This is a genomic window from Aureitalea marina, assembly GCF_002943755.1.
Classification (GTDB): Bacteria; Bacteroidota; Bacteroidia; order Flavobacteriales; family Flavobacteriaceae; genus Aureitalea; species Aureitalea marina.
On record NZ_MQUB01000001.1, the window covers coordinates 346,028 to 403,212 of the forward strand.

At 46.1% G+C, this 57,185-nt stretch carries 59 protein-coding genes and 1 pseudogene (2 of these 60 running past the window's edge); 21 read left to right on the forward strand and 39 right to left on the reverse strand.

From position 1 onward, the window contains the following. The 4 genes from map to BST85_RS01605 all read right to left on the reverse strand — a co-directional run. A protein-coding gene (gene map, locus BST85_RS01590) for a type I methionyl aminopeptidase (protein ID WP_104811659.1) crosses the window boundary here: on the reverse strand, positions 1-761 show its 5' portion. Its footprint begins 58 nt before the window's first position; only the first 761 of its 819 coding nucleotides appear in the window; the start codon lies at positions 759-761; its stop codon lies beyond the left edge, outside the window. Positions 762-776: 15 nt separating this feature from the next. Next, positions 777-1,370, reverse strand: coding sequence for a thioredoxin family protein (locus BST85_RS01595; protein ID WP_104811660.1), 594 nt, complete (start codon positions 1,368-1,370; stop codon positions 777-779). Positions 1,371-1,375: 5 nt separating this feature from the next. Then, a complete protein-coding gene (gene gpmI, locus BST85_RS01600; protein WP_104811661.1) occupies positions 1,376-2,890 on the reverse strand; it encodes a 2,3-bisphosphoglycerate-independent phosphoglycerate mutase in 1,515 nt (504 codons plus the stop codon). Positions 2,891-2,973: 83 nt separating this feature from the next. Then, complete coding sequence (locus BST85_RS01605; protein ID WP_104811662.1) at positions 2,974-3,702, reverse strand: M15 family metallopeptidase; 729 nt, start codon at positions 3,700-3,702, stop codon at positions 2,974-2,976. Between the two features lie 96 nt (positions 3,703-3,798). Here BST85_RS01605 and BST85_RS01610 point away from each other — a divergent pair, with 96 nt between their 5' ends. The 6 genes from BST85_RS01610 (at position 3,799) to BST85_RS01635 (ending at position 9,253) form a co-directional block, all read left to right on the forward strand. Beyond that, positions 3,799-4,605, forward strand: a complete 807-nt coding sequence (locus BST85_RS01610) for a carboxypeptidase-like regulatory domain-containing protein (RefSeq protein WP_104811663.1) — start codon at positions 3,799-3,801, stop codon at positions 4,603-4,605. After that, positions 4,592-5,359, forward strand: coding sequence for a peptidase associated/transthyretin-like domain-containing protein (locus tag BST85_RS01615; RefSeq protein WP_104811664.1), 768 nt, complete (start codon positions 4,592-4,594; stop codon positions 5,357-5,359). The genes BST85_RS01610 and BST85_RS01615 overlap by 14 nt, the downstream gene beginning before the upstream one ends. 45 nt (positions 5,360-5,404) lie before the next feature. Next, positions 5,405-5,914: a DUF6702 family protein gene (locus BST85_RS01620; protein WP_104813855.1), complete on the forward strand. Its 510-nt coding sequence runs from the start codon at positions 5,405-5,407 to the stop codon at positions 5,912-5,914. Between the two features lie 69 nt (positions 5,915-5,983). Beyond that, complete coding sequence (locus BST85_RS01625; RefSeq protein WP_104811665.1) at positions 5,984-8,293, forward strand: M1 family metallopeptidase; 2,310 nt, start codon at positions 5,984-5,986, stop codon at positions 8,291-8,293. A gap of 85 nt (positions 8,294-8,378) precedes the next feature. Further along, on the forward strand, positions 8,379-8,666 hold the full coding sequence (locus BST85_RS01630) for a Sec-independent protein translocase subunit TatA/TatB (RefSeq protein WP_104811666.1): 288 nt from the start codon (positions 8,379-8,381) through the stop codon (positions 8,664-8,666). Next, the gene (locus tag BST85_RS01635; protein WP_104811667.1) at positions 8,666-9,253 is read left to right on the forward strand and encodes a phosphatase PAP2 family protein; all 588 of its coding nucleotides are present in this window, start codon (positions 8,666-8,668) and stop codon (positions 9,251-9,253) included. Before BST85_RS01630 ends, BST85_RS01635 begins: the two co-directional genes overlap by 1 nt. Here BST85_RS01635 and BST85_RS01640 read toward each other — a convergent pair. The 8 genes and pseudogenes from BST85_RS01640 to BST85_RS01675 form a co-directional block, all read right to left on the reverse strand. Further along, entirely contained in the window at positions 9,230-9,871 is a 642-nt protein-coding gene (locus BST85_RS01640; protein ID WP_104811668.1) for an O-methyltransferase, read from the reverse strand. The genes BST85_RS01635 and BST85_RS01640 overlap by 24 nt on opposite strands. Beyond that, a complete protein-coding gene (locus BST85_RS01645) occupies positions 9,871-10,953 on the reverse strand; it encodes an amidohydrolase family protein (protein WP_104811669.1) in 1,083 nt (360 codons plus the stop codon). The genes BST85_RS01640 and BST85_RS01645 overlap by 1 nt, the downstream gene beginning before the upstream one ends. A gap of 9 nt (positions 10,954-10,962) precedes the next feature. After that, a complete protein-coding gene (locus BST85_RS01650) occupies positions 10,963-11,748 on the reverse strand; it encodes an SDR family oxidoreductase (protein WP_104811670.1) in 786 nt (261 codons plus the stop codon). Positions 11,749-11,763: 15 nt separating this feature from the next. Beyond that, positions 11,764-13,206 carry an aldehyde dehydrogenase gene (locus tag BST85_RS01655; RefSeq protein ID WP_104811671.1) on the reverse strand — a complete coding sequence of 481 codons (1,443 nt, stop codon included), beginning with the start codon at positions 13,204-13,206 and terminating at the stop codon, positions 11,764-11,766. Positions 13,207-13,212: 6 nt separating this feature from the next. Next, the gene (locus BST85_RS01660; protein WP_104811672.1) at positions 13,213-13,629 is read right to left on the reverse strand and encodes a RidA family protein; all 417 of its coding nucleotides are present in this window, start codon (positions 13,627-13,629) and stop codon (positions 13,213-13,215) included. Between the two features lie 3 nt (positions 13,630-13,632). After that, positions 13,633-15,030, reverse strand: a complete 1,398-nt coding sequence (locus tag BST85_RS01665; protein ID WP_104811673.1) for an FAD-dependent oxidoreductase — start codon at positions 15,028-15,030, stop codon at positions 13,633-13,635. Next, positions 15,023-16,308, reverse strand: a pseudogene (gene kynU / locus BST85_RS01670) (kynureninase). Before kynU ends, BST85_RS01665 begins: the two are co-directional and overlap by 8 nt. Positions 16,309-16,327: 19 nt before the next feature. Then, complete coding sequence (locus BST85_RS01675) at positions 16,328-17,026, reverse strand: hypothetical protein (protein WP_104813856.1); 699 nt, start codon at positions 17,024-17,026, stop codon at positions 16,328-16,330. Between the two features lie 65 nt (positions 17,027-17,091). On the opposite strand from BST85_RS01675, the gene BST85_RS01680 reads away from it, so the two are divergent. Further along, positions 17,092-17,505 carry a (4Fe-4S)-binding protein gene (locus BST85_RS01680; RefSeq protein ID WP_104811674.1) on the forward strand — a complete coding sequence of 138 codons (414 nt, stop codon included), beginning with the start codon at positions 17,092-17,094 and terminating at the stop codon, positions 17,503-17,505. 20 nt (positions 17,506-17,525) lie between these two features. After that, a complete protein-coding gene (locus BST85_RS01685; RefSeq protein WP_104811675.1) occupies positions 17,526-18,344 on the forward strand; it encodes a class I SAM-dependent methyltransferase in 819 nt (272 codons plus the stop codon). On the opposite strand, the gene msrA is transcribed toward BST85_RS01685, so the two are convergent. From msrA to BST85_RS01700, 3 genes are all read right to left on the reverse strand, one after another. Next, positions 18,341-19,009, reverse strand: coding sequence for a peptide-methionine (S)-S-oxide reductase MsrA (gene msrA / locus BST85_RS01690; protein ID WP_104811676.1), 669 nt, complete (start codon positions 19,007-19,009; stop codon positions 18,341-18,343). The two genes, BST85_RS01685 and msrA, sit on opposite strands and share 4 nt — an antisense overlap. 112 nt (positions 19,010-19,121) lie before the next feature. Further along, complete coding sequence (locus BST85_RS01695; RefSeq protein WP_104811677.1) at positions 19,122-19,907, reverse strand: zinc ribbon domain-containing protein; 786 nt, start codon at positions 19,905-19,907, stop codon at positions 19,122-19,124. A 3-nt stretch (positions 19,908-19,910) separates the two neighbouring features. Then, complete coding sequence (locus tag BST85_RS01700; protein ID WP_104811678.1) at positions 19,911-21,023, reverse strand: Nif3-like dinuclear metal center hexameric protein; 1,113 nt, start codon at positions 21,021-21,023, stop codon at positions 19,911-19,913. A 44-nt stretch (positions 21,024-21,067) separates the two neighbouring features. Between BST85_RS01700 and lpxK the strand changes: the two genes are divergently transcribed. Further along, complete coding sequence (gene lpxK, locus BST85_RS01705) at positions 21,068-22,081, forward strand: tetraacyldisaccharide 4'-kinase (RefSeq protein ID WP_104811679.1); 1,014 nt, start codon at positions 21,068-21,070, stop codon at positions 22,079-22,081. On the opposite strand, the gene BST85_RS01710 is transcribed toward lpxK, so the two are convergent. From BST85_RS01710 to BST85_RS01740, 7 genes are read right to left on the reverse strand one after another with little or no spacing between them, the layout of a single operon-like run. Further along, the gene (locus tag BST85_RS01710; RefSeq protein ID WP_104811680.1) at positions 22,078-24,327 is read right to left on the reverse strand and encodes a hybrid sensor histidine kinase/response regulator; all 2,250 of its coding nucleotides are present in this window, start codon (positions 24,325-24,327) and stop codon (positions 22,078-22,080) included. The genes lpxK and BST85_RS01710 overlap by 4 nt on opposite strands. A gap of 30 nt (positions 24,328-24,357) precedes the next feature. Beyond that, positions 24,358-25,350, reverse strand: coding sequence for a type I glyceraldehyde-3-phosphate dehydrogenase (locus tag BST85_RS01715; protein ID WP_104811681.1), 993 nt, complete (start codon positions 25,348-25,350; stop codon positions 24,358-24,360). 10 nt (positions 25,351-25,360) lie between these two features. Then, on the reverse strand, positions 25,361-26,233 hold the full coding sequence (lipA, locus tag BST85_RS01720) for a lipoyl synthase (RefSeq protein ID WP_104811682.1): 873 nt from the start codon (positions 26,231-26,233) through the stop codon (positions 25,361-25,363). A gap of 54 nt (positions 26,234-26,287) precedes the next feature. Further along, a complete protein-coding gene (locus BST85_RS01725; protein ID WP_104811683.1) occupies positions 26,288-27,496 on the reverse strand; it encodes an Nramp family divalent metal transporter in 1,209 nt (402 codons plus the stop codon). Beyond that, positions 27,493-28,065: an RNA polymerase sigma factor gene (locus BST85_RS01730; RefSeq protein WP_104811684.1), complete on the reverse strand. Its 573-nt coding sequence runs from the start codon at positions 28,063-28,065 to the stop codon at positions 27,493-27,495. The genes BST85_RS01725 and BST85_RS01730 overlap by 4 nt, the downstream gene beginning before the upstream one ends. After that, entirely contained in the window at positions 28,056-29,147 is a 1,092-nt protein-coding gene (locus tag BST85_RS01735) for a glycosyltransferase (RefSeq protein ID WP_104813857.1), read from the reverse strand. The genes BST85_RS01730 and BST85_RS01735 overlap by 10 nt, the downstream gene beginning before the upstream one ends. Before the next feature lie 18 nt (positions 29,148-29,165). Next, the gene (locus tag BST85_RS01740) at positions 29,166-29,372 is read right to left on the reverse strand and encodes a membrane or secreted protein (RefSeq protein WP_104811685.1); all 207 of its coding nucleotides are present in this window, start codon (positions 29,370-29,372) and stop codon (positions 29,166-29,168) included. Between the two features lie 90 nt (positions 29,373-29,462). Here BST85_RS01740 and BST85_RS01745 point away from each other — a divergent pair, with 90 nt between their 5' ends. After that, complete coding sequence (locus BST85_RS01745; RefSeq protein ID WP_104811686.1) at positions 29,463-30,092, forward strand: fasciclin domain-containing protein; 630 nt, start codon at positions 29,463-29,465, stop codon at positions 30,090-30,092. Here BST85_RS01745 and murB read toward each other — a convergent pair. Together murB and BST85_RS01755 are read right to left on the reverse strand one after the other, a co-directional pair. Next, positions 30,089-31,102 (reverse strand): UDP-N-acetylmuramate dehydrogenase, encoded by a 1,014-nt coding sequence (murB, locus tag BST85_RS01750; protein ID WP_104811687.1) that lies wholly within the window; start codon positions 31,100-31,102, stop codon positions 30,089-30,091. The genes BST85_RS01745 and murB overlap by 4 nt on opposite strands. Beyond that, positions 31,102-32,292 carry a pyridoxal phosphate-dependent aminotransferase gene (locus BST85_RS01755; protein WP_104811688.1) on the reverse strand — a complete coding sequence of 397 codons (1,191 nt, stop codon included), beginning with the start codon at positions 32,290-32,292 and terminating at the stop codon, positions 31,102-31,104. Before BST85_RS01755 ends, murB begins: the two co-directional genes overlap by 1 nt. 93 nt (positions 32,293-32,385) lie before the next feature. On the opposite strand from BST85_RS01755, the gene BST85_RS01760 reads away from it, so the two are divergent. Further along, positions 32,386-33,732 carry an aspartyl protease family protein gene (locus tag BST85_RS01760; RefSeq protein ID WP_104811689.1) on the forward strand — a complete coding sequence of 449 codons (1,347 nt, stop codon included), beginning with the start codon at positions 32,386-32,388 and terminating at the stop codon, positions 33,730-33,732. A 48-nt stretch (positions 33,733-33,780) separates the two neighbouring features. Here BST85_RS01760 and BST85_RS01765 read toward each other — a convergent pair whose 3' ends face one another. Further along, a complete protein-coding gene (locus BST85_RS01765) occupies positions 33,781-34,176 on the reverse strand; it encodes a DUF1573 domain-containing protein (RefSeq protein WP_104811690.1) in 396 nt (131 codons plus the stop codon). Positions 34,177-34,300: 124 nt separating this feature from the next. On the opposite strand from BST85_RS01765, the gene BST85_RS01770 reads away from it, so the two are divergent. Next, on the forward strand, positions 34,301-36,928 hold the full coding sequence (locus tag BST85_RS01770) for a valine--tRNA ligase (protein WP_104811691.1): 2,628 nt from the start codon (positions 34,301-34,303) through the stop codon (positions 36,926-36,928). Here BST85_RS01770 and BST85_RS01775 read toward each other — a convergent pair whose 3' ends face one another. The 6 genes from BST85_RS01775 to rsfS form a co-directional block, all read right to left on the reverse strand. After that, positions 36,929-37,198, reverse strand: a complete 270-nt coding sequence (locus BST85_RS01775) for an acyl-CoA-binding protein (protein ID WP_104811692.1) — start codon at positions 37,196-37,198, stop codon at positions 36,929-36,931. Then, a complete protein-coding gene (locus tag BST85_RS01780) occupies positions 37,185-37,847 on the reverse strand; it encodes a phosphatidylserine decarboxylase family protein (protein ID WP_104811693.1) in 663 nt (220 codons plus the stop codon). The genes BST85_RS01775 and BST85_RS01780 overlap by 14 nt, the downstream gene beginning before the upstream one ends. Continuing rightward, positions 37,837-38,649 (reverse strand): phosphatidate cytidylyltransferase, encoded by an 813-nt coding sequence (locus BST85_RS01785; RefSeq protein WP_104811694.1) that lies wholly within the window; start codon positions 38,647-38,649, stop codon positions 37,837-37,839. The genes BST85_RS01780 and BST85_RS01785 overlap by 11 nt, the downstream gene beginning before the upstream one ends. Positions 38,650-38,652: 3 nt before the next feature. Beyond that, a complete protein-coding gene (locus BST85_RS01790) occupies positions 38,653-39,264 on the reverse strand; it encodes an LUD domain-containing protein (RefSeq protein ID WP_104811695.1) in 612 nt (203 codons plus the stop codon). A gap of 107 nt (positions 39,265-39,371) precedes the next feature. Further along, positions 39,372-41,462, reverse strand: coding sequence for an ATP-dependent zinc metalloprotease FtsH (gene ftsH / locus BST85_RS01795; RefSeq protein ID WP_104811696.1), 2,091 nt, complete (start codon positions 41,460-41,462; stop codon positions 39,372-39,374). Between the two features lie 15 nt (positions 41,463-41,477). Next, positions 41,478-41,849, reverse strand: coding sequence for a ribosome silencing factor (rsfS, locus tag BST85_RS01800; RefSeq protein ID WP_104811697.1), 372 nt, complete (start codon positions 41,847-41,849; stop codon positions 41,478-41,480). An 86-nt stretch (positions 41,850-41,935) separates the two neighbouring features. Between rsfS and BST85_RS01805 the strand changes: the two genes are divergently transcribed. Further along, positions 41,936-42,667: a biotin--[acetyl-CoA-carboxylase] ligase gene (locus BST85_RS01805; RefSeq protein ID WP_104811698.1), complete on the forward strand. Its 732-nt coding sequence runs from the start codon at positions 41,936-41,938 to the stop codon at positions 42,665-42,667. Here the strand turns inward: BST85_RS01805 and BST85_RS01810 are convergent, their stop codons facing one another. After that, the gene (locus BST85_RS01810; RefSeq protein ID WP_104811699.1) at positions 42,668-43,060 is read right to left on the reverse strand and encodes an orotate phosphoribosyltransferase; all 393 of its coding nucleotides are present in this window, start codon (positions 43,058-43,060) and stop codon (positions 42,668-42,670) included. A gap of 22 nt (positions 43,061-43,082) precedes the next feature. Further along, positions 43,083-43,721, reverse strand: coding sequence for an orotate phosphoribosyltransferase (gene pyrE / locus BST85_RS01815; RefSeq protein ID WP_104811700.1), 639 nt, complete (start codon positions 43,719-43,721; stop codon positions 43,083-43,085). Between the two features lie 7 nt (positions 43,722-43,728). Between pyrE and BST85_RS01820 the strand changes: the two genes are divergently transcribed. Next, positions 43,729-44,358, forward strand: coding sequence for an NUDIX hydrolase (locus tag BST85_RS01820; RefSeq protein WP_104811701.1), 630 nt, complete (start codon positions 43,729-43,731; stop codon positions 44,356-44,358). On the opposite strand, the gene BST85_RS01825 is transcribed toward BST85_RS01820, so the two are convergent. Next, positions 44,299-46,110 carry a M14 family metallopeptidase gene (locus BST85_RS01825; RefSeq protein ID WP_181039935.1) on the reverse strand — a complete coding sequence of 604 codons (1,812 nt, stop codon included), beginning with the start codon at positions 46,108-46,110 and terminating at the stop codon, positions 44,299-44,301. The two genes, BST85_RS01820 and BST85_RS01825, sit on opposite strands and share 60 nt — an antisense overlap. 108 nt (positions 46,111-46,218) lie before the next feature. Between BST85_RS01825 and BST85_RS01830 the strand changes: the two genes are divergently transcribed. Both BST85_RS01830 and BST85_RS01835 read left to right on the forward strand, forming a co-directional pair. After that, positions 46,219-47,118: a T9SS type A sorting domain-containing protein gene (locus tag BST85_RS01830; RefSeq protein ID WP_104811702.1), complete on the forward strand. Its 900-nt coding sequence runs from the start codon at positions 46,219-46,221 to the stop codon at positions 47,116-47,118. Positions 47,119-47,356: 238 nt separating this feature from the next. Next, on the forward strand, positions 47,357-48,280 hold the full coding sequence (locus BST85_RS01835; protein WP_104811703.1) for a T9SS type A sorting domain-containing protein: 924 nt from the start codon (positions 47,357-47,359) through the stop codon (positions 48,278-48,280). A gap of 107 nt (positions 48,281-48,387) precedes the next feature. On the opposite strand, the gene rho is transcribed toward BST85_RS01835, so the two are convergent. Beyond that, the gene (rho, locus tag BST85_RS01840) at positions 48,388-49,995 is read right to left on the reverse strand and encodes a transcription termination factor Rho (RefSeq protein WP_104811704.1); all 1,608 of its coding nucleotides are present in this window, start codon (positions 49,993-49,995) and stop codon (positions 48,388-48,390) included. 207 nt (positions 49,996-50,202) lie between these two features. Here rho and BST85_RS01845 point away from each other — a divergent pair, with 207 nt between their 5' ends. Next, the gene (locus BST85_RS01845; protein ID WP_104811705.1) at positions 50,203-50,613 is read left to right on the forward strand and encodes a DUF4293 domain-containing protein; all 411 of its coding nucleotides are present in this window, start codon (positions 50,203-50,205) and stop codon (positions 50,611-50,613) included. A 57-nt stretch (positions 50,614-50,670) separates the two neighbouring features. On the opposite strand, the gene BST85_RS01850 is transcribed toward BST85_RS01845, so the two are convergent. Beyond that, on the reverse strand, positions 50,671-51,162 hold the full coding sequence (locus BST85_RS01850) for a metallophosphoesterase family protein (protein WP_104813859.1): 492 nt from the start codon (positions 51,160-51,162) through the stop codon (positions 50,671-50,673). Positions 51,163-51,230: 68 nt separating this feature from the next. Between BST85_RS01850 and truA the strand changes: the two genes are divergently transcribed. Together truA and BST85_RS01860 are read left to right on the forward strand one after the other, a co-directional pair. Then, entirely contained in the window at positions 51,231-51,977 is a 747-nt protein-coding gene (truA, locus tag BST85_RS01855) for a tRNA pseudouridine(38-40) synthase TruA (protein ID WP_104811706.1), read from the forward strand. Further along, positions 51,977-53,743: an ABC transporter ATP-binding protein gene (locus BST85_RS01860; RefSeq protein ID WP_104811707.1), complete on the forward strand. Its 1,767-nt coding sequence runs from the start codon at positions 51,977-51,979 to the stop codon at positions 53,741-53,743. The genes truA and BST85_RS01860 overlap by 1 nt, the downstream gene beginning before the upstream one ends. Here the strand turns inward: BST85_RS01860 and BST85_RS01865 are convergent. The 3 genes from BST85_RS01865 to folP are packed head-to-tail and all read right to left on the reverse strand — an operon-like array spanning position 53,707 to position 56,191. Continuing rightward, positions 53,707-54,543, reverse strand: a complete 837-nt coding sequence (locus BST85_RS01865) for a DUF3667 domain-containing protein (RefSeq protein ID WP_104811708.1) — start codon at positions 54,541-54,543, stop codon at positions 53,707-53,709. The genes BST85_RS01860 and BST85_RS01865 overlap by 37 nt on opposite strands. A 2-nt stretch (positions 54,544-54,545) precedes the next feature. Beyond that, positions 54,546-55,322: a diadenylate cyclase gene (locus BST85_RS01870; RefSeq protein ID WP_104811709.1), complete on the reverse strand. Its 777-nt coding sequence runs from the start codon at positions 55,320-55,322 to the stop codon at positions 54,546-54,548. Between the two features lie 26 nt (positions 55,323-55,348). Beyond that, entirely contained in the window at positions 55,349-56,191 is an 843-nt protein-coding gene (folP, locus tag BST85_RS01875; RefSeq protein WP_104811710.1) for a dihydropteroate synthase, read from the reverse strand. A gap of 55 nt (positions 56,192-56,246) precedes the next feature. Here folP and BST85_RS01880 point away from each other — a divergent pair, with 55 nt between their 5' ends. Both BST85_RS01880 and BST85_RS01885 read left to right on the forward strand, forming a co-directional pair. Next, positions 56,247-56,789, forward strand: a complete 543-nt coding sequence (locus tag BST85_RS01880; RefSeq protein WP_104811711.1) for a DUF1599 domain-containing protein — start codon at positions 56,247-56,249, stop codon at positions 56,787-56,789. Between the two features lie 5 nt (positions 56,790-56,794). Further along, positions 56,795-57,185 carry the 5' portion of a BT_3928 family protein gene (locus tag BST85_RS01885; protein WP_104811712.1) on the forward strand. 710 nt of this gene lie beyond the right edge of the window, so the window shows 391 of its 1,101 coding nt (coding positions 1-391); its start codon is at positions 56,795-56,797; its stop codon lies beyond the right edge, outside the window.

Below are 57,185 nucleotides of genomic sequence, written 5' to 3' on the forward strand. Positions count from 1 at the left end.
TCTTCGTACACATATGCAAAGGTGGAGAGCAATTCGGGCTGGCCATCGACTATGGCCACATTGTGTTCAAAGTGGGCAGATGGTTTTTTATCCTTGGTCACTATGGTCCAGCCATCTGCTAGTTGAGAGACCAAGTGAGTTCCCATATTGATCATGGGCTCAATGGCTACAGTCATACCCTCAATGAGCTTCTTTCCGCGCCCTCTTCGTCCGTAATTAGGCATTTCAGGGTCTTCGTGTAATTTCTTGCCGAGTCCGTGACCTACCAGTTCCCGTACAACACCATACCCATGGGACTCACAGTATTGCTGAATGGCATATCCTACATCGCCAACACGATTGCCGGCCTTCAATTGCCGAATTCCAACATAAAGTGATTCCTTGGTGACCTGGAGCAACTTTCTGACCTCTGGTGCTACTTCGCCAATCTCGAATGTATATGCATGGTCGCCATAGAATTCGTTTTTGATCGCCCCACAATCTATCGAAACAATATCCCCTTCCTGCAATGGCTTATCTGTGGGTAGGCCGTGAACAACTGCCTCGTTTACACTGGTCAATAGGGTAGAGGGGCAACCGTAGAGTCCCAGAAAGCCAGGTGCGGCCCCTTGTTCTCGTATAAACTCTTCCGCCATCTTATCCAGGGCTTGGGTGGTAACTCCTGGTTTGACCTCTCTCGCCAGCATGCCTAGTGTCCTGGAGACGACCAGGGCACTTTCCCGCATCAATTCTATCTCTTCTGCTGTTTTGGTGATGATCATAGCTTATATCCGAGGTTAATCTTCGTAATAGTGTTTGTACTCTTTGCCTTGCAATATGGCAAGCAGGTCTTGTTCCAGGGTGCCTACAGGGTATTCTACAATACGTTTGATCTCTTCTCCATCTTTCATGAGCATGATGGAAGGGATGTATTCGATGTTGTGATCAGCTTCGTAGTCCTGGGGGGTGATCTTATCGTGGTCTACCGCGATCAATTCGATGTTGGAGGTGTCAAAATCGGCGTAATCCAATATTTTGAACAGGGCAGGGACTTCCCGTTGGCTGTCTTCGCACCAGCTCCCCATAAAGATCTTGAAGGATACTCCACTGAGCAAGGGTTTGATAGAATCCACCAGGACAGTATCCATACGATGATCAGTATAGCTGACCTCGTACCAGTCCTTGAACAGATCTTGTTCCAAAGCGGATCGATCTATTCTACCCAACAACATTTCGCCACCATCTACTGTATCCGGTACGATCTGGTTAAATCCTTGCAGATCGTATTCTAAGGTTTGAATTTCAGCATTAACCGGAAGCTCCGATGATGATTTATTTTCTTTACAAGCCATGAAGGCCAATACAATGATCAGAATAAGTGTTTTCTTCATTTAAGTTAGATTAGGGATGTACCGGTCATTTCTTCGGGTTGGTCCAGACCCATTAAGCTTAGGATAGTTGGAGCAATATCTCCGAGTACCCCATTGCTCAAGGATTTCACATCATTATCCACCAGATAGAAAGGAACTGGATTAGTGGTATGAGCGGTATGGCTGGAGCCATCTGGGTTTTTCATGGTCTCGGCATTACCGTGATCGGCGATTATCAATACAGCGTAACCACTCTTTTGCGCTTGATCAACTATGGCTTCTGTACAATTATCCACAGTCTCACAAGCTTTCATGGCGGCTATCATATCACCGGTATGGCCCACCATGTCCGGATTAGCAAAATTGAGGCAGATAAAATCTACTTCACCTTTTTCCAGTACGGGTAATATCTTATCTCGTACATCAAAAGCACTCATCTCCGGTTTAAGATCGTAGGTAGCCACCTTAGGTGAAGGGCACAATATGCGTTCTTCCCCTTCAAAAGGTTTTTCCCGACCTCCGTTAAAGAAGAAGGTCACATGTGGATATTTCTCGGTTTCGGCAATACGAACCTGTCTTTTGCCATTGGTTTGAAGAACCTCACCCAGGGTTTGGTCAATATTTTCCTTGTTGTAGATGACCTTGACTCCTTTGTAAGTGTCGTCGTAATTGGTCAGGGTGACGTAGTACAAATCCAGAGGCTGCATTTGGAAGGCTTCATTGGCTTCCTGGCTCAATACCTCGGTTAGTTGTCTTCCGCGGTCTGTCCTGAAATTGAAGAAAATCACCACATCACCTGTTTGTATGGTCGCAACCGGTTGGTCACCTTCCATCATAACGATAGGTTTAATGAACTCGTCTGTCACACCTTGGTCATAACTGGTCTGAATACTCTTTGCCGCATCATTTGATGGGCTGCCGATCCCATGAACCAGCAGGTCGTAAGCTTCTTTCACCCGTTCCCATCGTTTATCACGGTCCATGGCATAATAGCGTCCTATTACAGATGCCAACTTACCGCCATGATCGTCCATGGTCTTCTGTATGTCTTCTACAAATCCTTTTCCCGAGTGCGGATCTACATCCCGACCATCGGTAAAGGAGTGAACAAAGTAATTGGGAACATCGGCCTGTTCGGCGGCTTGGATCAACCCTTTGAGATGATCGATATGCGAATGCACCCCTCCGTCGGAGAGTAATCCTAGAAAATGAACATTTCTTCCTTCTTTTTTGGCATATTCAAAGGCGCCTTGCAGAACAGCTTCCTTGGCCAGGCTTCCATTTTGGACTGCCATATTCACTTTGGCCAGATCCTGGTATACGATTCGACCAGCCCCCAGATTCATATGGCCCACCTCACTATTACCCATTTGCCCCTCGGGTAGCCCAACATTCATCCCATCTGTGCGTAACTCAGCATGGGCATATTTCCCTGATAAGGAATCTACAAAGGGAGTATTGGCCTGGGCTACTGCAGATACCGCCGGATCCTGGGTAATTCCCCAACCATCCAGTATCATAAGCATGACTTTTTTGTTCATTGGGATAGTGTCTAAAAGAATGATGCAAAGATAAAAACAATTGGTCGGCTGGCATAGCGACCTTTTCGCTCTATAACCATCTCTTAAAGCAGGGCAGGATTGATATCCAGGATATGCTGATTCCGGTAGTCCTGAATGAAGTCTTCAGTAAAATGTGCGCTACCCAGAACAGCTTCTTCTTGCAGTATACTTCTTAAATCGAGATCTAAGTATGCCTTGAGGAAATCTATGGATACAGCCGCATAACTAAAATGCCAGGGTTCATATTTAAACCCTTTCCGATCTGCCTTGTCCGTGTAAACTTCGTAAAATCCAAAGCGCTCAGCATGCTTGTCCATCCATTCCTTGAATTTGCAAAAAGGCCCCTCTCCATGAAAATGCCGTGCTTTTAGGACGGATTCAGGCCGGGGAGCGCTGGCGTCGATCAAATCGATATCCGTCCCCCAATGATGTCGTGAGGTTCCTGGGATGGTAGAGTACTCTATGATCTTGTCAATGGCTGCCTGGGGATTGAGTCCTTCTTCCGTATAGCGCAAGTATTTGCCTTCGAAGATCTGTTTCTGGCGATGAAAACTTCTAAAGGCAGAGACCACCTCTATCTTTATACCCTCATTAGAAGCAGCCGCTACCATTGCGTCAAAGGCGGGCTTAACTTCCTTATGCAATTTGAAACCAGTACCTATCAGGTGATCCTGGGTTTTTCCGATCAGCATGTTCCGGTCCAACTGTTCTGTTGATGTCCCGGAAGCATGTAGCTGGTGGATACCAATTAGTCCAGCTATTGAGAAGCCAAGAAAATCTCGTCTATTCATTAAATGAATGTTAATCTTACGGCATTTCCTTCAAATTTAACACAATCCCATTCCTCCTTAGGGTTTTTGTAAGAAAATGATCAGTAACTTTAATCTATGCGACTAACGATAACCATCCTTTTTTTATTTTTTAGCGGACTCGTTCTTTCTCAGGAGATCGATCGCGTCACGATACAGGGTCAGATCACAGCACCCACTGGTGAAGACATTGAGGGTATTAGTATCTATAATATTTCTGACCAGGAAGGAACCATTACCGATAAGGACGGGAAGTTTGAATTGGCCGTTGCCAAGAATGACAGGGTCCAGGTCACTGCCCTTCAATTCCAGAGTTTTACCGTCATAGTGGACGAAGGTGTGATAGAAGTCCGTAAACTGACCATCTATATGAATCCGGCCATCAATCAGTTGGAGGAAGTAATCGTAAGGCCTTATGATCTCCTCGGAAATGTGACGGCAGATGTGAAACGGATCCAAACTTCCGTGATCTCACCAGATTGGGATCTCTCTTATTCAACCTTGGAGTTTGATTATCAATTTACTCCGGATGCCCTTACGGGGGTTAGAGGAAATGCAGCCGAAGAAGCCCTGGGCTATTCTGATCTAAGAGCTGGAGCCGATGTCATCGGATTGGTGGGATTGCTCTTTCCAAAAAAGAAAAAGACCGAAAAACAAGTGGCCACAGACAAAGAGGTAATCACTACTGCACTGCGTCAGCGGTATAGCAATGCCTACATTACCCAGACGTTTGGAATACCATCTGAGAAAGTGAACGACTTTATCTACTTTACTGAAGAAGAAGGAATCGACCAGAATTTGCTGAAAGATGCCAACGAGATTGAATTGCTTGAGTTCCTCAGAACACAGAGTATCAAATACAAGTCACAGCTTGACAATAACTAAGCTACTCCTACTTTTTATTTTCTTTTGTTCTTTTCGCCTCCTGGCCCAGGAGAAGATCATAGACGGGCAGATCGCCAATGAGGTTGATATTGAAGGGATACACATCCTCAATCAAAGTTCTGGCTATAACACCGTCACCGATGATCGCGGAAGATTCCGTATCCAAGCCAAAATAGGAGACACCTTGTTCATATCTTCCATCCGGTATCAACCTACCCAGCAACTCATTGATCGTGAGATAACAGAAGCCGGTAAGCTGGAGATCTTGCTGAAGGTATTGGTCAATGAATTGGATGAGGTGGTGCTGGGCCATCAGCTATCCGGCAATATACAGGCCGACATCAAGACCATTAAGGTTGTGGATACCTTGAATTTTGACGATGTGGGTATTCCCGGCTTTAAAGGGAACCCCCAGGAAAGGATCGTTCCAACCTGGCAGGCCGTAATACCGACATCGGTTAATCTGGAAGCTATTTATAAACACATAAGTGGCTATTACGCCAAGTTGAAGAAGAAACGCAAATGGGAAGCCCAACAGACTGCCGTAGCTCGAATGATCAATTTCTACACTCCGGAATTCTTTCGGGAAAGTTATGGTGTTCCAACAGATCGTGTTTACGATTTCTTGCTCTTTTGTATTGAGACCACTTCGGTCCGGACCGATTTCCTCCGAGAGAACTATGCTGGTGTATTGGATGCCTTTAAAAGTCAGGGAGCCATATATGTTAAACGTCTGAAAGCAAAAGCGGAATAATCTTTGTAACATTGCAGCACATCAGAAAATGCCATGCTTAATTTGATGAAGTCGAAAACGATATTCCTTGCTTTCTTGATCCTGATCGCTCCTGTGTTGATCTCCTCTCGGGCACATAAATTCTATGTCAGTATCACTAAGGTAGAATTATCCGAGGAAGCCAAGTCCGTTCAGATAATTACCAAGATATTTATTGACGATATCGAAGCGACCCTGCAGAAACGCTACGATCCGAATGTATCCCTTGATACAAAAAAGGAAACCGAAGCTCATGTCAAGCTGCTGGAGAAGTATGTGCTCCAGAAGTTTAAGGTCGAAATTGACGGTGTAGCCTATCAACTGGAGTACCTCGGTCGTGAATATGAGAATGACGTGGTTAAATGCTATTTGGAAGTCCCGGGAATCACCGATCTGAACAAGATCGAGATCGAGAATAGTGTACTGATGGATATGTTTGAAGAGCAGCAGAATATCATACACGTAAAAAAAGGTAAAACCCGCAAAAGCCTGGTGCTCGATAAGGAACACCCAAAGGGTATGTTAAACTTCGATTAAAGCTTTTTTGGTCTGTTTAATTACACTTATTTTTAGAAGCTAAATTTCAATCAATCTAATTTTTTCCGAATGAAATATTTAAAATTATTGTCTCTCGCGCTGGCGGTGATGTTCTCTGGAGCCATGATGGCCCAAGAGGAGGACGTCGAAAAGGAAGAGCGTCTGCCTGGACACTACAACAACAACAGATTCAAGCAACTCTACGAAGAGTTCTCTACACCAAACATGTACCGTTCTGGAAACGGAGCCCCTGGTCCTGCTTACTACCAACAGCAGGCAGATTACGACATGCAGCTGGTACTGAACGACAAAGATGCCAGAATTGATGGTGAGGAAACCATTACCTACACCAACAACAGTCCTGATGCCCTGGAATATCTTTGGGTACAATTGGACCAGAACGTGAGAGCTCGAGATTCTAAATCTCCCCTGATCGAACCTAGTGGTGCGGCTCCGGCCGAGATGGCCTCTAGCTTTGTGGCCGAGCACATGGGCGAAGGATTTGACGGAGGGTTCAAGATCATGTATGTAAAGGATGCGAGCGGAAAGGATTTGCCTCATACCATCAATCGCACCATGATGCGGGTAGAAATGCCGTCTGACCTCAAAACTGGAGAGAAATTCACCTTCTCTATCAAGTGGTGGTATAATGTGCCTGAGCACACCATCGATCGTGCCCGTAGTGGTTATGAGACTTTTGAAGACGGGAACCGCGGTTATGTGATCGCCCAATTCTATCCTCGTATGGCTGTTTACAGTGATGTGGAAGGATGGCAGAATAGTCAGTTCTGGGGAAGAGACGAGTTTGCCCTACCATTTGGGAACTTCGATGTAAGCATCACGGTACCTTCTGATCACGTATTGGATGCGACTGGAGTCCTTCTGAACAGAAAAGAGGTCTTCTCCAAGGAGATGATGAAGCGTTACAACCAGGCCGCCAAGGAGTACACGACTCCGGTTCAAATTGTAACGGAAGCTGAAGCTGAAGAAGCCTCCAAAGGCTTTGCTACAGATACCAAGACTTGGAAGTTTCGTGCAGAGAATGTACGTGACTACGGTTTTGCCACCTCTAGAAGATATATGTGGGACATGATGGCCGTTAAGATCGGGAACCGAGACGTAATGGCTGTTTCTGTTTATCCACCGGAAGGTAACCCGCTATGGGAAGACTGGTCAACCAAAGTTGTTGCCAGTACTTTGAAGTCCTATTCTCGCATGACCTTCGATTACCCTTATCACAAGGCCATCTCTGTTCATGCACGTAACCAAGGAATGGAATACCCAATGATCTGCTGGAACTACGGACGACCGGATAAGGAAGGTAACTACAGCGAACGAACCAAATACGGAATGTTCGGAGTGATCATCCACGAGGTTGGGCACAACTTCTTCCCGATGATCGTCAACTCTGACGAGCGTCAATGGACCTGGATGGACGAAGGGATCAACACCTTTGTTCAATATGTAGCCGAGCAAGATTTCGGTGAAGCATATCCTGAGGCTATTGCACCCAACAAGAAGTATCCTTCTCGACGCGGACCTGCCAAGAGTATCGTAGATTATATGGCAGGAAACCAAGAGCGCATGGCACCGATCATGACCAAAGGTCTGAACACCTATAATTTTGGATCCAATGCCTACTCCAAGCCTGCGGTAGGATTGAACATTCTTCGTGAGACCATCATGGGGCGTGATCTGTTTGACTACGCATTTAAAACCTATTCCCAGCGCTGGATGTTTAAGCACCCAACTCCAGAGGACTTCTTCCGCTCAATGGAGGATGCATCTGCTGTAGATCTGGATTGGTTCTGGAGAGCATGGTTCTACACCACTGACTATACCGACATCGGTGTTAAGGAAGTGAAGAAATTCTATGTGACTTCCAAAATGAATCAGGAGATCAAAGATTTGATGGAGGCGCGAGGTCTTACTGAGGCTGACCTGCCACCACTGGTTTACTTGGTAGAAGAAGACAGCGATGATTTCGAAGAGAGCATGCGTACCGCCAGTCTGAAAGACGTATCCACACTGCAAGAATACATCATGGACAATATGAGTCCTGAAGAGCAGGCCAGATTGAAGGAGCCCAAGTATTTTTATGAGGTGACCTTTGAGAAGCCGGGAGGAATTCCAATGCCTATCATTGCGGAGTACACATACAGTGACGGAAGTACTGAGCGTATTACCTATCCGGCTCAGATCTGGAGAAAGGACGATGATGCCGTTGGGAAAGTGATTGCCTCCGACAAGGAGATCACCAAGATCGTCGTCGATCCTGACGAAGAAACCGCCGACATTGACACCTCTAACAACAGCTGGCCCAAGCGTAAGAAATTGGGTGAGTTTGATCAGTTCAAGAACAAAGTCAAAGGCCAATAACCTGGCTTTAACCATATAAATTTGCCCGGTCATTTCATGGCCGGGCATTTTAATTCCCGGGTATTTTTTTAGGTATATTTGCAGTATGAATCCAGGGTCAATTGCTTTATTCATCAGCGGGGCAGAAATTGCCTTTATTCTTTTTATCGTGCTGATGGTGTTCGGTGCCGATAAGGTTCCCGAAATAGCACGTGGCCTGGGTAAAGGAATGCGTCAGATCAAGGATGCCACAAACGATATCAAGACAGAGATCACCAAAAGTGCAGAAAAGCAGGGTATCGATGTCGATATAACCAAGGACGTCAGATCCCAGATCGATAAGGTCAAAGAGGATGTTGACGATATAACCGGTCCCATCAAAAGGCAGTTTTGATGCTCAATTCCCTGGAGCAATGGGATCGGGAATTATTGCTATTCTTCAACGGTTTGAGTCAGGAAGCCTATGATCCATTTTGGTTGGTCGTTACCAAACCAGAAAGCTGGGTTTTACTATACGTATTGATCTTTTATTTGATCTTTGCCCGATTTGGTCGGACCACTGGTGCTATTGCGGCAGTATTTGCAATTTTGACAGCATTGCTGTCCAATTTGAGCAGTGAACTGATCAAGCGCTTAACTACGAGGCTTAGACCGAATAACGATGCCTCTTTGAATGAACTGCTCAGAATCCTATTAGATGCAGAAGGGTATAGCTTTTTTTCCGGCCATGCCGCCACCAGTTTTGCTGTTTCTACCTTGGTTGTTCTGCTCTTTCGTATACAGCTTCCCTGGATTTACGCCATACTGATCTGGCCCTTTCTATTTTCGCTCAGCAGATTGTATCTGGCTGTTCACTATCCTTCGGATGTGTTGGTCGGGATGCTGGCGGGGATTACAATGGGCGTGATTGCTTACCGCCTTTTCAACAAATTCTTTGGTGGTTCAAGGGAGATGGAATCACTTCACCCGACTAATAGTTAATCCATCCCGAACGGGTAAGAGTACACTTTCCAGCCTAGGATCCTCGTTTAGCATTCTGTTGTACCGGATCAGTGCTGCCGTATCTGCATCATCCTTAGCCACTTCCTGCGTTACCTTACCGCTCCATAAGACGTTGTCGCTCAAGATGACAGAACCGCTTCCTAAGCGCGGTAAAAGCATCTCCAGATAGTTGGGGTAATTGTTCTTGTCTGCGTCAATGAAGACCAGATCAAAATCAAGATCTAAGGAAGGGACAATGTCCAATGCATTACCCAGATGCTGAACAAATTGTTCTCCTCTTCCCGTGCGATCAAAGTAACGGCGTTGCAAGTCTTCTAATTCTTCATTGATATCTATGGTGTGCAACACCCCGTCATCCTGCATACCTTCTGCCAAACATATGGCAGAATAACCGGTATAGGTTCCGATCTCCAGGATATTCTTGGGGTTGATCAGTTTGGAGATTATACTGAGTACCCTTCCTTGGAAGTGTCCACTAAGCATACGGGGTTGCAGGACCTTCTGCCAGGTCTCCCGATTGAGTTCTTGAAGTAATTCTGGTTCGTCTTGAGTGTGATCAACCGCGTATTGGTCGATGTGCTGAGGTAAGAACTCCATTATTTTAGTATTCTGTCTATCAGTTTTTGTTTCGCCTTCTCATCATCCCCACACAGCCATTTGATCACATTGTCCTCCCAGATCGCATCGCATTCATCTTCGGTAAGAATATCTCTTTCCTTGGCCAGGTCCAAGATCTTCCCGGGATAAGAGGATTGAGGGGCGCTCTCCATTTCTCCCAGCGGATAAGGATCGTCAAGTCCCATCAGGATCTGTTCTGCTCCTTGGTTTTCTACCAATAGTTTCAAGGAACCAGTATCGTGTACCAAGGTGTCGAAGAAAATGTTCTTGTGGCCAACGGATTTCCTGGGGTGGACCATACCTTCAAACAGATCTGGTCTGCCATCAAAGCCTTGGATCCTTCTTCCTAGGTTTATCTGAGCTAACTGCCCGCCATGAGCAAAGCAAGTTCTCATATGGGGGTATTTGTCGGCATATCCGTTCAAGGTCAGGAAATGATAGGCGTCTGCGCATTGAGCCAGCATCCAGATCAGGTGGAAACGCCAGGCCGTATTTTCCAGCAAGATGAATTTCTCCCCGTCGTAGGGATGAATCTCTACAGCCAGGTTGTATTTGCTGGCCAGATCAAAGATGGGTTCATTCTCTTCGTCGAAGATGCATCTCCAGGTTCCGATGGTATCCATGTAGTGCGTTGGCAGGCACAAAAGTTGCAGGCCAAGTTCTTCCACACAGCGTTCGATTTCCCACAATGCACCTCGAACAAATCCGGGATGCACAACAAAACCACAGGTAAATTTGGAGGGATGATCGTATTGAATACGAGCGTTGAAATCATTTTGGAACCGGAGGGCCTTTTTCATTTCTTCCAAACGCAAGCCGTTCCCGTACAATTGGGACAGATTGAGTACCACCGCATGATCGATGTTGTATTTATCCATCCACTCTAATTTCTCACTCAGGAAAAAACTGGAGTCTGTAACGGGCCGGCTCCAATTCTTCTGAAGCATATACTTGCGGTCCTCATCTACCCAAAAGATCTCCTTTTCCCGCATGAAATCTGGGATCTCTTCCGGGTAGGGGAGTAGGTGAGAATGACCGTTGATGCGCAGTTTTCGCTTCATGGAATAAAGTTACAAAGATTTGGTTCGACCTCCGTCTACCGGCACATTTATTCCGGTGATGTATCCGGCAGCGTCCGTGCATAGAAAAGCGATGGCAGATGCTATTTCAGAGGGTTGTGCAAACCGTCTGAGAGGCACGATCTTCTTCATGAATTCCCGTGCTCCCTCTTCAGAGGTATTCATTTTACGAGAAGCTCCTTTAACAATGTCGTCCAAACGTTCTGTTTCGGTAAAGCCGGGTAAAACGTTATTGATGGTGATGCCATGGGGTCCAAGTTCGAAGGAAAGTGTCTTGCTCCAGTTGGCCACCGCTCCGCGGATGGTATTGCTAACACCCAATCCTTCTATGGGCTGCTTGACCGAGGTTGATATCACATTGACGATCCGACCAAAACCGGCTTGTTTCATGGCCGGTACCACAGACTGAACCAAGATCTGGTTACAGATCAGATGCTGCCGGAAAGCGGTCTCATATTCGCTGACCTCGGCAGAGAAGGCCGTGCCCGGTCTGGGCCCTCCTGTGTTATTGATCAAGATGTGGTAGTCCGTCTTTAGGGTAGCTTCCAGAAGGGCTTTTTTTAGTTCTTCCGGTTTGTCGAAATCCGCTGTAAGGTAGTTGTGCTCTTGATCGTTGGATATGTGTAGTTCTTGAAGAGCAGTTTGTAGTTTTTGCTCGTTCCTGGCCAAGAGAGTCACCTGGGCTCCAAGTTCACTCAGTAGTATAGCGGTAGCTTTTCCGATTCCGGCACTACTGCCGCATACCAGCGCATTCTTATTTGTCAGGTTGAGATTCATATTAGATTAAGGATTTTATTGGTATTCAATACAAACGTTCTTGGGTTCTGTAAAAAAGCGGAGGGCTTCAAACCCACCTTCGCGGCCAACACCACTTTGCTTAACCCCACCAAAGGGTGTTCTCAGGTCTCGATTCAGCCAGGTGTTCACCCAAACTATTCCCGCTTCCAGTGCCTTGCTCATCCGCATGCAGCGATCCAGATCCCGGCTCCACAAGGTGGCAGAGAGGCCATAAGGAACTCCGTTGGCAATATTCAGTGCCTCTCCTTCTGTGTCAAACGGGATCAGTGTGACAACCGGACCAAAGATCTCCTCCTGATTTACCCGGCAGCGGTCGTCTGGTAATTCAATCACTGTTGGACGCAGGTAGAAACCATTTTCAAAGCCTGGAACAATTACTTGTATACCACCGCTAAGGACTGTACCGCCTTCTTCTACAGCCAGCTCGATATAGCCCAAAACTTTCTGTAAATGATCTTTAGAAACTATCGCACCCAGATCTACTTGCTCTTCTGGGTTACCAACGGTCATCTTGTCTACACGTTTTACAAACTCTTCTTTGAATCGATCATAGATGGTTCGTTGGATCAGTATCCTGCTGCCACAAAGGCAAATCTGGCCTTGGTTTGCAAAGGAAGAGCGCAGGGTAACCTGCATCATACGTTCAAAATTGCAGTCTGCAAAGATGATATTGGGGTTCTTGCCACCCAGCTCCAGGCTAAGTTTTTTAAACATGGGTGCAGCTGTTGCTGCCAGGAGTTTTCCGGTCTGTGTCCCACCTGTAAAAGAAATGGCTCTAATACCCGGATGTTCTACCAAGGCCTGTCCAGCCTCCGGGCCTATTCCGTGAACGATATTCAATACCCCGGCAGGTAGTCCGGCTTGGGTCAGAATATCACCGAGCAGATAGGCAGTATAGGGCGTTACTTCACTTGGTTTGGCTACCACAGTATTTCCGGCGGCAATAGCCGGGGCCACCTTCCAGCTGAATAAATACAGAGGTAGGTTCCACGGGCTGATACACCCAACCACACCGATGGGCTGCCTCAGGGTGAAATTGATGGTATTCTTGCCAGTAGAATTATGGCTTTCAGAGGCAAACTGTGTGAGCGCATGGGCATAGAATCTAAAATTGGCAGAAGCTCTAGGTATATCCACGGCGGCCGCCAGCCAGACTGGTTTGCCATTGTCCTTGCTTTCTGCGCTGGCCAATTCCTCGGCATGTTTTTCGATCAGGTCGGCAATCTTCAACATGATGCGACTGCGTTCTTCCAGAGTAGTTTCAGACCATTGTTTAAAAGCACTACTTGCTGCAGCATACGCGGATTCGATATCCGCCTGATTGCTTTTTGCCAGCTGAGCATAGATATCCCCGGAAGCCGGTGTGGTCAGATCCATCCAGTTGTTGTCCGCTGGATCCTGGTAATTGCCGTTTATGTAATTCTTTAGCCGAAGCATTTATTCTTATTGAGGTTTATAGGCCATAGCCTTGATCTCAACCACCAGATTAGGGTGAGGAAGTTGATGCACGGCCACCGTGGTCCGGGCTGGACCACTCTCTTTACTGAAATACTGGGCGTAAATTTCATTATAGCCTGCAAAATCGTTCATATTAACCAGGAAAGAGGTCACATCTACCACATCTTCCAGTCCGGCTCCTTCGGTGGCCAGATAATCTTTGATATTTTCGATAACCGCGCGAGTTTGTTCCCTGATATCCAGATTTACAGTTCCCATTTCATCTACCTGTTCTACCCCGGCAAAACTATTATCCGGTAAACGAGAACTGGTCCCGCTAACAAATATGAAATCGCCAACACGCTTAACATGTGGGTAGGCTCCTCTGGGAGTGGCTTTTCCTTCTACTAGTCTACTTTTCATGGTTTAAAGATTTTTTAATAAAGCATCGTCTTCCAGAATGTCGTTGGTCTGCTTCACAATGACCTCCAATATTTCCTCAAGTGAGCCATCCGGATCGATCTTTCCGTCGTCCAATAAGTTCAATATGGCTTTGTCCTGAGCTCTTCCCCTCCGCATGGCTTCACTGTAGGGTAGATCTTCGTGGAAGGTCACCAGGGAATATTTGCTGAAGTAGGCCTCTGGGAATTCCTGTTCCAGCCTGACCTCCAGTTTCCGTTTGGCCTGGAACAAAGGGCTTGCGGTGTGTTCCTTCATTTCATAGAAATTATCCACAGCCAGATCTGCAATTGCATCGGTATTCACCTTCCTGGCCTTCTCATAGGTTTTCAGGACCAGATTCCAATCTTCAGCAGTCTGATCCAGGACCTGATCAAGTATCAGGACGTCCTCAAAAGAGGCGTTCATTCCTTGTCCATAGAACGGGACAATGGCATGAGCCGCATCTCCCATTAGTAAGGTTTTACCATAACTGGACCAGGGGCTGCATTTGATAGTGCCTAACGGACTAGTCGGGTTGGTAAAGAACTGATCTGTCAGATCAGGGATTAAATGCAGGGTGTCCGGGAATTCTTTTTCAAAATACTGCTGGACCTTCTCTTTGCTATCCAGGTTGTCGAAACCGTAGTCGCTGTCCCTCCATGGTGCAAAGAGAGTCACTGTGAAACTGCCATCCAAATTAGGTAGTGCTATCAGCATATCTGCACCTCTTGGCCAAATGTGTAGGGAGTTCGCATCGATCAGAAATTCTCCATTTGGGCCCGGCGGAATCTCCAGTTCTTTGTATCCGTGGGTCAACCACTGCTGAGAAAAACTGAAAAGAAATTTCTTGTGCTCATACATGCTGCGTCTTACCGCTGATCCAGCCCCATCTGTTCCAATCAGCACATCTCCTGTGAAGGAACGGAGTTCACCGGTTTCATTGTGTGTGAACCAGGCTTTTCCCATTTCCAGGTCTACGTTTTCACAGATGTGATTGTAATAGACCTTAACTTGTGGATAATCATCAAGGGCATTGAGCAGCATCATATTTAAGCCAGGCCGAGAGATGGAATTAATGTGCTCATCGTCTCTGCCAGAGTATGGACGCAGAAATACCTCACCACTTTCCTGGTGGATCATGCGGCCACGCATTGGGATGCAAAGTTCCTTGGCCTGATTATCCACACCTGCAAGGGCAAGGGCTTGCAATCCCCTGTCGGACAGGGCCAGGTTAATGGAACGTCCGGCAACCTGGTCTACCTTTCTTAGGTCTGGTCTCTTCTCGACCAGACTAACATGGTATCCTCTCTGGGCCAGGCGCAGGGCAAGTAAGCTCCCGCACAGACCTGCTCCTATGATCAGAATGTGTTCTTTTTTACTCATTGAGTAGTGCTTTAAGTCGTTGTACAAATTGGAAAACGTCTTGATAGGAATTATAGAGTGGGGCAGGAGCAACTCGGATTACATCCGGTTCCCTCCAATCGCTGATCACTCCTGCTTGGGTCAATTTTTCGTGTAAGGATCGGTCAGCGCTGACTACTTGTATGGATAGTTGACACCCCCTTTGGTCAGGATCCCTCGGTGTTATGATTTTCAATCGATCATCATTCAGATCATCCAGCAGGAATTCCAGGTACCCCGTCAGTTTAACGGATTTCTTCCTGAGGTTTTCCATTCCTGCTTGATCGAAAACTTCCAGAGAGGCTCTTATCGCGGCCATGGACAAGATGGGTGGGTTACTCAATTGCCATCCCTCAGCTCCGGCAAGTGGACTGAACTCCTGCCGCATATTGAATCGGGTCTCTTTATCATGTCCCCACCATCCCGCGAATCGCGGCAGATCGAAATCCCGGCTGTGCCGCTGGTGAACAAAGATTCCTCCCAGACTTCCGGGCCGCTGTTCAGGTATTTATAGGTGCACCAAACGGCAAAATCCGGCCCTGCATTGTGCAGATCCGGCATAATGTTCCCAACACCGTGTGCGAGGTCAAAACCTACTACACATCCATGATCATGTCCCAGATCGGTAATTTCTTGGATAGGGTAGAACTGACCACTGTAATAGTTGGTATTGCCCAATAAGATCAAGGCGACTGTCTCTCCCTGCTCGGCCAGTAGCTCGTGCAGATCATCCATACGGCAGAGTTCAGAACCCTCAGGTGGAGACCAAAGTAGAAGCCCATCCTTCGGATTGTATCCATGAAAGCGCAATTGGCTTTCAACAGCATATTTGTCGCTGGGGAAGGCGTCTTTTTCGATGATGATCTTATACCGTTTGGAAGTCGGACGGTAGAAGGAGATCAGCATAAAATGCAGATTGGCTGTCAGCCCATTCATGATGACCACCTCTTCTGGAAGAGCGCCAACCATTTTCGCCATGTTTTCTGTTAGGAATTCGTGGTAAGGCATCCAAGGATTACGGGCATCTGTATGTCCTTCGACCCCAAGTTGAGCCCAGTCGTCCAGTTCTTGTTGAACGTATTTTGCAGCAAGTTTGGGTTGGAGGCCCAGAGAGTTTCCACAGAGATAGATCAGACGCTCACCATCCGTATTGGTGGGATGATGGAATTGCTCCCGGAAACCCTTCATCGGATCAGCCTGGTCGCACTCGAGGGCATATGCTAGGGTATTGGTATAAGTGGTGGTGGTTGGTTGGGTCATAAGATCAATTGGTGCGGTATCACTGAACCTTGAGGCCGGTAAAATGAAGTTGTAAAGTTTTGGTGCTATCCTTATGCATGGTGGCCATTGTCAATTCTCCCACTTCTTTATAGGCTTCCCAGGTAGTAACCATAGAAGGTTCCGGCTGATTGCCTTTGCGGAATACCCATTCCGTTAGCAGAAAGTCATCACCATAGTAAAAGTCGTAGGCATCCCCAGGAGTATAACCCCCTTCGTCCGAGTAGGTCAGGGTCAGTTTGTTCATCATGCCACCAGATATGGGTGCAGCCTCCTGAGAGGGCTCACTTATGGTCGTTCCTTCGTCCCACACCAGGTGTAAAGGGGCAAGTAGCCAGAAGGAATCATTCACGAATGTTTGATCAGCTCTGAGGGACAAAGAATCTACCTGAGAACGAACATAGTCAACGGTATCGGCTTCATTGATGAAAGTTACCCTGTCCTCTTTGGGATACCAATTAAAAGAACGCTCGATATGCATTTCTCCTCGGTCGATATTGAAGGTGAAATCCAAGCGGTTCACATTTTGCCAGTTGTCATAACCATGGGCTTTGGCAATAGCCATGGCAGGTGTCATTTCTTGTTCCTGCACAAGCTCCGTTGACTTTACATCCTCCTGTTTCTCTGTCTCTTCAGAGGAGCTGTTTTTACAGGAGAAAATCACCGCCAGCAGGCATAATAAAAGGGCTGTCTTTTTCATAAGGATGGTTTTGTAGTAAAAATACACAAAGTATTTCTCCAAGCATAATTTTCGTATTTTTAGATATGGACATACGCAAAGAATATGACAATGGTCAGTTGACAGTCGTTTGGAAGCCGGGACTGTGTTTTCACGCCAAAGAATGTGTTAAAGGATTGCCGGGAGTCTTCAATCCGGATCGGAAACCATGGATTCAAGTAGATCAGGCTACAACAGAAGCGCTCATGGCCACTATCGATAAATGCCCCAGCGGCGCATTGAGTTATTACAAGACAGCCGATGGACCACCCCAGTCTGAGACTCAGCCTGAATCTGCCCTTACGGTCGAGATCATGGATCCTGGTCCGGCCTTGATCAAAGGAAAGATACAGTTAACCCAGGCAGATGGTTCTGTGGAAGAGAAAGACGGGATCACGGCTATCTGTCGATGTGGCAAGACCGGGAATTCCCCTTTCTGCGACGGTAGTCATAATTCCTGATCCCGGAATCCCTAATTTCCATGTCTAAGACTTCTTCATCCGGTCATCAGGAAAAATTCCAGGTTAACAAGGCTACGTGGAATCAGAAGGTTGACGTTCATGCCAGAAGTGAATTCTACGATCTGGAATCCTTCAGAAAGGGACGAAGTTCACTGAATCGATACGAATTAAATGCCTTAGGTGATGTGGCAGGTAAGTCTTTGTTGCATCTCCAATGCCATTTCGGGCAGGACACCATGAGTTGGTCTCGTATGGGAGCAAACTGTGTGGGTGTGGATATCAGCGATAAAGCGATTGAGCTCGCGGAAGAGCTGAGCCGGGAATTGAATCTGGATGCTCGCTTTGTCTGTTGTAATGTGTTGGATACACGGAAACACTTGCAAGAACAATTTGACCTGGTTTTTACCAGTTACGGAACGATCGGCTGGTTACCCGATCTGGCCCCCTGGGCCAAGGTTATATCTGAAAGCCTAAAGCCAGGAGGTAAATTCTATATGGTGGAATTTCATCCGATCTGCTGGATGTTCGATTATCAACAGCAACCACCGGCGCTTGTCTATGGCTATCAGCAATCGGCTCCCATATACGAAGAATACGAAGGCTCCTATACCGATGGTGGCAAGGACCGGGTCGTCAGCAAAGAATATGGCTGGAACCACGGTCTGGGCCAGATCATTTCTTCACTTCAAAAGGCTGGGTTGGTCTTTGACTATTTGAACGAATTGGACGAGTCTCCCTATAACGTTTTTCCAGGACTGATCAGAACGGAATCCGGTTATTTCGGACATCCCCAAGAATTATTTCCTTTACTGTTCGAACTTCAGTTCAGCAAGGCTTAGTGAGCGCCTTCTTCTTTGAGTAAGTCCGGAAATTTTGCTTTGAAATTATTGAGACGGGGAATGGATACATTCCGGATGTAAGGGTTGTTAGGGTTTCGTCTCTCGTAATCCTGATGATATCCTTCTCCCATCCAGAACTTCTGAAAGGGCATGACCTCTGCTGCCACTTTATTCCCTCCAAGTTCTTCATTCAACTGGTTGATCTTTTCCTCGATCACCGCTTTTTCCTCATCATTCTGGAAAAAGATGATAGAACGATATTGAGACCCTCGGTCCGGTCCCTGTCCATTGACCTGGGTAATATTCTGTGATCCAAAATAGACATCTACCAGACTCTTGAAGCTAACAATGTCTGCATCGTATATGACCTCTACAGCTTCTGCATGTCCCGTAAGCCCTGTATTACTGGCCTCATAGGTGGGGTTCTCAGTATGGCCCCCGCTATAGCCGTTATATACTTCTTGTACTCCTTTTACACTTTCGTATACGGCCTCTACACACCAGAAGCACCCGCTGGCAAAGTAGGCCCGGGCGTATCCATCATCGGATACCACCTGTACGGGTTCGGCCAAAGCCTGATCCTGTTTGGTTTCTTTTTTAGACTGACAACTGACCTGGGAAACTACCAATAGGCTTAGGCCCAGGAATTGAAGGAATTGTTTCATATGTTCTTTTCTTTTTCATGTGGTCGCGATAGCAGTGCGAACCTTGCCGAAAGGTATAAAAAAAGTCCTCCACAGGGGAGGACTTTAAGATTACTACAACAGTTGCAATACCTTATTTTATACTGTCGAACAGTTTTTGCATTTTTTCTTGCTCTTCCTTGGCCAAGGTAGGGTCTACTAGGATACGTCCACTGTGTTCGTCTGTAATGATCTTCTTACGGGAAGCGATCTCCATCTGAATTTGTGGTGGGATGGTGAAGAAAGAACCTCCGGATGCTCCTCGCTCTACTGGTACAACGGCCAAACCATTCTTTACGTTGGTCCGGATGCGCTTGTAGGCGTTGATCAGGCGGTCTTCGATCTGTTTTTCGAATTTACCCGATTCTTTGATCAGACTATCTTCTTCCTTCTCGGTCTCGGCCAGGATCTCATCCAGTTCACCCTGCTTGTGTTTCAGGTGATCCTGACGCTCGTTGAGACGGGTTTTGGTTTCGTCGATCACTTCGTTCTTTTGCTCGATCTGAGCCTTGAACTCTTTGATATGCTTTTCGGCCAATTGAATTTCCAGTTCCTGGAATTCGATCTCTTTGCTCAGGGAATTGTACTCCCGGTTGTTCCGAACGTTATCCTGCTGAGAGGTGTATTTTTTGATCAGCCCTTTTGCTTCTTCGATCAAGTTCTTTTTGTCTTTGATCAGGTCTTCAATAGCACCCAGGTCGGCATTCAGCTTTTCCATACGCTTATTCATCCCGGCTACCTCATCTTCCAGGTCTTCGACCTCTAGGGGTAATTCGCCACGTACGTTGCGAATTTCATCAATACGGGAATCGATCAACTGCAAGTCGTAAAGGGCTCTTAGCTTTTCTTCGACTGTTGCCTCTGCTTTCTTTTTTGCCATAAACTAAAAATAAAAGATAGGATTGGTCCTCACTTGAGAGACCTGTGTGCCTTTGGGTAAGGCAGGTGCAAAATTAGCAATTTTTTTCCTAACGAAGTCAAATAAAATCTGACTTGTAAATCGTTCGCTTTCAAAGTGTCCCACATCACACAGCAGTAAGTGACCTTCGGCTTGATAAAAGTCGTGATATTTTAAATCGGCGGTAACAAAGGCCTGCGCTCCCGCCGCTTTTGCGGCACCTATGGCGAAACTTCCACTGCCACCCAGCACAGCAACCCGACTGATCGGGCCTTCAAGTAGTTCAGAATGACGAATACAGGGTGTTTCAAAGACATTTTTGAGCCTTTCTAGAAATTCAGATGGTGACAGGGTTTCTGCAAGCTGTCCTACCATCCCCATTCCCACATATTGATGGGTATTCTCCAATTGGCTCACTTCGTAGGCCACTTCTTCATAGGGGTGACTCTTAAATAAGACCCGAAGGACCTGGGATTGCAAGTAGCTGGGGAAAGTCATGGAAATTCGGACCTCTGCTTCCCTATGCAATTTGTGAGCTTCTCCAAGTGTTGGATTGGCTGCCTCATTGGGCATAAAAGTGCCTTCTCCTTCCAGGTTAAAACTACAATGACTGTAATTGCCGATCTGACCTCCCCCTGCTTCAAATAAAGCTTCTCTAAGACGATCAGCATCCTGCTTCGGAACAAAGGTGGTCAGCTGAGAGATCAACCCTTTTTTGGGGAGTAATATTTCTCGATCGGTCAGCCCCAACTGCTCGCACATGGCAGCGTTGACTCCATTCCAGGCGTTATCCAGGGCAGTATGCACTGCAACTATGGCAATATCATGCCGGATGGCTTTGATCACCGCACGCTCAACATAGTTCTTACCCGTAAGTTTTTTCAGGCCCGAAAAGATGATTGGGTGGAAACTTAGGATGAGGTTGCATCCCAGGTCAATGGCTTCGTCCACAACAGCTTCCAGGGTATCGTGGGTGATCAGGATTCCATTTATTTCCTGATCCTTGTCTCCCACCAGTAAACCGGTATTGTCAAAATCCTCGGAATAGGCCAAGGGAGCAAGTTCTTCCAGTTGGTCGAGCAGTTGTGAAACCTTCATATTTCAGATTTTAGGGTAAAGATAAAAAAGTATACATTCGTGATATGAAGACTCTTCGTCTAGGAGCCTTTCCATTTGCAGCGGTCTACGGTGTGATCACCAACATCCGCAATTATCTCTACGACAAACAAATTTTAAAGAGTAGATCGTACGATCTACCTGTTATTTGCATTGGAAATCTATCCACAGGCGGAACAGGGAAATCTCCCATGATAGAATACATGCTGGGCTATCTTTCCGAAATGTACCAGGTAGGGGTATTGAGCAGGGGATACGGAAGGAAGACCAAAGGTTTCCTGGAAGTCAATATCGATCACAGCAGCCGTGAAGTAGGGGATGAACCCTTACAGATCAAAAAGAAATTTCCCGAGGTCAAAGTTGTGGTTTGCGCCGACCGCCGGGAGGGGATAGAACGGATGCAGGATGATGTCGAAGTCATTTTGATGGACGATGGATTCCAGCACCGAAGGGTGAAGCCTTCATACTGTGTGGTGCTTACGCCCTATGAGCCGCTTTATCTGGACGATTATCTATTGCCTATGGGAAATTTAAGGGAATCTGTATCTGGTATGGATCGTGCAGATATGATCGTGGTGACCAAATGCCCGGATCCTGTTCCGTATAGCTTCTTGCAAGAGATCGAATTGCGTATTCCCCAAAAGGATCATCAGAAATTGTATTTCAGTCGCATCAGTTACGGGCAGACCCTAGTCGGAGCTACCGAAGAATTGCCCTTGGAATATTTGAAGAACAAACCCTTTACTCTGGTAACGGGAATTGCCAAACCGGGACCTTTGGTACGCTTCTTAGCGCGTAAGGAGTTCAGTTTTGAGCATCGTCAATTTGCCGATCATCACGAATTCAGCAGTAAGGAGATCGAACAATTGAAACAGGAAGAGCTGATCGTTACAACAGAAAAGGACTATATGCGGCTGAGTCTGCAAATGCAGAAATACGCCTTGTATTATTTACCTATCCGCACAGAGATCCTCAACGATCAATCGCCCTATCTGCAACAGACCATTATCGCCCATATAGAGAGTAAGCTGAATTCCTAGACCAGTTGTTTGTTCTCGTGTAGGGTGCGGTAGATCTTCTCGAAGAATTCTTCCGTCTTAAATGGTTTCGGGATGATCTCGTTAAAACCAGCCTTGTAGAAGTCGTCCAGGTTTTCGTCTATGGTCACCGCCGTTAACGCAATGATAGGGATCTGGGTATTGAAGGTTCTGATCTTCTGAGTAGCCTCTATCCCGCTGATACCTGGCATGTGGATATCCATGAGTACCACATCGAAATTGTGAGTCTTTACCAGTTCGATGGCGTCCATTCCGTTGTCGGCCACCATACAACTTATTTTGTTCTTCTCCAGGATCTTCTTAGTGATCATCTGGTTGATCTTGTTGTCTTCAACTACCAGGACATTTCTGTTCTCCAGGGCCACATAGTCCACATCGTAAATAATGTTCCGGGTATTATTGATCTCCGGTATGAGGTCGTCCGCCTGATCCAATTTAATATCAAACCAGAACTTGGACCCTTTCCCCAGTTGGCTTTCCAGGTAAATCTTACTGCCCAGTAATTCCAGCAGGTTCTTCACAATAGAAAGTCCCAGACCTGTACCTCCAAATTTTCGGTTGATCTGCAGGGATGCTTGGGAGAATGACTCGAATATGCTTTTTTGTTTCTTCTTGGAGATTCCAACTCCGTTATCTTCAACCTCAATGCGCAGGTTCACATTTTGGGAGTTGGCATCCATCTGCTTTACACGTACGGTTACATCACCATTTTGAGTGAACTTGACCGAGTTTCCAACCAGGTTGATCAGAATTTGGGACAATTTGAGAGGGTCTCCCATCAGTTTGTCTGGTATGCGCTCGTCAAATTCCAGATGCAGGTTATTTTTCCTATCCTCTGCAGATTTCTTCAAGGCGATCAGTACATCATTGACCCGTTTCTTCAGATTGAACTTGGTGCGTTCTATCTCTACCTTATTGGCCTCAAGTTTGTTGAGGTCCAAAATGTTGTTAATCAAGGAAAGAAGATATTCCCCGGAAAATTTCAGGGAGTTCAAGTGTTCCATTTGACTTTGTTTCGGGTTCTCTTCCAGCAATAAATGGGTCAAACCGGTAACCGCATAGAGCGGAGTTCTCAACTCATGGGTAATTGTGGATAAGAACTGGGCCTTTGCCAAAGAGGCCTTCTCCGCCTTCTCCTTGGCCAGTTGTAGTTCGTTATTCTTGTCTTGCAACAGTTCGTTGGCTTTCGCCCGTAGATTGTTGTTCTTGTAAAGAGAAAGTGTCAAGAGTGAGAGAATGACGATCAGAGCAATACTGAGCCCTGTTGTCATTCGGCCAAAGTTGATCGATTTCTGCTTCTTGTCCAGATCGTCCTGTTGGTCCTCAATGATAGCGTTCAGCGCACTTAACTGAGATTCGGCATCGACCCCTTGGGATACGGCTTCCAGGTAGACTTGATATAGAGAGTCGTTTTTACGCTCATAGATTTCCAGGTTCTTTTCAGCCTCCAGGTAGTTATTCTCTTTTAGTGCCAAATACGATCTGATCCGATAACTGGTCGCTTTCAAATCGAAATAACCGGCCTGGTCAATCAGATTTACGGCCTGATCCAGGTTTTGATGTGCGATCGCAATATTTTCACCGGGGTCTCCCCCTTTGAGCAGGGAATAAGCCTCCGCCTTGTTCAGCAGCACTCGGGTGCGGTCATAGCGAAGAGATTCATCCTGCATACCGTCGGATGCAGCATCAAAATAATTGATCGCACTGGTGTGATTACCTTCTCCTTTTTCGATCATTCCCAGGCTGAACAACACCCTGGATTTACCTTGTTCATCCCCTAGCCGGGTAAAGATCCGATTAGCCCGCTGGGCATAATCCTTGGCTTGGGAGAATTTCCTGTCGTGAATGAGGATAAGAGCCAGTTGGTTGTTGGCTTTGGCCAATTCCAGTTCATTGCCCAAGGCGGTGTATATTCTGACGGCCTCTTTGGCTTCCAATTGTGCTTTATCTATACTCTGTAGGGTATAATAAAGCTGGCTCAGTCTAAGCTTGATATCACCTTTAAGTTCTTCGTACTCGCTACCCGTGATCAGTGAGTTAGCGTTGACCAAACTAACGATAGCCGTGTTGTAGTTATAATTAACGAGGGCCTGTTCCGCTTCTTGTTTATAGGCTTGGGTCTGGGCGATCGTATCTTGGATCACCTGTTGAGACCAGCCGCAAAACGTAGAAAGGAAAAAGAGGATCGCGGGGATGACCGAAATGTGTTTTTGTAAGATTTTTTTCATCTTTACACCACACTTAATCGGTAAATATAGTCATTTACTCGATAAATAGCGGATTAAATCAATAATTCTTGATGAATATCCGGTCTCATTATCGTACCATCCGATCACTTTGACCATCCTCCCGATCACTGAGGTCATTCCGGAATCAAAGACACAGGAATGCCTATTTCCGATCACGTCTACAGATACAATAGGGTCTTGGGTGTACTCAAGTACATCCTTTAACCAACTTTCAGAAGCCCTTTTAAAGGCCTCGTTAACTGCCTCAATGCTGACGCCCTTTTGAACATTAAATGTGATGTCGGTCAGAGACCCATTGGCAATGGGCACACGGATTCCGCAGCCTCCTATTACCTGGGCGTATTGCGGAAATATGCGGGTTAACGCTTTGGCTGCCCCCGTTGTGGTAGGTACCATGGACTGTGCCGCGGCACGCGCTCTTCTTAGATCCCTGTGGGGTTGATCGTGCAAACTCTGGTCCGTTGTATAGGAATGGACGGTAGTGATGTAGCATTGTTCGATCCCGCATAACCGATCAATGACCTCGACCATTGGAGCTGCGCTATGGGTGGTGCAAGAAGCATTGGAAATGATTCGGTCAGTTGGGATCAATCTATCGTTCACCCCGCGGATGAGCATAGGGATGTCGTCCTCTGCCGGGGGTACACTCAGTATGACCCGATGGCTACTTTCTATGAGATGCCCATCCAAACTGGCCTTGTCCTTGAACCGGCCACTGCTTTCAACCACTATATCCAGTTGGGGCCAGGTGATCTCAGCGGGTTGGTGAGCCTGTGTCATAACCGTCTGTTGATCACCTACCAGGAGCAAGCCATTGTGGTATTGAACGTCCTGGCTCAATACTCCATGTATACTGTCGTATTTGAGTAAGTGTGCAAGTGTAGCAGGATCGGCTACATCATTGATGGCAACGACTTCGATATCGTCACATTCCAGCAAGAGTCGGTAAAGCCGTCGGCCTATACGACCAAAACCATTTATGCCGATCCTGATTGCAGACATGGTTCAGGGACTAGGTAAGGTGCTTTTGAGCGTGATAGGAGGAACGAACCAAGGCTCCACTCTCCACATGGCGGAAGCCCATTTCCAGTCCGATCTTTTCATATTCGGTGAACTGCTCAGGATGGATAAACTCCTTTACCGGTAAATGTTTTTTGGAAGGTTGCAGGTACTGCCCGATGGTTATTATGTCCAGTCCAACTCCACGGAGGTCTTCCATGGTCTGCAGGACTTCATCCCGGGTCTCACCCAATCCCAACATGATACCGCTTTTCGTCCTTTCTATACCTTGCTCCTTCAGGTAGCGAAGGACCTCCAGACTACGTTCGTATTTAGCTTGTATCCTGACTTCCCGAGTTAGTCTTCTCACGGTTTCCATATTGTGTGAGACTACTTCTGGTTTCACCTCAATGATACGGTCTATGTTGCGGGTAACCCCCTGAAAGTCTGGTATCAGGGTTTCTAAGGTGGTCTCCGGGTTCATCCGTCGGATGGCCTTGACCGTCTCTGCCCAAATGATGGACCCCATATCTTTTAGGTCGTCCCTGTCTACGGAAGTGATCACAGCATGTTTGATGTCCATGAGTTTGATGGAGCGAGCAACCTTTTCCGGCTCGTCCCAGTCTACCATTTCCGGTCTTCCGGTCTTAACACCGCAAAAACCACAGGACCGGGTACAGATGTTCCCTAAGATCATAAAAGTGGCTGTTCCCTCAGTCCAGCATTCACCCATATTGGGGCAACTACCAGAGGTACATATGGTGTGCAGATTGTATTTATCCACCAAACCGCGAAGTTCGGTGTATTTCTTTCCAGTAGGCAATTTGACCCGAAGCCATTTGGGTTTCGGGGCAGGTTTTGTTAGCTGTTGTTCAGGTGTTTCCATAGCGATACAAAGATACAACTTATCCCATTGGATAAAAAAGCGCTGGCGTTGAGATCAACTGACGATCAGGTACCAAATCCCAAAGCCTAATAGTACTAAAATCCCAATTATACTGAGCAATCGCATCCATTTCCCCGGTCTGAACTTCTCTGGGGTATGTTTGCCCGTGATCAGCACAAAACTGATCAGGGCATAAAATGGAGCGGTAAGGAAAGAAAGTACCGTGGCGATCCGGATCAAAATACCCATCTCGGAAATAAAGAAGAAAAAGATGGAAAGTGTTCCCAGAACCAGGACCACCAGCCAGAATAAGTAACCCCTATTCCACGATTTACCAGCAAGTATCTGGGCGGAACTGTTCATGACCCTGGGTGAAGCATCCAAGGTGGTGAGGGTGGTACTAAACATGGTTGTCAGAGCAGCAATTCCGATGATGACCTTAGACCAGTCCCCCAAGGTATTGGTATACATAGCAATCAGCTGATTAGCAAAGACGGTACCATTGGAAGAAAATTCTTCTCCAGAGTTGAACATTACCAGGGCTCCCAACGAAAGAAACCCAATGGCCAGAATGGTTGTGGCAACATAGCCCACATTAAAATCGAAGGAGGATTGTTTTGGGCTGATCTCCGGATCCAATTTTTTCTTTTCCACCGTCCAAATAGACTGCCAGATGGCGATATCCAGTGGGGCGGGCATCCATCCCATAAAGGCGATCAGGAAGACGATACCAGCGCTCTCAGCAGGAAAGACCTGGGTGAAATCCAAGGCTTCTGCCTTGTTAACGGCCAACAGAACAGCAATTACCGTACTGATGGTCAAACCGATCACGATCACCTTCATCAGGGAATCCAAGAGCTTATAACGGCCAATAATCAAAATAGCAAAGCAAATTCCCGTGATGATGGCCGTCCATACCACAGCACTTCCTGCTCCGAACAAGGAAGCTGCAATACCCGCTGTGACTATGGTCACAGCAGTTTGAATGGTGAACATGGTGCCAAAGGTCAGTATGAAATAGGCCCAAACTACTCCTTTACCCAATTTCTGAAAGCCCTGGATCAGGTTTTCCCCTGTGGCATTGGCGTAGCGGGTGCCGTATTCAAAGAATGGGTATTTCACCAGGTTGATCAGCAGAAGGGCCCACAAAAGCCCAAATCCGAAATCTGCTCCGGCACGGGTAGATTGAACCAGGTGCGAGACCCCAATAGCGGCCCCGGCAAAGAGGAAACCGGGCCCCAGTTTCTTCAAGGAGAACTTCATGTACCCTGGTTTTGATTGATCACGGCAGCCAGTAATTTCTTAGCCCTGAGCAAACGAACTTTCACATTGTTCAAGGGTTCGTCCAATTGCTCGGCAATTTCGTTGTAGCTCATTTCCTGGAAATAGCGAAGGTTGATCACCTCTTGGTAATGCGGTTTTAGCTGTTTGATGTATCGTAGCAATTGGTCCAGGTGCTGCTCTGTGATCAGCTTATCTTCAGGGCTCGGGGTCTGATCGGCAACTCGTCTTACCTGATCCTCATACCCTTCTGCAGTCTGAGTGCGCACAGAGATCCGTTTCTTCCTGCTTTTGTCGATTTGTAAATTCTTGGAAATGGTGATTAGCCAAGTGCTGAATGAAAAGTCTTCGTCGAAGGTGGATATCCGGTCGAAAGCCCTGGAAAATGTCTCGATGGCAATATCTTCTGCCTCATATTCAATGCCCAGGCGCTTAAGCTGAAACAGGTAAACGTCGTTCCAGAAAACGTCTAGTAAATAACTGAAGGCAGATTGATTTCCGGATTTGGCCGATCGGATCTCCTTAAGGATACGTTCCCGGGTTATTTCCAATGCTTAGGTTTTGCCATAAGGTTCGAAATAAAGATAATCAATTGCAGCCAGACCAGGACCAGTTCCAGGAGAGGGGTGAGGGCTAGCAGCCCTTTTTCATTCAACTGTTTGAAGGACAGTCCTGTTACTGCATATTGAGCAATTATTCGAACCAAAGCCAAGGGCGCTATCCACCACCAGGGGAGGAGAATAAAACCAAGTACAACCAAAGGCCAGAAGGCCCAATTGGACAAAAAGTAAAGGGTGAGTGAAATCCGTTGTCCCAAACTGTAATTTGTGGCAGTAGTTATATGCCGTCTTTTTTGACGGATCCATTCCGCCAGATTGTCTTTGGGGATAGAATAGGTGAAGGCCTTTACATTGAGACAGACATTGGTGTTGTCTGAAGTGGAAGCTTGGTTTACGAAGAGATCATCGTCACCGGAAGCCAGGTTCATATGGCTCATAAAACCACTCTGCTTAAAAAATAAGGAAGAGGTATAGGCCAAATTCCTACCAACTCCCATATAGGCTTTTCCTCTTAAAGCTGCGCTGAGATATTGCACACCTGTCATTGCAGTCTCATATCGGATCAAGCGATTGAGAAAACCCGGTCTGTTCTCATACGGTCCATAACCCAGGACCAATTCTTGTTTTTGGTCCAGCTGGGCAGACATGGCACCCAACCACTGCTTGGAAGCAGGACGGCAATCGGCATCTGTAAAGATCAATCTGGGATGAGTAGCTCGTTTGATCCCAAGGGTAAGAGCATATTTTTTATTGGCCCAAAAAGTTTCGTTCTCACGGACATTGACAATGCTTATTCGCTTGTCCTTGACCGCCCAGGACTCCATCACTTTCAAGGTTTCATCAGATGAGCGGTCATTGATCAGGATCAACTCGAAGTCCGGATGTTGCTGTTCCAGCCAAAGAGGGATGTGCTTCTCCAGTTGTTCGGCCTCATTCTTGGCGCAGACAATCAGACTGGCAGGAAAGCCTTTTTGCGGTTTATCCGATCCTTTGTAAAACGCAAGAGGGAGAAAACGGCTGTAAAAGTATAGGTTGATCAGGACACAAACGATCAGAAGGTAGAATCCAATCATGTCCGGTGAAAGTACCACTTATTTTGCGTGGGCTTGTTCTGTGCAACTGTCGAATTGGTCCGGAGTCTTTCCGCAGAAACCGCAGGCTTCTCCATCCTGGTTCAAAAATGGGCTCTGAGAAGCACAAGTGCCGGCAAATTTACCGTCTTTCTTTCCCCATATCTTGATGGCGATACCGGCAAAAGCCAAAAGCAATAACACAACCGTGATCAGTATCAGTTCCATAGTTCCGGATTAGGATACAAAAATACATTATTCCGGCATAATTGTCCTTCATTTGTTTATTTTTAACCTCATTTTTAAAAGCGGATTCCCATGAATAAATATCTGGTCTTGTCGTTAGTGGTTTTACTTTTTACAGCCTGTAAAAATGAAGTGAAGGAAGGGTCCTCGGATTCTGATAAGACCGATACTATCACGGATGCGAGCCCGATGAATACAGAGGTCCGACGGGTGATCCCAGTTAAGAAAGAACTGAGTGAATTGGAGAAGAACCAGGTTAATAGCCTGATGACCAAGATCATGCTGAATACCGAGTTGAGAACATTCAGTAGTATTACCGTAAGTGCTCAGATGACGGATATGCTGGCGTCAGAAGAAGGTCCTTTTACCGTTTTCGTCCCGGAATCCCTGGCCTTTAATCAAGTTCCCCAAGAGACGATCAATGAACTAGTGAACCCGTCTAATAAAGAAGGATTAGTCAATTTCCTCAATGGTTATATCGTGGATGGTTTGTACGATGCAGAATCCATTACAGCCCAACTGGCCGAAAAAGGCTCCCTTAGCCTGGAGTCACGTGCCGGAACTACCCTTACCCTGAATCAGACGACCTCTGGAATTCAAATAGAAGACAGCGATGGAAATAAAGCGAGGGTTGTTCAGGCCGATATCGTAGGATTTAACGGGGTCGTACATTCGTTAGATGCCGTCTTAGGACTAAACTAGAGAATATTTACTTCTGGGGTCAACTGTATCCCAAATCGGATCATCACTTCCTCTTGTACATGCTTGGCCAAATTCAGGATCTCCTTTCCGTTAGCTTCACCATAATTTACCAAAACCAGGGCTTGCTTCTGATGCACGCCGGCATCTCCTCGGCGGAATCCTTTGAGGCCGCATTGATCGATAAGCCATCCCGCAGGAACTTTGATTCTTCCACTGGGAGCGGGATAATGAGGGATATCAGGAAACCGTTGCTGTAGTCTGTCGAATTGATCTCTCGGTAGTTCCGGATTTTTAAAGAAGCTCCCGCTGTTACCGATCTGGGCAGGATCAGGTAATTTGGCCTGTCTGATCGCAATAACGGCCTCTGAAACATCTGATATGCTTGGTTTCTCTATCCCTGCCTCCTTCAGCCTGGAAGCTATGTCGCCGTAGGTGGTCTTAATGAAATGATCTCTGGTAGTCAATTCGATATCAATAGATGTGATGATCACCTTACCTTTTAATTCTCGCTTAAAGACAGAATCTCGATACCCAAATTGGCAAGCGGCCTTGTCCATATACTCGGAAGATCCCTCTTTTATACTGACCACCTGGCAGCCCAGGAAAACGTCTCTTAGCTCTACTCCGTAAGCACCTATATTCTGAATGGGGGCCGTTCCTACATTACCGGGGATCAACGATAAGTTCTCCAAACCACCGTATCCTTTTTCCAAGCAGTATAAAACCAATTCGTGCCAATTCTCTCCAGCCGCTACGCGCAACTGTACCTTGTCTTCAGCAAGTTTGAGCTGTTCAATTCCCTTGATGCAAATATGCAGCACAACGCGTTCAAGGTTATGGGTCAGGAGCATATTGCTACCTCCACCCAAAATCATCAAGGGCAATTCCCAATCCTTCTCCAGAGCCTTTTGCAGATCCGCTATCGAATCAATGCGGACATAAAAGCTCGCCCTTACATCGATGCCGAAGGTATTTAGCTTTTTAAGGGAATAATTTTGGTGGATAATCATCAACTGGGATATTCAGCCAATGCCTTTTCGAGGATCTTTACAGCCCTGATCAGGCTTTCCTTATTCAGTACATAGGCAATTCGGACCTGATTCTGACCCTCACCAGGACTGGAATAGAATCCACCCGCTGGGGCGACCATGACCGTTTCTCCATTCAGGTCAAAATGTTCCAAGAGCCAACGGGCAAAATCATCACTGTTAGCTACTGGAAGTTCAGCAATACAGTAAAAAGCTCCTTTGGGCCTACCAACCGTAACACCGGGTATCTTTTGAAGCTCTTCCACCAGAATATTCCGTCGCTCCTGATATTCTGCAATGACCTCTTCAAAATAGGAGGCCGGGGTGTCCAGGGCTGCCTCACTGGCGATCTGAGCGAAAGTCGGTGGACTTAAACGAGCCTGGGCAAATTTTAGGGCAGTAGAAATGACCTGCCTGTTCTTACTGACCAGGCATCCAACCCGTGCGCCACACATGCTGTAACGTTTGGACACAGAGTCTATGATGATCCCATGTGGTTCCATTCCAGGTTCCTCCAGAATAGAATAGTGCGACTGGCCATCGTAAACGAACTCGCGGTAGACCTCGTCGGCCACCAGGAATAGGTCGTGTTTTTTTACGATCCGGGCCAGGGTGGCGATCTCCTCCTTGGAATAGAGGTATCCGGTTGGATTACCTGGATTACAGATCAGTATGGCTTTGGTCCTTGGGGTGATCAGTTGTTCGAATTCCTCGATCGGAGGCAGGGCGAAGTTGTTTTCGATCTTGGAAATGACCGGCACGATCTCGACCCCGGAGGCAGTTGCGAATCCGTTGTAATTGGCATAGAATGGCTCCGGTATGATCACCTGGTCACCGGCATCGCAAATGGTTCCCATCGCAAACAACAGGGCTTCACTTCCCCCGGTGGTCACGATGATATCGTTTGCTGAGACCATTATGTTGTTAGACTGGTAGTATTTGGCCAGTTTTTCCCGATACTGTTCCGATCCTTCAGAGCGGCTATAAGCCAGGATCTCTACACCGTGCTGACTGATGGCATCCATGGCCACCTTGGGGGATTGAATATCCGGTTGACCGATATTCAGGTGATAGATCTTCTTGTTAGCCTTGGCTGCTTTCTCAGCATATGGCACTAGTTTTCTGATCGGAGATTCGGGCATATTGACGCCCTTTTCGGATAATTTCGGCATGGAATCGAACTTTCAGCAAAATTGCAAAATATTTATTAAAAGCAGGGTGGGAAAGCCCATGTTTGAGACGATTTTTCTATCTTGATTAGGTAGGTGATTTGTAGTGTACACAAACTGATCTTTTCCTTCTTCGTTGTAATTCTGACTGGCTCATTAGGATACAGCCAGGATGGCTTTTTCCTTCCCGCTAATGTAGCCTCAGAAAAGATTCCCTTCCAATTGGTGAATAACCTGGTTGTAATACCGGTGGAGATCAATGGTACACCATTGTCGTTTATCCTGGATACAGGCGTTAGAACCAGTATACTTTTTGGTATAGAGCAAAATGATTCCATCCAGATGAGGAATGTGAGTCCCATCAAGATCAAGGGCCTGGGAGAAGGCGATGCGGTGGATGCGTTGAAGAGTGAGGGTAATACCTTCCGGGTTGGAGAAGCAGTAGATTTCTCCCATACCTTGTATATCGTTTTTGATGCCTCCCTCAATTTCTCTCCTCGCATGGGGATACCCATCCATGGGATACTGGGGTACGAATTCTACCGACAGTTTGTTGTAGAGACCAATTACAGCAGTAAAAGGCTGAGTTTTTATCGCCCCAAGGATTATAACTACAAGAAGTGTAAGAATTGTGCCAGCTTTGACCTGGTATTCTACAATGACAAGCCTCATATCGATGTGGAGGCGAAAGCATTGGGACAATCTTTTCCACTAACCGTGCTGGTTGATTCGGGTTCCAGTGATGCCCTTTGGATATTTAATCCTTTGCGGTGCATTTCGGAAGTAGAAAAGAATTATTTTATCGATTTCCTGGGATTGGGACTCAGTGGTCACATCTATGGGAAAAGAACACGAATCCAGGAGTTGTCACTTGGGAATTATGTGCTAAATCAGGTCAACACCGCCGCACCTGATCAGGAGGATATAGACAATGCCAAGATGTACGTGGATAGGGATGGTAGTCTGGGAGGAAATGTACTGAAGCGATTCAAGGTGATTATGGATTATCCCGGCAAGCGAATGACCCTGAAGAAAAGCAGCCTTTTTGGCGAACCTTTTTATTACAATATGAGCGGGCTAACCCTAGAACAGGGGGATAGCGAACTGATTCAGGGGAGCAAGAAGATCATAAACAATCCATTGTCCTATACGGAATCTGATCAAAATGCCTTTGCTTTTGGTATTATCAGAACCACAGAATTCTCTTGGGAATGGGCTTCCAAACTGATGGTGGTGGATGTCAGACCGGATTCTCCTGCAGCCGAGGTTGGGCTTTATAAAGGTGACGAGATATTGATGATCAACGGTAAACCGGCCCATCAATACAAACTCTATGAAATTACGGACTTGTTCTCTTCCAGGGAAGGAAAAAAGATAAACCTGGAGATCCTGCGCAATGGGCTTATAATGAAAAAGGCCTTTGTTCTTCGGAAGATGATATAAAAAACCGCCTGCACAAAGCAGGCGGCCCATTATTGATTTATTGAGGATCTAACGTGTCTTTTCCATAACGCTCTTCCCTTCGGCCAGCACTTCTCCTTTGATCTTCAATGGAGTAACTCCTTTCTCGGCGTTGGAATAAACAGTTATGGTCTTACGGATGGGTCCCACCCGTTTGGTATCGTACTTCACTTGGATCTGACCGGTCTCACCGGGTCCGATCGGTCCTTCTGGCTTCTCCGGAACCGTACAACCGCAAGTGGACTTGACATCCTGGATCACCAGGGGTTGGTCCCCCGTATTGGTAAACTCAAATACGCGAATACCGTCACTCCCTTTAGCAATCGTCCCATAGTTGATCTCGGTCGTTTTGAACTCGATCTTGGCCTGTGCATTCAGGGCAATAGTGCAAACTAGGGCCAGGGCGAAAAAGACTAATTTTTTCATGGTTTTGATTTTGATGAATAGCTAAGGTAAATATCTTTTGAGCAACGTCCAAAATAAGGATGTTTCTTTTAAAATACTCGGTTTATACCTACTTTTGCACACTACTTTCAAAAACTGGACCAGAATGGCATTAGCGGCAAAATACGAGGCGCAAAAGGTCGAATCCAAATGGTATGACTACTGGATGGAGAAGGGGTATTTCCACAGTGAAATAGACCACAGAGAACCCTATACAATAGTCATTCCACCACCAAATGTGACCGGTGTTCTGCACATGGGGCATATGCTCAACAATACCATTCAGGACGTCTTGATCCGCAGAGCCAGATTAAAAGGATATAATGCCTGCTGGGTACCGGGAACTGATCATGCCTCCATAGCCACCGAAGCCAAAGTGGTCGGTAAGTTGAGAGAAGAAGGTATTTCTAAATCGGATCTAAGCCGGGAGGAATTTCTGGAACACGCCTGGGACTGGACCCACAAACACGGTGGGATCATCCTGGAACAGCTCAAGAAGCTGGGAGCGTCTTGTGATTGGGATAGAACCAAGTTTACCATGGACCCGGAGATGTCGGCCTCGGTGATCAAGGTATTTGTGGACCTGTACAACAAAGGTTCCATTTACAGGGGTTATCGCATGGTGAATTGGGATCCTCAGGCCAAGACAACCCTGAGTGACGAAGAGGTGATCTACCAGGAAAAACAAGGTAAGCTCTATCATCTGAAGTACAAGATACAGGACAGCGAAGAATTCGTGACCATTGCCACCACCCGTCCGGAGACCATCTTGGGCGATACGGCAGTCTGTATCAATCCGGAGGATGAGCGCTATACCCACCTAAAAGGAAAATCCGTGATCGTACCAATCTGCGATCGTGTTGTTCCGATTATCCAGGACGATTATGTGACCATGGAATTTGGGACGGGCTGTTTAAAAGTAACCCCAGCCCACGATGAAAACGATAAGGTACTGGGAGATAAGCATGGACTGGAGGTGATCGATATTTTCAACGATGATGCCAGCCTAAACCAGTTTGGCCTGCACTATGAAGGTCAGGACAGATTTGCCGTACGCAAGGCCATCGTGAAGGAATTGGAGGAGCTGGGCCATGTAGCTAAAATTGAGGATTACACCAATAAAGTAGGCACCAGTGAACGCACCGGTGCTGTAATCGAACCCAAGCTGAGTGACCAGTGGTTCTTAAAAATGAAAGAGCTTGCTCAACCGGCCCTGGATGCCGTTCTGGATAAGACGGTAAACCTGGTTCCGGAGAAGTTCATCAATACCTACAGGCATTGGATGGAGAATGTTCGGGATTGGAACATCAGCCGTCAACTTTGGTGGGGACAGCAGATTCCTGCTTATTATTACGGGCCTGGGAAGGATGATTTTGTGGTTGCAGAAACAGCTGAAGAAGCCTTAGAGCTGGCTCGCCAAAATACCGAGGAGCAGGTAGAACTTTCGGACCTGAAGCAGGATCCCGATGTATTGGATACTTGGTTCTCTTCCTGGTTGTGGCCCATCAGTGTATTCAATGGAATCCTGGAGCCCGACAATGCCGAGGTCAACTATTACTACCCAACCAACGACCTAGTCACTGCCCCGGAGATCTTGTTCTTTTGGGTAGCAAGGATGATCATTGCGGGTTATGAATATCGGGGAGATAAACCCTTTGAGAATGTCTATCTCACGGGGATCGTAAGGGATAAACAACGTAGGAAGATGAGTAAGTCTTTAGGGAATTCCCCAGACCCAATAGACTTGATGGACCAATACGGTGCCGATGGAGTTCGGGTTGGAATGTTGCTCAGTTCTCCTGCCGGGAATGACTTGATGTTCGATGAAGAACTTTGTAAGCAGGGTAGTGGTTTTGTCAATAAAATCTGGAATGCATACAGATTGATCAGCGGCTGGGAAGTCTCATCGGAGATCCAGTCGACCAAGACAGATGAGGTATCCCTTCTCTGGTTTGAGAATAAGTTTGCCCAGGCATTGAGTGAGATCGAAGATCATTACAGTAAATACAGGATCTCCGATGCGTTGATGACAACGTACAAACTGGTTTGGGACGACTACTGTTCCTGGTTGCTGGAATTAGTCAAGCCGGCTTACGGCCAACCAATTGCCAAGGCCACCTTTAGCAGGATCATTGGAGTTCTGGAGAATAATCTGCGGGTCCTTCACCCCTTTATTCCATTTATCTCTGAAGAGATCTGGCATGACATATCCGATAGGAATAAAGATGAGGCCCTTATCGTGGCCAGTTGGCCATCTGACAATAGTTTTGACGCCCAACTTATCACGGATTTTGATTTTGTCAAAGAAGTAGTTTCCGGTGTTCGAAGCATCAGAAAAGAAAAGAATATCTCCTTTAAAGAGACTATTAATTTGCAAGTGCTCAATGCAGAAAACTTCAGAACTGATCTGGATCCGGTCATTGCTAAACTCGGTAATATCGAGTCCCTGGAGTACATTGCGGATAAGCCTGATTCTGCCTTGACCTTCCGGGTGGGGGCTAACGAGTATTTCATTCCCATCGAGGGCAGTGTTGATTTAGAAGCGGAAATCGCCAAGCTTACAGAGGAATTATCCTATACAGAGGGCTTTTTAAGATCGGTTCAGAAGAAATTGTCCAACCAGCGATTTGTGGATAATGCTCCGGCTCAAGTAGTGGAGGTAGAGCGCAAAAAGGAAGCCGACGCACTTGCGCGGATAGATACCATAAAGGCCAGTCTGGAACGTTTGCAGTAGTTATTTCCGGTATAGGAAATACCGATCCACGGCGTCAATGTAGAGCCGCTTGGCTTCCTCTTCTGTTAGATCCTGAGATTGGAAAAGCGCATTTGCCTTAAAGGCGTTGATCAGTGGTTTACTGCCGCTTGGCATATCCTCATTGCCCGTGGCTCGCTTGTAGTAGGCGTATAGCTTTAGAAGCACATCGGCCGGAAAGGGATCGGTGTGATTGTTTATGCTTTCCACCGCTCGTTGAAAAGCCTGTTCTAGTGCCTCATTCTTTTCCATGATTGGATGCCAGAACGGTTATTCCTCCTTTTACCTTTTGATCCAGTGAAACCTCCACAGCTGTTCCTATGGGTAAAAATACATCTACGCGAGAACCAAACTTGATAAATCCGCTGTCCGATGCTTGCTCAACCTCTTGTCCTTCTTCCGCATAATTAACGATCCTTCGCGCCATGGCACCGGCGATCTGTCTGTGCAAAACCTCTCCGAATTGAGGGGACTTTACCACAACCGTGGTCCGTTCATTCTCCTCGGACGATTTAGGATGCCAGGCTACAAGATATTTACCCGGGTGATATTTGCTATAACTAACTGCCCCGCCCAGAGGATATCGAGTCACATGTACATTTAATGGAGACATAAAGACTGAGATCTGCAACCGTTTATCCTTGAAGTACTCGGGCTCAAATACTTCCTCGATTACCACAACCTTTCCATCTACAGGGCTGAGCACCTGGCCCTGATTCAAACTAAACCGACGTTTTGGATTTCGGAAGAACTGCAGGATCAAAACCAACAGTATAAGTATACCTACGAGCAGCGTCCAACGCAACCAGGGTAGGGATACCCGGGTATCCACAACCACACTGCCTGCAATGCAAATTAAGAGGGTGATCAGGATAATCTTATGCCCTTCCTTATGAAACATAGTCTACTAGTTCTAAAAAACAATAAACAAATGGGGCTACAAAAATAATGCTGTCCAATCGGTCATAAAGGCCTCCGTGACCAGGCATAAGCCTCCCACTATCCTTTACACCTGCGGTGCGTTTAAATCGAGATTCGATCAGATCACCCAAGGTGCCGATCACGGCCACCATCATTCCCAGGCAGATCCATACCCATAAAGGGTAAAGCCCAACATACTTAAAGATAAGGAATCCAGCCAAAACGGCTCCGGCAAATCCGCCGACAAATCCTTCGATGGTCTTTTTAGGAGAGACGGAAGGAAAGAGCTTTCTTTTACCAAAATTCTTTCCTACCAGGTAGGCAAAGCTGTCGTTTACCCAGATCAATACGAACACCCCACCGATCAGGTCCGGAATAAACCCATCCTGCCGATTGGGGATCAGGGTAAGGAATAGAAAGCCTCCGATAATGTATAGTAAACCAGCCCTACCTTTTCTAGTAAGATCCGTAGTGCTCTGAGGATAGAACAGATCCTTGATCAAGCTCAGGTTTACGATCATGACCACAACAACTAATAAGTAGGTCAGCAGGTGGTATTCGTATAAATAATTGAAATAATAGATCCATAATCCGAGGAAGAAATAACCGGCATATCGCCAGAAACCACTTTGCAGGTTGACCAATTTGATATACTCCCTCAGGCTAATAATACCCAGTATAAAGAACAACAACAGGAACCATTCCTGGGCGGCATACATGGAAAAGAGAATGATGGCGATGTAAAGCAGTCCGGAGAGCACGCGGACGAGGAGTTCTTTCATGAATCAGAGGTCTTCCAGTAGCAGTAAATATAGGTTTTTTGTGCTACTTCCATAACTCATGAAATCTTTCTCTTGCTTACTTTCAAAATCTTTGATTGTAGTGATATTGCTTGGAATACGTCCCTTGCTCCTTCCTTTGATGATACGAAGTCCCTCAGAGATATTCTCGACCAATTGGCTGGTCCTGGCAAACACAATGAAATTGACCGGTAGCTCGTTTAGCTTTTTTTCTTTGATTTGGTTGCTAGAAAGTAAAATAGACCCATTTTGTGAAACAAGTGCCTCACAGGTCGAGAGGAATAAGGCAGCGTTCACATCGGTCTGAAAGTCCAGATTAAAGCCGTTAAAACGCTTAGCCAAATCAGGGTCTGTGCAAAAGGTTTTTCGCTCGTACCAATCGTTTTCCAGAAGGATATTGTCGAAGGCCTCACGTACTTCCTGAACGTTTTCACAGTACAGGAATTTTCCCCCATTCTTTTTAAAATTATAGGTAAACTTCTCGTCAATCGGTAACTTTTCCTCGGGGAAATACTTACTCCGGTCCGATTGCTTTGCTTTCGCTGCTTCTTTATCGGACTTGTGATTTGGGTTTAAAAGTCTCTTAAACAGACTCATGGTAAGTTCGTAATGAGGATATTTCGCACAATACCTTCAAAGATATAAAATCCACCAGAAGTTTTCGTTATACTTCTACTAAAGTTTGATCCCGTGAAAGTGGTAGACTAAGAGGAAATGGTCTTTTCTTCGGGTGCCTGGGTGTCGTCCTGATCGGTTGGATTGACCACCGATCCGTTGGTTTCAGGCCTGGAATCAACGGCTGTCTCCTCGCTGGTCGAAGCAAGATTCTCGGAGACCTTCTTAGCGGCTTCTTCCTGTTGCAACCGTTTGGCTTCCTGATCTTTCTTATAGGGTCTTTCACCGAATATTCGTTCCAGACTCTCCTTGAAAATTACCTCTTTTTCCAGAAGTTCGTCGGCCAGTTCCGTCAGTTTATCCTTGTTTTGTTTAAGGAGTTCCACAGCCCGGTCGTATTGCTTTTCGACTATACTGGAAATTTCCTGGTCGATCATTTCCGCCGTTTTTTCACTGTAGGGCTTGGAAAAGCCATATTCAGACTGACCACTTGAGTCGTAATAGGTCAGGTTTCCGATCTTTTCGTTCAGGCCGTAAATGGTGACCATCGCTCTAGCCTGTTTGGTTACCTTTTCCAGGTCGCTCAAGGCACCGGTAGAGATCTCATCAAAAACTACCTCCTCAGCGGCACGTCCACCTAAGGCTGCACACATTTCGTCCAACATTTGTTCTGTACGGACGATCAGACGTTCTTCTGGCAGATACCAGGCTGCACCCAATGATTGTCCCCTAGGGACTATAGTTACTTTGACCAAAGGAGCGGCGTGTTCCAACATCCAGCTGACCGTTGCGTGACCTGCTTCATGAATGGCAATGGCGCGCTTTTCTTCCGGGGTGATGATCTTGTTCTTCTTTTCCAATCCCCCAACGATCCGGTCTACAGCATCCAGGAAATCCTGCCTTCCAACGGCCGAACGTTCCTTACGAGCAGCGATCAAAGCGGCTTCGTTACACACATTGGCGATATCCGCACCGGAGAATCCTGGGGTCTGTTTGGCCAGGAAGTCCGTATCGACCGTATCATCTTTTTTGATGGGACGTAAATGTACCTCGAATATCTCCTTACGTTCTCTAACGTCTGGCAGATCCACATAGATCTGACGGTCAAATCGACCGGCACGCATCAGAGCCTTGTCCAACACGTCCGCTCGGTTAGTTGCAGCCAACACAATAACATTAGTGTTCGTGCCAAACCCATCCATCTCTGTTAAGAGTTGGTTCAGGGTATTCTCCCTTTCGTCATTGGACCCTGAGAAGTTATTCTTTCCTCGGGCACGTCCAATTGCATCGATCTCGTCGATGAAGATGATTGAGGGTGATTTTTCCTTAGCCTGCTTAAAAAGGTCACGTACCCTTGAGGCACCAACCCCTACGAACATTTCTACAAAGTCCGAGCCGGACAGCGAGAAGAAAGGCACCTTGGCTTCTCCTGCAACGGCCTTGGCCAATAACGTCTTTCCAGTACCTGGAGGTCCTACCAGCAGCGCACCTTTCGGAATCTTTCCTCCTAGTGAGGTATATTTCTTAGGGTTCTTTAGGAAATCTACGATCTCCTGAATCTCTTCTTTAGCGCCTTCCAGTCCAGCTACATCGAGAAAGGTTGTCTTTACATCTGTCTTTTCGTCAAAGAGGCGTGCCTTGGACTTTCCTATGTTGAAGATCTGTCCGCCTGCACCTCCTCCGGCACCGGAAGACATCCTCCTCATGATAAATATCCAGATCCCGATAATGACAATGAACGGCAGCAGAGTCAGGAAAAGCTCTCCCAGCATATTCGAATCCGTATTCCAAACGATGTTGGTCGTCAGGTCGTTATCTTCCTTGATCTGGTAGATACTATTCTCGAAATTTTGCAGATCCCCAAATTCAAATTGATAGTAAGGATCATTAGGGCCTGGTTCTAAAAGGGAGCTCCCCTTCTTGCGAGCGTGAACTTCCTTCAGTCTTGCCTCCGGGGTCAGATAGACCTTGGCAAGTTTCTTGTTGACGATCTCGATCTTCTCTACATCACCATCCCTCAAATATTGCTGGAACTCCGCCTGGGTGGTCTGGGCCGGTTGGGTCCAGCTACTACCGCCAAAGAACTGTAATCCCAGGAAGACCAGGATAATGGCGGCATAGATCCAATAGGCATTGAATCTAGGCTTTTTGAGATCGGGTTTTTTATTGTCTTCTGCCATAAGGCTAATTATCGTTTAATAAGTGGTTTCAATCTTCACAGTACGGGCATCACCCCACAATCCTTCAATGTCGTAAAATTCGCGAATGTGCTTCTGAAACACATGTACCACAATGTGAACATAATCCATCAGTATCCATTCGGCATTATCACTGCCTTCTATATGCCAGGGTTTTTCCTGGAGGGTTTTACTGACGTGTTTTTGAACAGAGTTGACTATGGCGTTAACCTGTGTATTGGAAGTACCGTTGCAGATGATAAAATAGTCACAAACCGTATTTTCAATCTCTCTCAGGTCTAAAATCTCGATATCCAATCCTTTAACCTCCTCTATTCCCTTAATTATTTCCGCGATCAGTTGGTCTGTAGCTATTTCTTTTTTCGACATTAAAGTTTTTTATTTACACAAAGTTATCACTTTTTTGATGCATGGTCTTTTGGACCTTCACAACATTAACAGAATCTTAATTCCATTTGAATTTAATCAAACTTGATGCCACGGCATCCACCAATACCTATCTGAAACAGATGTTGTCAGAGACTCAGTTGGTGGACGAGACCGTACTTTGGACCGAAAGACAGATTAATGGCAGGGGGCAACAGGGAGCCAAATGGGATTCTCAACCGGGCTTAAGCCTTACGTTTAGCTTGTTTAGGAGATTTTCATCCTTCCCTGCTAGGCATCCTTTTTACCTGAATTTGGCCATCAGTCTAGGCGTGAAATATGCCTTGGAAGAATTGGGTGTCAGTCAGGTGAGCATCAAATGGCCGAACGACATTCTGTCATACTCCAAGAAATTGTGTGGAATATTGGTGGAGAATCAGATTGAAAAAGACCGTTTGGCCTCCTCTGTGATCGGGATAGGCCTGAATGTGAACGAGACCGATCTTAACGATTTACCGCATGCCACCTCCATGCGTCTTTCCGCAGGCCTTGTATTTAAACGGGAGGAGGTGATCCAAGTTGTCGCAACTACGGTTTTCCAAAAGATAAGACAGCTTAACCGGGACAGTTTAGATCAAATGAAGCAGGACTATCAGAATAGTTTGTTCAGAAAGGGAGTAGTTTCCACTTTTTCCAACAGGGACGGAAAGATCTTTTCTGGGATCATTCAGGGGGTTACCGAAGAAGGACTATTATCGGTTTTGGACGAGTCCGATGAAATGAAATCCTACCAGCCAAAGCAGATCAGATTACGCTACTGATCACAGTTTGGAAATGTTGCCGATTAGCGTTTCGAGAAAGGAGTTGATCGGGCCCTTGATCATCATGCTCATCATAGGGTTGAAATCTCCACTAAAGGTCAGCATGGCCTTACAGGAATTGTCATCTATTCTGTCGAAATCACCCACCAGGTTGAAGGGGATCTTATCGCTGATAGCTCCTAACGCAACCTGATCAGGTTTGTTGACCGATTTTACCTCCAGGCCGATCTCCGGCATTCCTTTTAGTGCAAAGACAAAGGACTGATCTCCAATTACCTCGAATTTGCTGATGGATTCGGGCATCAGGGATTCAAAATTCTTGACATCCGATAACCAGTCGCACAATTCGTCCGCAGACTTGGATACCTCTACTTGTTTACTTGTTAATTCCATAAGTGGTCAATATGATTTGGGATCAACCCCAATTGGCAGGATCCAGTCTCCAGCTGCTCAAGGTTTCGGCTTCCTGAGCAGAAATATAGTTGGATTGACTGGCCTGTTCGATGAGGTTATCGTAATTGCTCAGTGTGTGCAGGTCGACCCCGGCTTTCTCAAAATTGGTTTCTGACAGTTCAAAACCGTAGGTGAAGATAGCTAGCATTCCTTTGACTTGGGCTCCCGCTTCCCTCAGGGCATCCACAGCTTGTAAACTGCTTTTTCCGGTACTGATCAGGTCTTCCACCACAACCACCTTCTGATTAGGTGCTAAATGGCCTTCGATCTGATTCTGCCTACCGTGTTTCTTAGGTTCCGGCCTCACATAACAAAAAGGCAGGTTCAGGTAATCCGCCACTAACATGCCAATTCCTATTGCTCCGGTTGCGACCCCTGCAATGGCATCTGGCTTCCCGTAGATCTCTTCGATCTGGTTAGCCATCTGCTCACGCAAGTAATTGCGGATCATCGGATACGATAGGGTTATTCGATTGTCACAGTAGATGGGAGATTTCCAACCGGAGGCCCAGGTGAAGGGTTTTTGTGGTTGCAATTTTATTGCCTTAATTTGCAGCAACAATTCGGCGGTTTTCTGGGCCGTTTCTTTGTTTAGAACCATACTGCAAATGTATAAAGTTTTCGTCAAAGACATTCCTATTATTCTGTCTACAGAGAAGAATATCGGGAAGCAGTATACGGCCATTCCACTCAGGCTTGCCCGCTTCAAGAAATTGATCAAAAAGATCAATAACGGAGAATTGATCTACGTCAATCTATACCACAAGAATGAAGAGGCCATCGAAAAATTCCTTCGCAAGAAATTACCATTTGTGAAAGCGGCAGGAGGATTGGTTTTTAATGCCAAAAGAGAGATCCTCTTTATCTATAGGAACGACAGATGGGACCTTCCCAAGGGGCATACCAAGGACAAAGAAAGTTACGAGCTTGCTGCAATGCGAGAAGTGGAGGAGGAGACAGGCGTAAAAGAACTGGAGGTCAGAAAGTTCATCGGCAAGACCTATCATGTCTTTAAACGCAAAGGTAAATTTAAACTCAAAGCGACCTATTGGTATGAAATGACCACCAAGTATGATGGTCCTCTGATCCCACAGGAAGAAGAAGGAATTCAAAAGGTACGTTGGAAAAACTTCGAACAATCCCAAAAGGCTCTCAAGGACTCCTATGAGAACATCAAATTACTCTTCCCCGGTGAGTACCTCACTACCCACCCGAACGATCGGGTATCTCAAGTGTGATTTTTCGTAATAAGGAGATCGTTTATGGATCCAGTCCAACTGGGCATACCAATTGGATGCAAAACGCTCATCGGAGGCTTTCTTCGCTTCAAATTCCGTTTTGATCTCCGGATTATCCGCTAAAAATTGTGCTGCCAGATCTTCCCAAACATAGGGTGAGAATCCTTCTTTTTGTTGCAGGATGGCATCGAACATATTCCAATTGAAGAATGAATCCGGCGCTTCAGGTTCCAGGGTTTCAAGTATGTAACGTATACCAGATTGATCTGTATTGACCAGGTAATCTCCACGTTTTAGCTGGATTTGCTCAGTCGAGGTTTCCACCTTTGTTCCATAATGGGGATAATGTCCTTCATACGCCCTGCTTCTGGTCTGATAATCCGCAATCCGATAAACTTGGGCATTAACCGTCGTGTCACTATCCAGGAAACGAACACGAATACGGTTCAATCTCAGAAGCTCGACTACATTCCAATAGCCAGCAGGGATGGCATAGTATTGAGGAATTTGCACGGAATCAGTGGCCTTGTAGTGATCGTAATAGGTGACAGGGCGACTAAAGGGCTGGTCACGGTCGTACTTCAATCGTTGTTGCCCGGTTAAATCACTTTGGATGTAGGCTGCCTCATATCCTTTGAAATCCAGTTTTCTTGTTCGTGTACTATCTATGGCCCAGCTAACTGGGTACCAGTCTCCGGCTTGATACCTATCGCGAGCTTGAATTCTTAAGCTACGCAGGCTATCCTGCGTCTCGGAGGCAATATCGAGCATGGACCTCATCAGTTCGTAGGTCCCTTCTACCCGTTGTTTGTAAGGTTTGAGCATATGGGTTTCTACCATCATCCCAAAGGTGTTGAACAAGGTGGTATAGCCCGTAGAATAACGCGGGTAGTCCATAAACTGGCTGAAACCAGTTTCGGGGGTCCGGTTAAAGACATTGACATAGGGTGTGATTGACCAATCTGCCTTGGCCAGGGAATCTTCCAACGCAGGCATCAATTCCTGGTGTAAAAACTGTCCCACATCTCCACCTAATTTATTATGCTGGGTGAAAAGATGAGTAAGAACATACTGGTAGTCCGCACCATTGCTCACGTGGTTGTCGATAAAAATATCGGGTTTCACCGTGTGGAACAAATGAGCAAAAGCCCGCGCATTCCTGGAATCCGCTTTTATGAAATCCCTGTTCAAATCAAAGTTTCGCGCATTTCCCCTGAAACCGTATTCTTCGGGACCATTTTGATTGGTCCTGGAGTGGGAGTTCCGGTTAAGTGCTCCTCCAATATTGTACACCGGGATAACCGCAATGATCACATCTTCCGGAGGGGTCAGGGTCCCATCGGCCAGGTCTCTCATGAGTAACATACTGGCGTCTATCCCATCACTCTCGCCGGGGTGGATACCGTTATTGACCAAAACCACCAACTTGTCCCGATCGCTCCCGAATTCAGATTCAAAGCTACGATCCGTATTAAAAGTAACCAGGTGTAAGGGATGGCCGCTATCCGTTTCACGCATCTCGTAAATGGCTACAGTCTGATAGGCTTCGGCCAGGTCTTCGTAAAAATCGATCACCTCTTTATAGGTACTTGTTTGCGTTCCATTGGAATTTTCGAACGGCAGGGTGAAATCAAATTCTGAGGGGTCCGCACTTTTACCACATGCGGTCAAAATTAAGGTGATCAAGCCCATAATCAAGGTCTTTCTAAAGACTGTTTCTATGGATGGATAATTGGAGCTGAGATAGGTCATACGGCTGTTTAACTCTGTGCTTGTCAATCTATTAGGTTATGGTTCGTTCTAACGAAAATTTAACTATATTTGAGTTTACTAAAAACAAAGTAATCTAAAATTTTAATTATGAAGAAAATTACGCTTATGATTGGGGCGCTACTCGTTGGATCCATCGGATTCGCACAACAGTCCTTGACGACCAGTACCTCGACTAACCAAAATCAAATTGATACTGCCAATCGCGGTGGAGGCGGAGATGCTTGTACTTTCGATACCACAAGTTTCAGTACTTTCGAGAACGGTTGGGGAATTGCAGCTGCATTTATCGTTGCCGACGATTTCAACACGGGAGCCAACGATGTAACCATTCAAGAAACGTTAATTCACGTTATTTCTGGAACAGCCGGAGCAGGTGAAGACCTTGTATCCGTTGATTTCTTCGTATACGAAGATGCGGGTGGATTGCCGGGTACTGAAATTTCTGCCGAGTTTGGCCTGGTACCGACGTCTCAGGTTGATGCCGGTGATGCCTTTGGACGTGATGTTTGGGCAGTTACAATAGACCATGCTGATATTGAATTGACAGGACCAAACACGACCTATTGGATAGGAGTTTTAGCAGTAGCCTCAGGCGCTGATGGATTCTGGGAATTCCAGACTACGGATATTCTTGATAACCCAGTAGCTGGTTCTGGTGATGGAGGAGCAACTTGGGAGACTCTTTCATCCGATGGTGATACTCAGTCAGTTTATGCCATTACTGCAGATTGTACTGTACTGGGTAACCCAGAGGCCTTCTTAGAGCAAATCTCTATTTTCCCTAACCCAGCAACTGACATCCTAAATGTTAGAACTCCTGCTAGTGTAGAGATCAACAACGCTGTTATTTATGATGTACTTGGAAAAGCTTCTAGCGTACAAGTTGTAAATGGACAGATCAATGTTTCTAACCTGAGCAGAGGTGTTTACATCCTGAATCTGGATACCAACATGGGAACTCTTACCGAGAAGATCGTTAAGCAATAATTACAAGCTGACAATTTTTAAAGGCTGCCAGTGGCAGCCTTTTTTTTATCAAATTCAGACTTTCTGAGGAATTTGATTGATGAATTTTAATATTGATCCTGGTGTACAATTTTGAGTTTTTAGAGGTATTGAGATTAATATTAAAAATCGCTATTTTTTGTTGAGGTGATAAATTATGATATATTGTATCAATATAACCATGAATGTCAAATAATTTAAAACAACTTAAGATCAAATTATGAAAAAAATTACCTTGTTTTTGTTTGCCTTGGGCTCGTTTGCGTATGCTCAGCAAACACAAAGTTATATCGAAATTCAGTCTACGAATTCCGATGAATCCAGCACAACACCGAGTGAAGCCATAATTAATTTTCAGAATAGAGGTGGAGGGGCATTAGAAACCTTTACGACGGATGATGACTTTGATGCAGCCGTTGCGGCCAATTGTACCGGAACCTTGGTCGACGAGAATTTTGAAGGAGGTCCTGTAGCTATTGAAGTCTGTGGGACCGTTGTAAGTTCAGAAGTCGGATGCCTGGCTGGAGAGATAGAGGAAGGCTTTTCAGTAGAAGCTTCTTTTGGAACTGATGTTATTTATATTCCGGCAGGTGCCATTGGTAATACAGATCCTTTGGTTGGAGCCTCTACTTTTGCCGAATTCACTATTGTGAATTTCAACCCAGAGGTCTATGCGGTTTCAATGGACGTTTGGGAAAACAATGACCCTAATACGGATTTTCGTGTATTTACAACGGGCGATGTGTTGATAGGATCTTTCACAGCAAATACTCCCATTAATTCTCAAACCTTTGTGGGTATTGTTTCTTCTCAGCCAATTACCAAAATTGAAATGGAAGGACAAAATGGAAGCGGTGAACTCCTGGGTAACCTTGAGTTTGGAGGAGATTGTGCTTTGAGCACTAATGAAAGCCAACTGGCTGAAATCTCCATTTTCCCTAACCCGGCTACCGACGTTCTTAATGTTAGAACTCCAGCTAGTGTAGAGATCAACAACGCAGTTATCTATGATGTCCTTGGAAAAGCTTCCAATGTACAAGTAGTAAACGGACAGATCAATGTATCAAACCTGAGTAGAGGAGTTTATATTCTAAACTTAAATACTACTGCCGGTACTCTTACTGAAAAGATCGTTAAGCAATAAGTATTGCTAACAACAATTGTAAAAGGCTGCCTCGGCAGCCTTTTTTATTGGATAAGAAAAACCCGGTATTGTTTACCGGGGTTCTCTTTTTTATTTGTTACTGATCGTTATCCGTTCATGGAGATCAGGAACTCTTCGTTGTTTCGGGTTTGTCTGAAGCGATCATTGATGAATTCCATGGCTTCTACCGGATTCATGTCCGCCAGGTATTTACGCATCACCCACATCCGTTGAATGACCTTCTCATCTAACAAGAGATCATCTCTACGGGTGGAGGAGGAGGTAAGATCGATAGCCGGGAAGATTCTTCGGTTGGAGATCTTTCTATCCAGTTGCAGCTCCATATTACCAGTTCCTTTGAATTCCTCGAAGATCACTTCGTCCATCTTAGAACCAGTCTCTGTCAGAGCCGTTGCGATAATACTGAGCGACCCACCGTTTTCGATGTTTCGGGCAGCACCGAAGAAACGCTTCGGTTTGTGCAAGGCGTTCGCATCAACTCCACCGGAAAGGATCTTACCACTGGCAGGTTGTACGGTGTTGTATGCCCTCGCCAATCGGGTAATGGAATCCAGTAGGATAACTACATCGTGACCACATTCCACCAATCGTTTCGCTTTTTCAATAACGATGTTGGCTACACGGACGTGTTCCGAAGCCTCCTTGTCGAAGGTTGAGGCTACTACCTCACCACTCACATTGCGTTGCATATCGGTAACCTCTTCCGGGCGTTCGTCTATCAGCAAGATGATCTGATATACCTCCGGGTGGTTGGCCGCAATAGCATTGGCAATGTCCTTAAGTAGCATGGTCTTACCCGTCTTTGGTTGGGCAACGATCATTCCACGCTGTCCTTTCCCGATCGGTGCGAAAAGATCGATAATACGGGACGATATGGTGCTCTGGCGTTCAGCCAGGTTGAATTTTTCATCTGGGAACAGTGGGGTAAGGTGTTCGAAAGAAACCCGATCCCTGACCACATTAGGACTAAGCCCATTGATCTTACTCACTTTAATGAGCGGGAAATACTTTTCACCCTCTTTAGGTGGCCTGACTTCTCCTAAGACGGTATCCCCGGTCTTTAGACCAAATAGCCTGATCTGAGATTGGGATACATAAATATCGTCTGGTGAGGAGAGGTAGTTATAATCGCTGGAGCGCAGGAAACCGTAACCGTCCTGCATGATGTCCAATACCCCTTCACTTTCGATAATTCCGTCAAACTCGTAATCCGGTTCTTTATACCGATTCCGGTTGTCTTTATTACCGTTTTTCTGCTGATTGGGTTGGTTCTTTTGACCTTTGTGGTCTTTGTGTTGTTTTCCACCCCGTCCTTGACCTTGCTGCTGTGGCTGCTTTTGGTCTTTCTTGCCTCGACGGTCATCCTGACGTTTGTCTTGACGTTTGTCCTGACCGTCTCCTTCTTTTTGCTGGGGTTTGTTCTGTTGTCTTTTATCCTGACGTTTAGGCTTGGATTGGTTTTCTTGCTTAGGAGTTCCGTTTTGGGACGCCTCAGCTGCAACTGGGGCCTTGGCAGGTGCTGGTTCTTTTTGAGCCACGGCTTTTACAGCATCGGGATTGCTAGCCTGGTGGTCCAGGATCTTATAGACAAGATCCAACTTTTTAAGGCTTCGGAATTTGGGAACTCCGAGCGTTTTGGCAAGTTCCTGCAATTCAGGAAGCTTCTTTGCCTTTAAATCTGCAATTTCTAACATGTATTATTGATGAATTGACTTATAAAAATTTCAAAAATCCTTTGAGAAAGGAGAAATTCGGTAGAAAAAAAATTATGCTGAAGAATAAGTAACCGCAGTTGAGAGGGTTACGAACTGTCATGCAAGTATACGACAATATTTTGATATGCTCCTTTATTATAATTAAAAAGAAGCGCTATTTTTGCATTCCTCAGAAGACGAATATCTATGTTCCAGCGGATTCAGACCTTGTATACGATCATTTCCCTGATTTTCACTTTAGGGCTGTATCTTTGGTTTCCGGAGATGTCTGATGAGGAGGGAACTGTAGTTCTAAACAAGAATCAACCATTGATCTTGGGCCTGTTGGCAGGCTCTGCAGTGCTTCATGTTCTTGCACTTATGAATTTTAAGAAGCGTCAGAGGCAATTTGTCCTCAATCGCTTGACTATCATATTGAACTTTGTATTACTGGGAGTTTTCGTATATCGGTCCCTAACTTTATCCGGAGAGAGTTTGCTCTCGATGAAGGGTATTGGGGTTCTTTTTCCCGCCATTTCTATCGTTTTACTAGCGATGGCCAACAAGGCCATCAAGCGGGATGAGGATCTTGTAAAATCTGTGGATAGAATACGGTAAACGACGTCTTAGTATATTAGTGCGAACCCTTGGAAAATGCCATTTCCAGGGGTTTTTTTATCGCTTGTATTCGATGACCTCCAGGTCGGAGATATTGCCTTTTGAGAGCCTGAACCTAAGCATGGTCCGTGCGGGATGGAAACCATGCTTACCAACTGCTCCCGGGTTCATGTGAAGCAGGTCTAAGTTGTTGTCACGGATGACCTTGAGGATGTGGGAGTGTCCCGTAATAAAAAGCTTGGGTGGTTCTTGGATGATCTCCCCTTTCACACGTGCGGTATAACGACCGGGATATCCACCTATATGAGTGATCCAGACCGTGACCCCTTCCAATTCAAAACGCTGGTTTAGGGGGAACTCCTGCCGGATTGTGGCATTATCGATATTACCATATACGGCTCGTAATACCGCCACTTCTTTGATCCTGTCTGTTACGGAAATATCCCCAATGTCACCTGCATGCCATACCTCGTCCACTTTTTTACAGTGCTCCAGTATGGCTTCGTCCAGATAGCTATGGGTGTCACTTAATAGAAGTATACGCTTCACGGGCTCTGATTGATGGTCCGAATTAGGTGGCGGATGTGTATCTTTACCGGGCCAAAAATAAGCCAAACTTGCGATATTTCCTGGACATAGCGTACAAAGGTAAACACTATCACGGCTGGCAGATCCAGCCCAACGCTATCAGTGTGCAACAGGTATTGGAGAATGCTTTGAGTACACTACTCAGAGAGAAAATTCAGGTTACTGGAGCCGGCAGGACAGATACCGGGGTACATGCCAAACAACTGATCGTGCATTTTGATATAGAGACTCTAGACGATCTAATTGCTTTCCAACACAGATTGAATTCCTTCCTTCCTTCGGATATAGCCATTAACGATATAAAAGCAGTTCAAAAGGAAGCGCATGCCCGGTTCGATGCGGTAGAGCGCGAGTATGAATACTTGTTGATTACACAGAAGAATCCTTTCTTATCTGATTCGGCTTTTCTTCTGAATCGAACCCCGGATTTTGACAAAATGAACCAGGCGGCAGCCTTATTATTGGACCATCAGGATTTTCAATGTTTTTCCCGCAGTGGTTCGGATGTTAAGACGTATCATTGTGATGTCCGGAAAGCTCGATGGGAGAAACGGGGAGATGCGTGGGTCTTTACGATAGCAGCAGACCGATTTTTGAGAAATATGGTCAGAGCCGTTGTAGGGACCTTACTTGAAGTAGGTCTTGGAAAAATGGACATGGACCAATTCAGACAGGTCTTACTCAGTAAAGATAGGAGTAAGGCAGGTGCTTCGGCCCCTGCTCATGGGCTTTACCTGGTCCATGTGAATTATCCGGAAAATATATATTTGGACTAATGGCCGAATCCAGCGGAAAAGCATTCGATTTTAAACTCTTCAAAAGGCTACTTGCGTTTACCAAGCCCTACAAGATGGTATTCTATTTTGTAGCCTTGGCGGCTATTGCTATGTCTGCCTTAGGTGTGTTGAGGCCGATCTTGTTACAGATGGCCATAGACACGGCTATACTTCCAAAAGATTACGATGGCTTGGTATTTTATATCGCCGCCATGTTTGGGGTGTTGTTCTTAGAGGTCATCTTCCAATTTGCCTTTATCTTCTATACCAATTGGCTGGGCCAGCACGTGATCCGGGACATTAGGGTCAAATTATTCGATCTGATGCTGGGCTTTAAGATGCAGTATTACGACAAGAATGCGGTTGGGCGATTGACCACCCGGGCAGTCAATGATATCGAGACCATTTCCAGCATCTTTAGTCAAGGGTTGTTTATGATCATCTCTGACCTTTTAAAGATGTTAGTGATCATGGGGATCATGCTCTATAAAAGTTGGCAATTATCGCTGATCGTCTTTACCATTCTGCCGATAATCATCTATGCTACACGCGTTTTTCAGCGAGCCATGAAAGGTGCTTTCGAAGAGGTCCGCAACCAGGTAGCCAATCTCAACTCCTTTGTTCAGGAACGCATCAGCGGGATGAAGATCGTTCAGTTGTTTACACGTGAGGACACGGAGTATGAGAATTTTGAACAGATCAATGCCCGTCACAGAAAGGGATGGATCAAAACGGTTTGGTACAACTCTATCTTTTTTCCCATCGCAGAAATGACCTCCAGCGTTGCCATAGGGATGGTGGTCTGGTATGGTGGTCTAAATGTAACTGCCTCCGGTACCATCACATTGGGGGTTATTGTTGCATTTATAGAGCTATCTCAGATGCTTTTCCGGCCACTCAGACAGATCGCCGATAAGTTCAACACCCTTCAAATGGGGATGGTAGCTACTAACCGGGTGTTTGGAATCCTTGATACTGAGGCTCATATCCCGGATGAAGGTCAAACCGAGTTGACCTCTACTCAGGGGGAGATCGTTTTTGACGATGTTCATTTTGGATATATCCCAGACGAAGAAGTGTTAAAGGGAATATCCTTCACGGCCAGTCCCGGGCAGACCATTGCCTTGGTTGGCGCAACGGGTGCCGGTAAATCGACCATTATCAATCTGTTATCCCGCTTTTACGAGATCAATTCTGGTGAGATCCGGGTAGATGGCAATTCTATTAAGGACTATACGATCAAGTCACTTCGAGATCACATCGCAATAGTTTTGCAGGATGTCTTCTTGTTTGCGGACACCATCTTACAAAACATCACTTTAGGGGACGAGGGCATCAGCCGGGAACAGGTGGAGGAAGCTGCCAAGGAAATTGGGGTTCACGAGTTTATAAGTTCTTTGCCGGATGGTTATTTGTACAATGTGAAAGAAAGAGGAACCATGCTCTCCTCAGGTCAGCGCCAGTTGATCGCCTTTCTGAGGGCCTACGTAAGTAATCCCTCGATCTTGATCCTGGACGAGGCTACATCCTCTGTAGATAGTCACAGTGAGGAGATGATACAAACAGCGACCGAGCGAATTACTCAAGGTCGCACATCCATTGTTATCGCCCACCGATTGGCAACCATCAAGAAAGCCGATTTGATCCTGGTAATGGAAGCAGGACAGATCGTGGAAAGAGGAACCCACAAAGAGCTATTGGCCAAAAAAGATGGGTACTACCGTAACCTTTACGAGGTCCAGTTCCTGGCCGAGGAAATTACATAGGATATCCCTCGCTTGGCACGTTCTGCCTCGATGATCTCATTGAAATCCCCATTTAATATCATAATGATACCGGCAATGATCACAAAGAAGATGTACAATGGGATCAACACCAAAAGGAACAATAAGATCTTGATCAACAATTGCCCGAAACTCAGATTAAACAGGCGCTTTAATACGTAGGAATAATAAACGATCTGCAGAGGCATTACCACGTAGGCTACAATAGGATATATTGTACCGCTCCAGACAGTTGCAAAAGAAAGTATGGTAGTTAATATAGAAGCCTCCGAATAGGTGTAGATATTCAGGACCAGGTGTTCGGTATAATTGTATTGTTTGTTTTTGTAAAAGACAATCCGGGAGATCAGGGCCAGAATGGGGATGCTCGCAAAAAATAAGAGCGATTGGTATTCAACGATTACCTCGCTGAACTCCATACTGGCTGCCAATTGGGTTTCGTCCGTATTAACTGCCGAAAAAACCTCTTTCATCAAATCGGGGAAGAATTTGTTCAAAACAAAATTGAACAAACCGGCAAAAGAAACAGCCAGGGTAAAATATCCTATAGGATTGACATAGCGTTTTCGGACACCTTTGATAAATCCATCGATCACTACTTCTGGCTTCTTGACCAGGTCCTTAAAAGTCTTGAGGAGTTTGTTGTCGTAGTTCAAGAATTCTTCTCCCAACTGTGACATCAGTCCTTTCGTCGTCAGCCGATTATGGATGACCCTTGCTCCGCACTTGTGGCAATATTTTTCCGTCGGATCTAAATGATATCCACAATTCTTACAATCCATGGTTAAAAACTTAAATCGGTCTCTAGTTTGTGTGCCAACTCTTCGGTGTCTTCATAAAGCACAAAATCTCCCTCTTTAATGTAGGAGATCTGTCCACTTTCTTCGGATACAACCAGGCAGACGGCATCTGTTTTTTCGGTGATTCCTATCGCGGCTCTATGACGTAATCCGAACCGTTGTGGGATCCTCTTTTCGTTCGAGACAGGCAGGATTACACGAGTTGCAGCGATCCAGTTGTCTTCTATAACCATGGCCCCGTCGTGCAGCGGGCTATTCTTGTAAAATATGCTTTCGATAATTGGCTGATTGACCTGGATCCGCATTTGATCCCCGGAATTCTTTACAAAATCCAAACTGTTGTTACGCCGGAACACGATCAAGGCTCCCAGGTGGTTACTGGCCATTCGATGACAGGCATTCAGTATGGCCTGAATGTCAGTGACGGCGATACTATCTTCTGAGATTAAACGGAATTGCTTGAGAAACTTACGTCTTGCCCTGAAATTGGTAGAACCCAACATCAGCAGGAATTTGCGGATCTCTTGCTGAAACACCACGATCAACGCGAACATTCCCACTCCTAGGAATCCTCCTAAAATGGTAGACAGCAACTCCATTTCCAGGAGTTCTGTTAACTTCCAAATGGCGTAAAGGATAACGATCCCAACAAAGATGTTGATAGCAACAGTTCCTTTGACAAGTTTGTACATGTAGTACAACAAAAAAGCCACCAGGACGATGTCAATAATGTCTATTACGCGGATATCGAGGAATTCCAAGGATTTGGGCTTTCGTCTAAATTAAGTTAAAAAATTCCATTTTCCCGCATATTTATTCTAGCCGTGAGTTTAATGCATTCCACAGCCTCCTTTACGTCGTGCACGCGGAGGATATTTGCGCCTTTCATCAGGCAGATAGTATGAAGCACCGTACTGCCGTTAAGGGCCCCTTCCGGTGAGGTGCCAATTACCTTATTGATCATGGATTTACGGGATAAACCTACAAGTACCGGAACCTTTAAAGAATTGAAGAGTTCCAACTCACTGAGCAGTTCATAATTCTGTTCTAGGGTCTTGGCAAATCCGAAACCCGGATCTGCAATGATATCATTGATGCCCAATTGACGAGCTTCAGCGATCTGCTTGGAAAAAAAGAACAGCACATCCCGCGTTACTTGCTGGTATTGGGTCAAGGACTGCATATTCCTTGGATTACCCCTGGAATGCATCATCACATAGGGGATTTGCAATTCAGCCACTGTTTGAAGCATCAATGGATCTGCTTGACCTCCGGAAATGTCATTGATCATGGCAGCGCCGGCTTCAACACAAACTCGTGCCACTTCTGCCCGAAAAGTATCCACCGAGATCAGGGCCTCAGGTATATTGTTTAGAATGGCCCGAATGGCCGGTAATACCCGTTCTAGTTCTTCGGTAGGGGGTACGTCATCGGCACCTGGTCGGCTACTGTAACCGCCCACGTCCAAAAAGGTCGCTCCTTCCTCTAACATGGTCCTGGCTTGGTGGAGGATGCTGTCTATGTCCAAGGTGGTCCCACCATCGTAGAACGAGTCCGGAGTAACGTTGATTATCCCCATTACCTTGGGGGTTTGCAGGTCGATTAACTGCCCTTTACAATTGATGGTCATCAATTTTTTAAATTGATTTATTTACGCGAAATTTACGCAAAATCCATTTGTTCTCATGTCCCACACCCTCGAGCAGTACGATGCCGTTATCGATGGATGCCGTTCCCTTTTTATCAAGAAAATGTCCGATTACGGAAGTGCCTGGAGAATTCTGCGTCTTCCGTCATTGACCGATCAGATCTTCATCAAGGCTCAGCGCATTCGAAGTCTCCAGCAACAGCAGGAGCGTAAGATCGATGAAGGAGAGCAGAGTGAATTCATAGGGATCGTAAACTATTCTGTCATGGCCCTGATCCAATTAGAATTAGGAGTGACGGAACAACCCGACCTTGATGTAGATGCAGCCATTGAACATTACGACAAGCACATTAGCCAGACCCGCCAATTAATGCTGGACAAGAATCACGATTACGGTGAGGCTTGGAGAGATATGCGCGTTAGTTCGCTGACCGATCTGATCCTTCAGAAAATTCTCCGGGTTAAGCAAATTGAGGATAACCAAGGCAAGACCTTGGTGAGCGAAGGCGTGGACGCTAATTACCAAGACATGATCAACTACTCGGTCTTTGCCATGATCCATCTAACCGAACAGGGATAGTATTTATGAGAATAGCCGTGGGAATTTGTCGCATCGTGGTTGGCGTACTTTTTATCATCAGTGGTCTGATCAAACTAAACGATCCGGTAGGCTTCTCCTTTAAGTTAGAGGAGTATTTCTCGGCCGAAGTCCTGAATATGGAATGGCTTATTCCCTACGCCCTTTTATTGGCGGTCATCGTGGTCATCGCCGAGGTGATGCTGGGGGTTATGATCGTTCTTGGATATGCCGTTAGACTGACCCTGTGGAGCCTGTTGTTAATGATCGTATTCTTCACTTTCTTGACCTTTTACTCCGCGTATTTCAACAAAGTGACGGATTGCGGGTGCTTTGGAGATGCCCTGAAACTGACACCTTGGGAATCTTTCTGGAAAGATGTGATCCTGTTGGCCTTGA

Excerpts from the sequence above, each read along its gene's own strand:
- BST85_RS01635 (WP_104811667.1), top strand. The coding sequence starts at position 8,666 with ATGCTCAATTCCCTGGAGCAATGGGATCGGGAATTATTGCTATTCTTC.
- rho (WP_104811704.1), bottom strand. The coding sequence starts at position 49,995 with ATGTTAGAAATTGCAGATTTAAAGGCAAAGAAGCTTCCTGAATTGCAG.
- BST85_RS01620 (WP_104813855.1), top strand. The coding sequence starts at position 5,405 with ATGAAGTCGAAAACGATATTCCTTGCTTTCTTGATCCTGATCGCTCCT.
- BST85_RS01660 (WP_104811672.1), bottom strand. The coding sequence starts at position 13,629 with ATGAAAAGTAGACTAGTAGAAGGAAAAGCCACTCCCAGAGGAGCCTAC.
- BST85_RS01765 (WP_104811690.1), bottom strand. The coding sequence starts at position 34,176 with ATGAAAAAATTAGTCTTTTTCGCCCTGGCCCTAGTTTGCACTATTGCC.
- BST85_RS01810 (WP_104811699.1), bottom strand. The coding sequence starts at position 43,060 with ATGGAATTAACAAGTAAACAAGTAGAGGTATCCAAGTCTGCGGACGAA.
- ftsH (WP_104811696.1), bottom strand. The coding sequence starts at position 41,462 with ATGGCAGAAGACAATAAAAAACCCGATCTCAAAAAGCCTAGATTCAAT.
- BST85_RS01700 (WP_104811678.1), bottom strand. The coding sequence starts at position 21,023 with ATGAAGGTTTCACAACTGCTCGACCAACTGGAAGAACTTGCTCCCTTG.
- BST85_RS01655 (WP_104811671.1), bottom strand. The coding sequence starts at position 13,206 with ATGCTTCGGCTAAAGAATTACATAAACGGCAATTACCAGGATCCAGCG.
- BST85_RS01645 (WP_104811669.1), bottom strand. The coding sequence starts at position 10,953 with ATGAAGCGAAAACTGCGCATCAACGGTCATTCTCACCTACTCCCCTAC.
- BST85_RS01665 (WP_104811673.1), bottom strand. The coding sequence starts at position 15,030 with ATGAGTAAAAAAGAACACATTCTGATCATAGGAGCAGGTCTGTGCGGG.
- BST85_RS01785 (WP_104811694.1), bottom strand. The coding sequence starts at position 38,649 with ATGAAAGAACTCCTCGTCCGCGTGCTCTCCGGACTGCTTTACATCGCC.
- BST85_RS01640 (WP_104811668.1), bottom strand. The coding sequence starts at position 9,871 with ATGGAGTTCTTACCTCAGCACATCGACCAATACGCGGTTGATCACACT.
- BST85_RS01630 (WP_104811666.1), top strand. The coding sequence starts at position 8,379 with ATGAATCCAGGGTCAATTGCTTTATTCATCAGCGGGGCAGAAATTGCC.
- pyrE (WP_104811700.1), bottom strand. The coding sequence starts at position 43,721 with ATGGTTCTAAACAAAGAAACGGCCCAGAAAACCGCCGAATTGTTGCTG.
- BST85_RS01820 (WP_104811701.1), top strand. The coding sequence starts at position 43,729 with ATGTATAAAGTTTTCGTCAAAGACATTCCTATTATTCTGTCTACAGAG.
- BST85_RS01755 (WP_104811688.1), bottom strand. The coding sequence starts at position 32,292 with ATGCCGAAATTATCCGAAAAGGGCGTCAATATGCCCGAATCTCCGATC.
- BST85_RS01725 (WP_104811683.1), bottom strand. The coding sequence starts at position 27,496 with ATGAAGTTCTCCTTGAAGAAACTGGGGCCCGGTTTCCTCTTTGCCGGG.
- msrA (WP_104811676.1), bottom strand. The coding sequence starts at position 19,009 with ATGAAACAATTCCTTCAATTCCTGGGCCTAAGCCTATTGGTAGTTTCC.
- BST85_RS01735 (WP_104813857.1), bottom strand. The coding sequence starts at position 29,147 with ATGATTGGATTCTACCTTCTGATCGTTTGTGTCCTGATCAACCTATAC.
- gpmI (WP_104811661.1), bottom strand. The coding sequence starts at position 2,890 with ATGAACAAAAAAGTCATGCTTATGATACTGGATGGTTGGGGAATTACC.
- BST85_RS01880 (WP_104811711.1), top strand. The coding sequence starts at position 56,247 with ATGTCCCACACCCTCGAGCAGTACGATGCCGTTATCGATGGATGCCGT.
- BST85_RS01740 (WP_104811685.1), bottom strand. The coding sequence starts at position 29,372 with ATGGAACTGATACTGATCACGGTTGTGTTATTGCTTTTGGCTTTTGCC.
- BST85_RS01835 (WP_104811703.1), top strand. The coding sequence starts at position 47,357 with ATGAAAAAAATTACCTTGTTTTTGTTTGCCTTGGGCTCGTTTGCGTAT.
- lpxK (WP_104811679.1), top strand. The coding sequence starts at position 21,068 with ATGAAGACTCTTCGTCTAGGAGCCTTTCCATTTGCAGCGGTCTACGGT.
- BST85_RS01680 (WP_104811674.1), top strand. The coding sequence starts at position 17,092 with ATGGACATACGCAAAGAATATGACAATGGTCAGTTGACAGTCGTTTGG.
- rsfS (WP_104811697.1), bottom strand. The coding sequence starts at position 41,849 with ATGTCGAAAAAAGAAATAGCTACAGACCAACTGATCGCGGAAATAATT.
- BST85_RS01830 (WP_104811702.1), top strand. The coding sequence starts at position 46,219 with ATGAAGAAAATTACGCTTATGATTGGGGCGCTACTCGTTGGATCCATC.
- BST85_RS01860 (WP_104811707.1), top strand. The coding sequence starts at position 51,977 with ATGGCCGAATCCAGCGGAAAAGCATTCGATTTTAAACTCTTCAAAAGG.
- BST85_RS01710 (WP_104811680.1), bottom strand. The coding sequence starts at position 24,327 with ATGAAAAAAATCTTACAAAAACACATTTCGGTCATCCCCGCGATCCTC.
- BST85_RS01845 (WP_104811705.1), top strand. The coding sequence starts at position 50,203 with ATGTTCCAGCGGATTCAGACCTTGTATACGATCATTTCCCTGATTTTC.
- BST85_RS01825 (WP_181039935.1), bottom strand. The coding sequence starts at position 46,110 with ATGACCTATCTCAGCTCCAATTATCCATCCATAGAAACAGTCTTTAGA.
- BST85_RS01695 (WP_104811677.1), bottom strand. The coding sequence starts at position 19,907 with ATGGCAAAAAAGAAAGCAGAGGCAACAGTCGAAGAAAAGCTAAGAGCC.
- BST85_RS01865 (WP_104811708.1), bottom strand. The coding sequence starts at position 54,543 with ATGGATTGTAAGAATTGTGGATATCATTTAGATCCGACGGAAAAATAT.
- BST85_RS01685 (WP_104811675.1), top strand. The coding sequence starts at position 17,526 with ATGTCTAAGACTTCTTCATCCGGTCATCAGGAAAAATTCCAGGTTAAC.
- BST85_RS01775 (WP_104811692.1), bottom strand. The coding sequence starts at position 37,198 with ATGGAAAAGAATGAGGCACTAGAACAGGCTTTTCAACGAGCGGTGGAA.
- lipA (WP_104811682.1), bottom strand. The coding sequence starts at position 26,233 with ATGGAAACACCTGAACAACAGCTAACAAAACCTGCCCCGAAACCCAAA.
- BST85_RS01790 (WP_104811695.1), bottom strand. The coding sequence starts at position 39,264 with ATGAGTCTGTTTAAGAGACTTTTAAACCCAAATCACAAGTCCGATAAA.
- BST85_RS01605 (WP_104811662.1), bottom strand. The coding sequence starts at position 3,702 with ATGAATAGACGAGATTTTCTTGGCTTCTCAATAGCTGGACTAATTGGT.
- BST85_RS01770 (WP_104811691.1), top strand. The coding sequence starts at position 34,301 with ATGGCATTAGCGGCAAAATACGAGGCGCAAAAGGTCGAATCCAAATGG.
- BST85_RS01780 (WP_104811693.1), bottom strand. The coding sequence starts at position 37,847 with ATGTTTCATAAGGAAGGGCATAAGATTATCCTGATCACCCTCTTAATT.
- BST85_RS01675 (WP_104813856.1), bottom strand. The coding sequence starts at position 17,026 with ATGAAAAAGACAGCCCTTTTATTATGCCTGCTGGCGGTGATTTTCTCC.
- BST85_RS01625 (WP_104811665.1), top strand. The coding sequence starts at position 5,984 with ATGAAATATTTAAAATTATTGTCTCTCGCGCTGGCGGTGATGTTCTCT.
- BST85_RS01745 (WP_104811686.1), top strand. The coding sequence starts at position 29,463 with ATGAATAAATATCTGGTCTTGTCGTTAGTGGTTTTACTTTTTACAGCC.
- BST85_RS01650 (WP_104811670.1), bottom strand. The coding sequence starts at position 11,748 with ATGAATCTCAACCTGACAAATAAGAATGCGCTGGTATGCGGCAGTAGT.
- murB (WP_104811687.1), bottom strand. The coding sequence starts at position 31,102 with ATGATTATCCACCAAAATTATTCCCTTAAAAAGCTAAATACCTTCGGC.
- folP (WP_104811710.1), bottom strand. The coding sequence starts at position 56,191 with ATGACCATCAATTGTAAAGGGCAGTTAATCGACCTGCAAACCCCCAAG.
- BST85_RS01715 (WP_104811681.1), bottom strand. The coding sequence starts at position 25,350 with ATGTCTGCAATCAGGATCGGCATAAATGGTTTTGGTCGTATAGGCCGA.
- BST85_RS01595 (WP_104811660.1), bottom strand. The coding sequence starts at position 1,370 with ATGAAGAAAACACTTATTCTGATCATTGTATTGGCCTTCATGGCTTGT.
- BST85_RS01610 (WP_104811663.1), top strand. The coding sequence starts at position 3,799 with ATGCGACTAACGATAACCATCCTTTTTTTATTTTTTAGCGGACTCGTT.